Genomic DNA, 55,233 nt, shown 5'->3' with positions numbered 1-55,233 from the left:
CTCTATCGATCGAGATCACCGGCCCAAGGCCGGGGATGACGTAAGAGGGGCAGACAGCGTATCTCCGCCATTATTCGGCCCGGGGGCGCACCAGGGCGAGCGGGGTGATTCTCAGCGCCATGATCCGGTTGCGCGATTTGCGCAGCACCTGGAAGCGGAAGCCGTGGAAGGTGAAGATCTGGCCCGTATCGGGGATGGTCTGCGCCTCGTGGATGACGAGGCCCGCGATGGTGGTCGCCTCCTCGTCGGGCAGGTTCCAGTCCATGGCGCGGTTGAGGTCGCGGATCGGCACGGAGCCGTCGACATTCACCGAGCCGTTCGGCTGCGGTCGCACGCCCTGGACCGAGAGATCGTGCTCGTCCTTGATGTCGCCGACGATCTCCTCGAGGATGTCCTCGAGCGTCACCAGTCCCATCACCTCGCCGTACTCGTCGACCACGAGGGCGAAGTGCGTCTTCTTCGCCAGAAAAGCCTTCAACTGGTCGCGCAGCGACGTGGTGTCCGGCACGAACCAGGTTTCGAGCGCGATTGCCTCGACCCTCAGCCTGCTCGCATCGCCGCCGACCGCATCGAGGGCGCGCAGGAGGTCCTTGGCGTGGAGCACACCGACGATGTTCTCCTGGCTCTCGCGCCAGAGCGGCATGCGGGTATAGGGCGAGGACAGCACCTCGCGGACGATCTCCTCCGACGAGAGATCCGCGTTGATGGTGCGCATCTTGGTGCGGTGGACCATGACCTCCGAGACGGTCAGGTCTTCGAGGTCGAGGAGGCCGCCCAGCATGTCGCGTTCCACCTTCGCCACGCCGCCTTCCTTGTGCAGCAAAGCGACCTGCCCGCGGATTTCCTCGCTGGCGGAAAGGATCGGCGTGTTCGCCCCGATCTTGATGCCGAACGGGCGCAGCATGAGCCGCACGATCCGCTCGATCGCGATGGCAAGCGGTCCGATCAGCGCCACGGCCCACGTCATGGGCCGCGAGAGAGCGAGCGAGACGGTTTCGGGGGAGGAGATCGCGACGGTCTTCGGCAGCACCTCGGCGAAGACGATCACCAGGATCGACATGAGCACGGTGGCGTAGATCGCGCCCTCGTGGCCGAAGATCGCCACGAGCACGCTGGTGGCGAAGGACGAGACGCCGATATTGACGATGTTGTTGCCGATCAGCACCGTGCCGATGAAGCGCTCGCGTATCTCGAGCAGGCGGTTCACCAGCTTGGCGCGCGTGTCTCCGCCTTTTTCCAGAACCAGCATGCGGGAGCGCGATGCGCCGGTGAAGGCCGTCTCGCCGGCCGAGAAGAAGGCCGAGAGCAGAAGACAGAAGATGACGACCAGGGCTGCAAACCAGAGATCGCCAAAGGATTCTTCGATCATGAGCGTGACGGTTCGAGTTCGCTGACCAGGAAGCTGCGGACCTTGTCGGCCTCGACACTGGGAGCGATGAAGCTCCGGCCGATGCCCCGGGCCAGGATGAAGGTCAGGGCGCCGCCCTTCACCTTCTTGTCCTGGGCCATGGCGTCGAGGAGCTCGTCGACCGTGCCGCAGCCACCCGGAACATGGGAAAGGCGCGTGGGAAGTCCAGCGGCCGCCAGATGGGCCTCGACGCGCTCGGCATCCGCTGCCGGGCACAGCCCGAGCGAGGCGGAGAAGCGGAAGGCGAGGGCCAGCCCGATGGCGACGCCCTCGCCATGGACGAGACGGGTGGAATCGTAACGGGTGATCCGCTCGAGGGCGTGGCCGAAGGTATGGCCGAGATTGAGCAGGGCCCTGTCGCCGTTCTCGTGCTCGTCTCGCACCACTACGTCGGCCTTGGCCCGGCAGCTCTGCGCCACGGCCTCGTCCCGCTCGGGGCCGCCGGCGAAGACGCCCTGCCAGTTGGCCTCGCACCAGGCGAAGAAGCGCTCGTCGTCGATGAGGCCGTATTTCGCCACCTCGGCGTAACCGGCGCGCATCTCGCGGACCGGCAGGGTGTCGAGGAGGGCCGTGTCGGCTAGCACCAGGCTCGGCTGGTGGAAGGCGCCGACGAGGTTCTTGCCGTGACGGGAGTTGATGCCGGTCTTGCCGCCGACGGAGGAATCGACCTGCGAGAGCAGGGTGGTCGGCACCTGGACGAAGCGCACGCCCCGGCGCACCACGGCGGCCGCAAAGCCCGCCAGATCCCCGATCACGCCGCCGCCGAGCGCCACCACGAGGTCGCCGCGCTCGATCTTCGCGGCCAGCACCGCGTCGCAGACCCGTTCCAGGCTGGCATAGGACTTGGTGGCCTCGCCGGGGGGAAGCGTGACGACCGAGGCGCGCAGGCCCTGGGCCTCCAGGGCGCCCGCCAGAGCGCCGGCATAAAGCGGTCCCACATGCTCGTCCGTCACGATGGCGGCGGCACGGGCACCAAGAGCGGCGATCCGTGCTCCGGCCGTCTCGATCAGGCCGCGTCCGACCAGGATGTCGTAGGCCCTGTCGCCGAGCGGGACCGGAACCGTGATGAAGGAGGAGCCCTCCGTCCGGGCAGCCAGCGGCGTCATGCTTCGGCGCTCCCTTGTTGTTCGCGTGCGAACCAATCGCCCAGTGCCTTGATGGCGTCGGCGACCACCCGGTCGTGCGGCGCCTCGTGGGAATCGAGGGTGATGTCCGCCGTGGCATAGACCGGATAGCGCTGCTCCATCAGGCGGCGCATGGTGCCCTCCGGGTCTGGGTTCTGCAGCAGCGGGCGGGTCGCCCGCTTGCGGACGCGGCGCATGAGGATGTCGAGATCGGCCTTGAGCCAGAGCGAGACGCCGTTCTCGGCGATGCGGCCTCGGGTCTCCTCGTTCATGAAGGCTCCGCCGCCGGTGGCGAGCACGATCGGCCCTTCCTGCAGGAGACGGGCGATCACGCGTCGCTCGCCGTCGCGGAAATGATCCTCGCCGTGGATGGCGAAGATCTCGGGGATGGTCATGCCGGCGGCGGCCTCGATCTCGTGATCGGCGTCACGGAAAGGCAGCTTGAGCGCCTGCGCGAGTCTGCGGCCCACGGTGCTCTTCCCGGCGCCCATGAGCCCGACGAGCACAATCGATCGCGTGCCGAGCTGGCGGGTCACGGGGTGGCCGCGCTGGCTTGCCTGGTTTTGCCCGCCGACTTCATCGAGCGAATTGAAGCGGCTGATATTGTTCATGTGAATGTCGTAGAGCATCGGGCCAAAAAGTGGAATGCACTTTTGGGAGCTATCCGGAGCTCATTGTCCGGGCCGGCACGGGCGTAGCGCCCTGTCACAAGGGTGTTATCCTCCCGTCCCGGTCAAACTTAACAGAAGTCAAGGACTTGCCTTCCAGGCCCTGGCATGGTTCTAGCGGTTCAACGCTTCAAGAGGCTCACGTGCCCACCCTGTTCCGATTTCTCTTCGTCGTCGCCGTCCTCGCGGGCCTTGGCTTTGCCGCCATGATCGCCCTGGCGACCTTTGTCCAGCCCGATCCGCGCGAGATCTCGGTTCCGGTGCATACCAGCAAGACGCCCTCGTCTTCATGAGCGGCGCACGCCACGCCAGCCTTTTCCTTGACATGCTCGCCGCCGAGCGCGGCGCCTCCAAGAACACGCTCGACGCCTACCGGCGCGACCTGGACGATTATCTCGCTTACCTAAAAGAAGCCGGCGGCCAGCCCGACAATGCGACCTCGGCCGTTGTGCGGGGCTTCATGGCGAGCCTCGAGGAGCGGGGCCTGAAGGCCTCCTCGGCGGCCCGCCGCCTCTCGGCGGTGCGCCAGTTCCACAAGTTCCTTTACGTGGAAGGCTATGCCCCGGCGGACCCGACGGCGGCCGTCTCGGCGCCGAAACGGGGGAGGGCGCTTCCAAAAGTTCTCTCCGTCGCCGAGGTCGACCGCCTGCTGCGGGTGGCCTATGAGGGCGTCGGGCACCCGCAGGCCACGCCTGCCGACCGCCTGCGCGCCGCCCGCATGGCCTGCCTGCTGGAGCTGCTCTATGCCACGGGCCTGCGCGTCTCGGAGCTGATCGCCCTGCCGAGCAGCGCCGCCCGGACCCGCGACCGCTTTCTCGTGGTGCGCGGCAAGGGCGCGAAGGAACGGCTCGTTCCCCTCACCGAGGCGGCCCGGGATGCGGCGCGGGCCTATCTCGCCCTGATGGAGGAGCAGAAGAAGGCCGTCGGCCCCTGGCTGTTCCCGGCCGACAGCGAGAGCGGCCATCTCACCCGCCAGGCGTTCGCCCGCGACCTGAAAGCGGTGGCCGGGGCGGCGGGCCTAAGGGCCGACAAGGTCAGCCCCCACGTGCTCCGCCACGCCTTCGCCAGCCACCTGCTCCAGAACGGTGCCGACCTGCGCGTCGTGCAGGAACTGCTGGGTCATTCCGACATCTCGACGACCCAGATCTACACCCATGTGCTGGACGAGCGCCTGAAGAGCATGGTGCGCGACCTGCACCCGCTGGCGGAGCGGGAGGGGTAGGGCTCTCCCAGTGTCATTCCGGGGCGCCGAAGGCGAGCCCGGAACCCATAAACACCACGGTTCAGGAAGAGGCTCCCAGCGGTACACGTATTTCTGCGCGGTCAGCGGTTATGGATCCCGGGTTCCGCTCCGCGGCCCCGGAATGACGGCGCGTGGAGTATTACCGCCGCTTCAGCAGGAACACGCCCTGGTCGCCGAGCAGGTTCCACACCCACCAGGGCAGGGTGACGCGCATGGGCTGGCCGCCGGCATTGAGCGCGACCGCCTTTTCCATCTGGGCGCCCACTTCCCGGCACAGCTCCACGAAGTCGCGGATGGTGCAGAAATGGATGTTCGGCGTGTCGTACCAGGAATAGGGGAGGTTCTCGGTCATGGGCATCCGGCCGCGGAAGCTGAGGTCGAACCGCACGCGCCAATGGCCGAAATTCGGGAAGGACACGATGGCCCGGCGGCCGATGCGCAGGAGATGCTCCAGCACGACCTTGGGCTGGCGCGTCGCCTGGATCGTCTGCGAGAGGATCACGTAATCGAAGGCATCGTCCGGATAATCGGCGAGGTCCGTGTCCGCGTCGCCCTGGATGACCGGCAGGCCCTTGGCGAGGCACGCATTCACGCCCTCGCGCGAAATCTCGATGCCGCGCCCGTCGACTTGCCTGCGGTCGCGCAGGATGGCGAGCAGGGAACCGTCGCCGCAGCCGATGTCGAGCACGCGGGAGCCCGGCTCGACCATGTCGGCCACCAGGAGGAAGTCGAGGCGGTGGCCGGTCTCGCTGTCGGTCAGGGGCAGGGTGGCCGGCAGGCTCATGCGATCCCCCGCACCCGCGCGGCCGCGTCGATGAAGCCGCGGGCGGCCGCGAACATCTCGGGCTCCTCGAGCAGGAAGGCGTCGTGCCCCTTGTCGCTTTCCACCTCGACGAAACCGACGGAGGCGGCCGCCGCGTTGAGCGCGTGGACGATGGCCCGCGAGTCGGAGGTGGGGAACAGCCAGTCGGAGGTGAACGAGATCACGCAGAAGCGCGTGGCCGAGCCCTTGAAGGCCTTGGCGAGAGAGCCGCCATGCTCCGCCGCGATGTCGAAATAATCCATCGCACGGGTGACGTAGAGATAGGAATTGGCGTCGAACCGCTCGACGAAGGAGATGCCCTGGTAGCGCAGGTAGCTCTCGATCTGAAAATCGGCGTCGAAGGAGAAGGTCGGGGCGCTGCGGTCCTGGAAGTTGCGTCCGAACTTCCGGTGCAGGGCCATCTCGGACAGATAGGTGATATGCGCGCCCATGCGGGCGACGGCGAGGCCCTTGGAGGGGCGCGTGCCCTCGGTCAGGTAGCGCCCACTGCGCCACTCCGGATCGGCCATCACGGCCTGGCGGCCGACCTCGTGGAAGGCGATGTTCTGGGCGGAATGGCGGGCGGCCGTCGCGATGGGCAGGGCCGAAAAGACCCGATTCGAATAGCTCACCGCCCATTGCAGCACCTGCATGCCGCCCATGGAGCCGCCGACGACGCAGAACAGGCTCTCGATCCCGAGCTTGTCGATCAAAGCGGCCTGCGCCCGCACCATGTCCCGGACGGTGACGACCGGGAAGTCGAGGGCATAGGGCTCGCCCGTGACCGGGTTGATGGAGGCCGGGCCCGTGGTGCCCATGCAGCCGCCGATCACGTTGGCGCAGATCACGAAGAAACGGTTCGTGTCCACCGGCTTGCCGGGGCCCACCATGGTCAGCCACCAGCCGGGCTTGCCCGTCACCGGATTGTCGTTCGCCACATGCTGGTCGCCGGTCAGGGCATGGCAGATCAGGACGGCGTTGGATCGGTCCGCGTTCAGGGTGCCGTAAGTCTGGTAGGCAATCTGCCAGGGGGCCAGAGCCACCCCGGAATCCATCATCAGGGGCTCGTCCGCGCCAAAGCGCATGACCAGGCTCGACGGGTCGTCGACCTGGCTTCGCGGTTCGGAGGACAGGGGCGCAAAGGACATCATTGAGCGGAAATGTTCGTTCTTTCGAACAACCGGTACTGCGGAGCGGCTGTCGCGTCAACGAACATAACGTCTCGGTAGGAGGTGGGGTGGATATTCCCTCCATGTCGTGGCCGGCCTTGTGCCGGCCATCCACGTCTTTGAGCCGTAGTGTCAAAAGACGTGGATGCCTGCGGCAAGCGCGGGCATGACGGTGGAACCTGTCCAGCCAGGACGGTCTCAGATGACAAAGAAGTCGAGGTTGGTGAGCTTGAGGTTCTTGGACAGGGTGGCGACCTGAATCGCCTCCTTGGCGCCATTGCCATCGGCATCCTAGAACAGGGCGCCGGTCTTCTTGTTGTAGATCACCCGATCGTCCCGGTCATGCGCCGCGCTGCCGACGAAGAACTCGCCCTTCTTGAGCACGCCCTTCTTGCTGATCTTGGAAAACACGCTTTTGGCCAGGTGGATCGTGTCGTCGGCCACGACGAAGTCGAGGATCCGGTCCAGGTTCTGCTGCTTGTTCAGCGTGTTGGTCTTGGCCAACTTGGCGTCGAACACGAACACGTCCTGCCCGGCTCCGCCGGTGAGCGTGTCGTTGCCCAGCCCGCCGGAGAGCCGGTCGTTGCCGCCATTGCCGTAGAGCTGGTCCTTGCCTCCGAAGCCGTAGAGGATGTCGTTAGCGCCCTTTCCGGCGAGTGTGTCGTCGCCTGCGGTGCCGTTCAGCGTGAGCGGTGAATCCACGGGTGTGCCGGGATCGCCCGGATTTCCTGGCGTATCAGCGATATCGCTGACGCTGAGGGTGATCTCCTGGGTGGTCTCAAGCCCATATTGGTCCTTGGCCGTTACCGTGACGCTGTAGCTGGTGTTGGTCTCATAATCGAGCGGCTTGAGCAGCACGAGGGCCGTGCCGTCGAGACTGAAGGTGCCGGTGGGGTCGCTCAGCGTGTAGGTGATCGCATCGCCTTCGGCATCATGCGCCGACAGCGTGGCGAGGGGAGTGTTGACGAGGAGGTTTTCGGCGAAGGCGGTTTTCGAGAACGCGATGTTGTCGGGCCTGGTGTTGTAGAGAGCGATCCTGCCGTCGGCGAATTCGAGAAAGCGGATGTTGCGCAGTTCATCGATGCCTTCGAGTTGACTTGTGACAGTCGTAACGCCGTCTGTCGTGACATAGCCGTAATCGGCTCTGTTGCCCGCAAAAACTGCCGTGTTCGTCCCCGCGCCACCGTCGAGCGTATCGGGGCCTTTGCCGCCGTTGAGCGTGTCGTCGCCATCGTTGCCGATCAGCTTGTTGCGATTGTCATCGCCGATGAGCGTATCGTTGCCTCTGCCACCCTCCAGATTTTCGATCCCAACAAGGAAATCCAGGCCATATCCCCCGGTATCCTGCCTCTGGTTCTGCAGCTTCAGGCTGACGGTCACGGCTGCATCTCCGCTGTAACGCGCCGTGTCGCTGCCAGGAGAGCCGTCGTTGGGTTCGATGCCGCCGTCGAGAGTGTCGTTTCCAGTCCCGCCAATCAGGATGTCGTTGCCGCCTTGTCCGCTAAGGAAGTCATCTGCGCCCCCGCCATCGAGAACATCATCTGCGCCTCCGCCCGCAAAGCCATTTTCGAGATCATTGCCGGTTAAATGATCGATCCCGTAACTGCTAGTGATGTTCTGGATATTGCGGAGCGTATAAAGTCCGTGTCCTGTCTGCTGCGGATCCTCGATGCGGAGATCGACCGTACTCCCGCCCATGATCTCGATCGTATTGATCCCGCCTCCGCCATCGATCACATTCGTTCCTTCGTCGATAACAAAGGTTTCCCTTCCGTCGCCGCCATAGGCCGTATTGTTTCCCTGTCCAAGAATAATGGACTTTGTGACGCGTCCCCCGCGCCCATCGTAAAAATCGTCCCCATTTCCAAGGAAGATGTAGCCTTCAATCAGGCCTGTATTGATCAATCTGTCGTCGGCGCCTCCAAGTTCGATTGCTGAACCTTGAGAACCCGCTCTGATCGTGCCGGAATTATTGATCGTAACGGCACCTTCAAGGCTGGAGATCGCTCCATCATTGCCGCTGATTGTACCTTGGTTGTTGAGCGTCGTCCGACCCGCCTCCTCGGCAGAGCCATAGATCACAATTCCATAGTAGAAGGCGCTGACCGACCCTGCGGCGCCTATGGAAATATCGTTCATCCCTCGCAGATAGAGGGCGTGTCCATTGGCGCTGACGACCGAGCCGAGGATGTCGAGCCTGTCCGAGAAACCAGAGGAGTAAAACCCTTCCGCCCCCCAACGCGGATTATTATCGATGATGCCCGAAGCCTTGAGCGTCACTCCGGCGGCCACCGTGACGTAATCGTCGCCGTCGAGAAGACGGATGCGATCGTCTGTGGCCTCAAGATCCGACGTGAAACTATAATCCGTCAATTTCAGGCACTCCGATTGTCGTATAGTATAACATTAGCAAAACTTGACAGCAACGTGGCTCGGGACCTCACGGCTCAAGAATGGATAAGTGGAATTGGAGCCAAGTCTGAGGCTTCAACCCTCGATGAGCGCAGCGTCCGAACGGACTTTTGCTTCCGCTAGGGCAGACTTGCCCTGCAAATCTGCCGTGTGATCAGTGATGACAACGGCCCCCAAAACCGTCAAAGAAAGGCGCCCGACCGAAGGATCCTGCGATATGTCTGCCGAGAAGCCCGTCCCGTCCCTTGCCGAGCTGCGCCAGGAGATCGATCGGATCGACGAGGCGATGCACCGGCTGCTCATGGAGCGCGGCACCATCATCGACCGGCTGATCGCCTCCAAGAAGGCCTCCCAGACGGGCATTAGCTCCGCTTTCCGGCCAGGCCGCGAGGCCTCGATGATGAAGGCGCTGGCCGAGCGCCATGAGGGATTGCTGCCCCTCGACACGGTGGAGAGCATCTGGCGGGTGATCATCGGCACCTTCACCTATGTCCAGTCCAACTACTCGGTCCATGCGGACGTGTCGGGCGGGGATGCGCCGATGCGCGACTCGGCCCGGTTCCATTTCGGCTTCACGGTGCCCTACATCACCCATCCGAGCGCGGCGGCCGTGATCGAGGCGGTGGCGGCCTCCCGGGGCGATCTCGGCATCTTCCGGCTCGACCAGGGCGCGACCAGCGGCGCCTGGTGGCGCACGCTCGCCGACAAGCGCCGCCCGAAGATCATCGCGCGCCTGCCCTTCATCGAGCGGCCCGATCATCCGGCCGGAACGCCGGTCTTCGTCATCTCCAAGCCCCTGACCGATGCCGCCGTGCGCGACGTGGTGCTTTATGCCGCCCAGTTCGAGCGCTGGCACAAGGGCGCCAATGAGGCCCTGACGCAGCTCGGCGGGGAAGTGGTGGCGAGCGCGGCCGACACCAACGGCCTGTCCGAGCTCATCGCCGTGCCCGGCACCGTCGAGCCCGCGCAGCTGCGTCAGTCCCTCACAAAGGCCGGCGCCAGCCTCGCGCAGCTCGCCGAGATCGGCAGCCATGCCGAACGTTTCCACGTGAAATGAAATCCGACCTGCGCTAGAGCGTCTCCCATCATTCGATTGCTAGGAAGTGAAGATGTCCACCCGTCCCCAACCCCGTCCCGGCGTGATGCAGATCGACGCCTACGTGCCCGGCAAGAGCAAGGCCGCAGGGGTTGCCAAGGTCCATAAGCTCTCCTCGAACGAGACGCCGCTCGGCCCCTCCCCGAAGGCCATGGAAGCGTTCCGCGCCTTCGACCATCTCGAGCTTTATCCTGACGGCGCGGCGACGAAGCTGCGCGAGGCGATTGGCGCGAAATACGGCCTCGATCCAAGCCGCATCATCTGCGGGGCGGGCTCGGACGAGCTGCTCGCGCTGATCACCCATGCCTATGTGGGCCCGGGCGACGAGGGGATCTTCACCGAGCACGGCTTCCTGGTCTACCGCATCGCGATCCTGGCCGCCGGCGGCACGCCCGTGGTGGCGCCGGAAAAGGACCTGCGCACCGATGTGGACGCGATCCTGAGCCGCGTGACGGAAAAGACCAAGATCGTCTTCCTGGCCAATCCCAACAACCCGACCGGCACCTACATCCCCTTCGACGAGGTGAAGCGGCTGCATGCGGGGCTGCCGCCCCATGTGGTGCTGGTGCTCGACGCGGCCTATGCGGAATACGTCCGCCGCAACGATTACGAGTCGGGCCTCGAGCTCGTCGCCACCTCCGAGAACGTGGTGATGACCCGCACCTTCTCGAAGATCTACGGCCTCGCCAACCTGCGCCTCGGCTGGATGGTGGCGCCCGCCCACATCGCCGACGCGGTCAACCGCATCCGCGGGCCGTTCAACGTCAGCGGCCCGGCCATGGCGGCCGGTATCGCGGCGATCCAGGACGAGGCCCATCTGGCGAAGGCCATCGAGCACAACGAGCGCTGGCTCGCCTGGCTCACCCGCGAGATCGAGGCCCTGGGCCTGAAGGTCACGCCGAGCGTCGGCAATTTCCTGATGGTCCACTTCCCGAAAGAGGCCGGCCGGACCGCGCAGGACGCCGATGCCTTCCTGTCCGGCCGCGGGCTCATCCTGCGCCGGATCGATGCCTACGGCCTTCCCGACGCCCTGCGTCTGACCGTGGGCGACGAAGAGGCGAACGGCCTCGTGGTGGCGGCGTTGCGCGATTTTCTCGGGGGGCACCATGCCTGAGCGTCTCGGTCCTCCTCGCGACACGCCGCTCTTCGAGCGCGTGGCCCTCGTCGGCCTCGGGCTGATCGGTTCGTCCATCGCCCGCGCGGCGCGGCATCTCAATCTCGCGCGCACCATCGTGGCCGTCGATGCGAGCGAGGCGGTGGTCGAGCGGGTGCGTGAACTCGGGATCGCCGACGAGGCGACCAGCGACGCGGCGGCAGGCGTTCGGGACGCGGATCTCGTGATCCTGTGCGTGCCGGTGGGCGTCTGCGGAAAGGTCGCCGAAGCCATGCGGCCGGGGCTCAAGCCCAGCTGCATCGTGTCGGATGTGGGCTCGGTGAAGGCCTCCGTCATCGCGCAGGTGCTGCCGCATCTGCCCGCAGGCGTGTCGTTCGTTCCGGCTCATCCGGTGGCCGGCACGGAGCATTCGGGCCCGGATGCGGGATTTGCGACGCTCTTTCACAATCGCTGGTGCATTCTCACGCCGCCGGACGGCACGGACGAAGCGGCCGTCGCGCGCGTGCGCGCCTTCTGGGAAGCGATGGGCTCCAACGTGGAAGTGATGAGCGCGCAGCACCATGATCTGGTGCTCGCCATCACCAGCCACGTGCCGCACCTGATCGCCTACAACATCGTCGGCACGGCGGCGGATCTGGAGACGGTCACGCAAGGCGAAGTGATCAAGTTCTCCGCCGGCGGCTTCCGCGACTTCACGCGCATCGCGGCCTCCGACCCGACCATGTGGCGCGATGTCTTCCTGCACAACCGGGAAGCCGTGCTGGAGATGCTGGGGCGCCTCAACGAGGACATCGCGCTGCTCGCCCGCGCCATCCGCTGGGGCGAGGGCGACAAGCTTTTCGACCTCTTCACCCGAACCCGCGCGATCCGCCGCGGCATCATCTCGTCGGGCCAGGAAACGCCCGAGCCGGATTTCGGCCGCAGGCGCGAAGACAAGGCGCAATAGACATGAAAATGGCCGGGCTTCGCGCCCGGCCATTGTTTTATCGCATCGAGGACGCGGCTCAGTTCAGCCGTGCGCCTTCCGGCGGACGCTCCGTGCCGCCGACGGTGACGTCGCCGATCATCAGGCCCATGGGGCCCGCATGCACCGGCACAGTCTCGCCGTCGTGGATCTCGCCGGAGAGGATGAGCTCCGCCAGCGGATCCTGCACATTCTTCTGGATCACGCGCTTCAACGGGCGCGCGCCATAGGCCGGATCGTAGCCCTTGTCGGCGAGCCAGTTTCGCGCGTCCTCGTCGAGCTGCAGCGTGATCTTGCGATCTTCCAGCAGCTTCTGCAGGCGGCGCATCTGGATGTCGACGATCGCCCCCATCTCCGAACGCTTCAGCCGGTGGAACAGGATGATCTCGTCCACGCGGTTGAGGAATTCGGGCCGGAAATGCGAGCGCACCACGCTCATGACTTCGTCGCGCACCGCATCCGTGTCCTGGCCTTCCGGCTGGTTCACCAGATATTCGGCGCCCAGGTTCGAGGTCATGATGATGAGCGTGTTGCGGAAGTCCACGGTGCGGCCCTGTCCGTCCGTGAGGCGTCCGTCGTCGAGCACCTGCAGCAGGACGTTGAACACGTCCGGATGCGCCTTCTCGATCTCGTCGAACAGCACGACCTGATAGGGCCTGCGGCGGACGGCTTCGGTGAGAGCGCCGCCCTCCTCGTAGCCCACATAGCCGGGAGGCGCGCCGATGAGCCGGGCGACCGAGTGCTTCTCCATGTATTCCGACATGTCGATGCGCACGAGCGCGGTCTCGTCGTCGAACAGGAAGCTCGCCAGCGCCTTCGTCAGCTCGGTCTTGCCGACGCCCGTGGGGCCGAGGAACATGAACGAGCCGATGGGCCGGTTCGGATCCTGCAGTCCTGCACGCGCACGGCGCACGGCGGTCGACACGGCCGTGACAGCCTCGGCCTGGCCGACGACGCGCTTTGCCAGATCCTGCTCCATGTGCAGGAGCTTCTCGCGCTCGCCCTCCAGCATCTTGTCGACGGGAACGCCGGTCCAGCGTGAGACGACCTGCGCCACGTGGTCGGGCGTCACCGCCTCTTCCATCAGGCCGCCGCCATCGGCGCGGGACTCGACTTCGGACAGCTGCTTCTCGAGTCCAGGAATGACCCCGTAGGACAACTCGCCCGCCTTCGCCCAATCGCCGCCCCGCTGCGCGGCAGCGAGCTGGTTGCGCGCCTCTTCGAGCTTCTTCTTGAGGTCGGCGGCCGTGCCGAGCTTGTCCTTCTCGGCCTTCCAGCGTGTGGTGATCGCGTCCGACTGCTCTTCCAGGTCCGCAAGCTCCTTCGAGAGGCGCTCGAGGCGGTCCTTGGACGCATTGTCCGTTTCCTTCTTGAGCGCCTCCTGCTCGATCTTCAGGCGCACGATCTCGCGGTCGATGTTGTCGAGCTCTTCCGGTTTCGAATCCACCTGCATGCGCAGGCGCGAGGACGCCTCGTCGACGAGGTCGATGGCCTTGTCGGGCAGGAAGCGATCGGTGATGTAGCGGTTCGACAGCGTGGCTGCCGCAACAAGCGCACTATCGGTGATGCGCACGCCGTGATGCTGCTCGTACTTCTCCTTCAGGCCGCGCAGGATCGACACGGTGTCTTCCACCGTGGGCTCGCTCACAAAGACCGGCTGGAAACGACGGGCGAGCGCCGCGTCCTTCTCCACGTGCTTGCGGTACTCGTCGAGGGTGGTCGCGCCGACGCAGTGCAGCTCGCCGCGCGCGAGCGCGGGCTTCAGGAGGTTCGACGCATCCATGGCGCCATCGGCTTTGCCCGCGCCGACGAGCGTGTGCATCTCGTCGATGAACAGGATGATGCCGCCTTCGGCCGACGTGACTTCCTGCAGCACGGCCTTCAGGCGTTCCTCGAACTCGCCGCGATATTTCGCGCCGGCGATCAACGCGCCCATGTCGAGGGCGAGCAGCTGCTTGTCCTTCAAGGATTCGGGAACGTCGCCGTTGACGATGCGCAGCGCCAAGCCTTCGACGATGGCGGTCTTGCCGACGCCGGGCTCGCCGATGAGCACAGGATTGTTCTTGGTACGGCGCGACAGGACCTGGATCGTGCGGCGGATTTCCTCGTCGCGGCCGATCACCGGATCGAGCTTGCCGTCGCGCGCCGCTTCCGTGAGATCGCGCGCGTATTTCTTCAGCGCGTCATAGGCGTTCTCCGCCGTCGCGTTGTCGGCGGTGCGGCCCTTGCGCAGGGCGTTGATGGCGGTGTTGAGCCCCTGGGCCGTCACGCCGGCCTGGGCCAGGATCTTGCCTGCTTCCGTGTCCTTCTCGACGGCGAGCGCCAGCAGCATCCGCTCGACGGTGACGAAGGAATCGCCCGCCTTCTCGGCGGCCTTTTCGGCGGTGTCGAAGAAGCGCATCAGTTCGCGCGTGGCCTGCGGCTGCGAGGCCGAGCCGGACACCTTCGGTTGCTTGGCGAGCCATTGCTCGACGGCCGCATGGGCGTCACGGGAGCGCCCGCCGGCACGGTCGATCAGACCGGCGCACAGGCCCTCCGGATCGTCGAGCAGAACCTTCAGGATATGACCGGGAGCGAGCTGTGGGTGGCCTTCGCGCACGGCAAGGTTCTGCGCCGCCTGAACGAAGCCCCGGGCACGCTCGGTATACTTTTCGAAATTCATTCTCATCCCTCCTCAGATCCGCCCGCCCTTCTGGAGGCACGGGCCGATCCTGCGATGTCGGACCCCCTTCTGGAGCATCCGCGAACCTTAGGTGGGTGCATTGATCGGGAACAACAAGAGGGGAACCGGCCTGTCCTCTTGGCATTGACCCAGCAACTGTTTGAGGAGGCCTTCATGACACGCGATCCGCGCTCAGAAGCCGAGAAAGCCCGCGCAGACCTTGCCCGCAATGCGGAGCTTGGCCTTGCAGTTCCCGAAAGCCCGGTCGAGGAGCGGCCGTCGGTCACGCCAGAAACCTTCGGCGACACCACCGAATTGGCCCGGAAGGAAGCCCGGGATCAGGCCGCCGCCCGGCGTGCGGAGCCTCTCGAAGAAGATGATGGGGATTCGACGGGCACGGGATCCATTCCGCGAAGCGGACGTGTCCCCGTCTACCCCGATGAAACTGTAACCGAGCGGCCGGAGGATGACGAAGACATCCTGTCGCGCGCAAAGGAGTGATGCACCATGGTCCTGTCGAACCTGATCTCCCGCCTCAGCCCCAAGAAGCGCAAGGCCGAACAGGCCGAGAAGGCGCGTGAGGAGTTGAAGGCCAATGCCGAAAAGGCCCTGCGCATGAAGCAGGAGGCCGGGCCGCAAACCAAAATTCCCGAGCATCAGACCTCGCATGATGGCATGCATCAGCAGGATCCTCACCGGGTGGAAGTCGACGCCACCCGCGGCCGCGAGGCTGGCTTCACGCCCCAGCTCAAGCGCTCGAAGGTGGCCCGCTCGGGCGACGCTTCGTAAGAGTTGCGTAAGCGCTTGTGAGAAAGCCCCGCCGTTCCGGCGGGGCTTTTTGTCGGCCCCGACCTGCGCCGTTAACATCCCCCTTCACGTCATCACCGGGCTTGTCCCGGTGATCTCGATCCCATGAAGCGACGAGCTCTTCTGATCGGGATGGCCGGCACAAGGCCGGCCATGACGTGAGAGAGTGTCAGTCGCTGCGGCTGCAGGCCGGGAATGGCACCGGACATCCCTTGCCCCGCACCTCTGGGCCCATTATCGCTACGCCATGAGCATCCGCATCGCTTCCCTCCAGCGCTATCCGGTCAAGGGCCTGTCGCCCGAACCGCTGACCCAGGTCACCCTCACGAAGGGCGATTACTTTCCCGGCGACCGGCTGTTCGCCATCGAGAACGGCCCGGCCGGGTTCGACCCGGACAATCCGCAGCACCAGCCCAAGATCAAGTTCCTGATGCTGATGCGCAACGAGAGCCTGGCGCGGCTGAAAACCCGCTATCTCGACTCGATCACGACCCTCTTCATCGAGCAGGGCGGGCGCGAGGTGGCGCGGGGCGATCTCTCGACGCGTGAAGGGCGGCTCGCCATCGAGGCCTTCTTCCGCCGCTTCATGCCGAAGGAGCTGCGCGGCGCGCCGAAGGTGCTGAGTGCGCCTGAAGGCTTCCGCTTCACGGATTCCCGGCGCGGTTATGTCTCGCTGATCAATCTCGCGAGCGTGCGCGAGCTCGAAAATGCGGTCGGCGCCCCGGTCGATCCGCTGCGCTTTCGCGGCAACATTCACATCGACGGGCTGGAGCCGTGGGCGGAATTCGATCTCGTCGGCCAGGTGCTGACCACGTCCTCGGGCACGCGCCTGAAGGTGACCAAGCGCATCGAGCGCTGCGCGGCGACAAACGTGGACCCGCAGACCGGCATCCGCGACCTGCAGATCCCGAAGAGCCTCATGCAGGCCTATGGGCACTTCGATTGCGGCATCTATGCCGAGGTGCTGGACGGGGGAACGCTCGAGATCGGCGAGGACCTCGAGGCGGAGCAGACGACGCTCGGGCTGTGAGCGCCGGTCATGGCGCTCTCCGTCTCCTGCCTGGTGAGGAGAAACTGTGCAGATGTCATCCCCTCTGACGTCATCACCGGCCTTGTGCCGGTGATCTCGATCAGTTGAAGCGCCGAGCCTCACCGTATCTAGATGGCCGGCACAAGGCCGGCCATGACGTGGTGGAGGTCAGCTCTGACAGGCACCTGGACAACAAAAAAGGGAGGGCTCAGCCCTCCCTTTCTGTCTTGTTTGTGATGAAGCCTTATTCGGCTGCCGGGGTCTCGGCCGGATCCGGCGCGAAGTCGGCTTTCTCGGCATTGGCCGCATCGATCATTTCCTGGCGGGTGCGGCGGCGACGGCGGGGGCGGGGAGCCTCCTCGTCATTGGCTGCTTCCTGCACCACCGGAGGGGCCGGCGGAGCCTCTTCGACGGCAGCCGGAGGAGCCGGCGCACGGACCGGGTTCGTCAGGAAAGCCGGCAGGGTGCCCTGTTCGGGTGCATCAGCCTCCTCGCGGCGACGATCCCGCTGGAAGCGCTCACGGCGCTCGGGACGGTCGCCACGCTCGAAGCGGTCGCTCCGCTCCTGGCGCTCCGGACGGTCGCCCCGGTCGTTGCGCTCGGCACGGTCGAAGCGGGCGGGGCGCTCATTGCGCTCGCCGCCGTCCTGGCGGCCCTCGTAGGGTAGCTCGTCCTGGCGCTGCGAATCCTGTCGCTGCGAATCCTGGCGCTGGTAGTCCTGACGCGGACCCCGGTCGCGCTGGAAGCGCTCGCGACGGTCCCCGCGATCGTTCCGATCGCCACGATCCTGGCGGTCGTTCCGATCCTGCCGGTCGCCACGATCTCCGCGGTCCTGGCGGTCACCACGGTCCTGACGGTCGTAGCGGGAAGGGCGGTCGTTGCGCTCGCCGCGGGACTCGTAGGGCTGCGGCTGGGAGCCGAAATCCTGCTCGTCGCCATTGCCGAAATCCTGGCCGCCGGAACGGTCGAAGCCCTGGCGCTCGCCCTGGCCGAAGCCTTCGTCCTCGCCGCCTTCCTCATCGAAGGACCGCTGCTGGTAGCCGTACTGCTCGCGCAGCTGCTCCTGGGCGGCGGCGATGATGCGGAAATAGTGCTCGGCGTGCTGGAAATAGTTCTCGGCCGCCACCGGGTCGCCGCTCGACTGCGCGTCGCGGGCGAGCTGGCTGTATTTCTCGGCGATATGCTGAGCCGTGCCGCGGATCTTCACGTCCGGGCCGTTCGACTCATAGCTCTTCGTGAGGGGATTGGGCCCCTTATTGTTGCGGTTGTTGTTGTTACGACCGCGCATCCGCCTGTTTTGTCCTGGTCTCATTGTTCGCTCTATGAGCCTCGCTGGTTCTTCATGCCCACGCGATTTGCAAGCCAATATTCACCGAACGGGCTCAACGCCCACCGTTCGCGTGGCAACCGTCTGACATTCAGCCATAGCCTTTCGAGGCTTCCGGCCATCCTTCAGTGTCGGGTTCAGATAATCGCGCCAGGCTGTTTCTGTTTCAAAAGCCCCTGCCTGCGCGATTGATATCGTTTGGTCTTCCGGCATGCCCCCGAGGGGCGGCCGATTTGTTTAGACCGAGGACGATCTCTAGACCCGAATCTAGCGGGTTCCGCTCGGTCCAACAAGGGGTAATTCCGACTTTATCCCGCCCTGGGACACAAAAGACGCATCCGGTCCATCACGATCGCTTCATGGCGATGCAGCGGGGGTTGCCCGATAGATCGTGGGCGATTCGCAGGATTTCAAGGCCATGAGCCCCCGCGAGACCGACTAAATCGTCGGCCTGATCGTAGCCGATCTCGACCACGATGAGCCCTCCGGGCACGAGCAGCCGCCGGGCTTCGCTCAAGAGGATCCGATAGGGCTCGAGGCCATCCGGGCCGCCGTCGAGGGCAAGCCGCGGGTCGTGCTCGCGCACCTCCTCGTCGAGGGCCGGGATGACCCCGGAGGCGATGTAGGGCGGGTTCGAGACGATCAGGTCGAACGGGCCGGAGACCGCATCGGCCCAGCGGGACAGGGCGAAGCGGGAGCGGTCGCCGACCCCGTTCTCGGCCGCATTGGCGCGGGCCGTCACCAGGGCTCCGAAGGACAGGTCGATTCCAAGTCCCGTCGCCCGGGGCAGCTCGTGGAGGAGCGCCACCAGGATGCAACCCGATCCGGTACCGAAATCGACGATCCTGAGGGGCGCCCGCCGGTCGGGGATGAGGTCGAGCGCGGTCTCGACGACGGTTTCCGTATCGGGACGGGGCACCAGGGTCTCGGGGGAGAGGCGGAAGGGCAGGCCCCAGAACTCCCGCGTGCCGACGATCCGGGCGACCGGCTCATGGGCAAGGCGGCGGCGGCTGAAGGCCGCGAGCGTCTCGGCCTCGTCGGCCGACAGGGGAGTATCCGGCCGGGTGATCAGATCCGTCGCCGAGATTCCTGAGGCCGTGAGAAGGAGAAGGCGGGCATCCAGGGCCGCGGTCTCGAAGCCCGCCTCCGCGAGGGTCCGGCGCAGGTCTCTCAGGGCCTCGGCACGGGTCTTCAGGACGCGAGACCTTGTCACCCGATCACGCCGCCTGGTCCTGGGCGGCGAGCTGGGCGGCCTGGTGTTCGGTGATCAGGGCGTCGATCAGCTCGTCCAGGGCATTGCCGGCGATCACCTCTTCCAGCTTGTAGAGGGTCAGGTTGATCCGGTGGTCGGTCACGCGCCCCTGCGGGAAGTTGTAGGTGCGGATGCGCTCGGAGCGGTCGCCGGAGCCCACCTGGGCCTTGCGGTCCGCCGCCCGGGCGGCATCCTTGGCGGTCCGCTCGGCGTCGTAGAGGCGGGCGCGTAGCAGGGCCATGGCGCGGGCGCGGTTCTTGTGCTGGGAGCGCTCGTCCTGGACGAACACCACCGTGCCGGTCGGGATGTGGGTGATGCGGATCGCCGATTCGGTCTTGTTCACGTGCTGGCCACCGGCGCCCTGCGCCCGCATGGTGTCGATCTTCAGGTCCGCGTCGTTGAGCACCACGTCCACGTCCTCGGCCTCCGGCAGCACGGCCACGGTGGCCGCCGAGGTGTGGATGCGCCCTTGCGTTTCCGTGTCCGGCACGCGCTGGACCCGGTGGACGCCGCTCTCGAACTTGAGGCGGGCGAAGACGCCGCGTCCCTTGATCTCGGCCACCACTTCCTTGTAGCCGCCGGCCGTGCCCTCGCTCTCGGACACGATCTCGACCTTCCAGCCCTTCAGGTCGGCGTAGCGGGTGTACATGCGCAGCAGGTCGCCGGCGAAGAGGGCGGCCTCGTCGCCGCCGGTGCCGGCGCGGATTTCCAGGATGGCGCTCTTCTCGTCCGCCACGTCTCGGGGCAGGAGCATGATGCGCAGGTCCTGGGCGGCCCTTTCCAGATCTGCCCTTGCCTGGGGCAGCTCGTCCTCGGCGAGAGAGCGCATCTCGGCATCGGTCGAGGCATCGTCGATGAGGGCCTGAAGGCCGTTCAGGTTGTCCTCCATGGCCCGGTAGGCCCGGATGGCGGACACGACGCCGTCGAGCTCGGCGAGCTCGCGGGAGAGGGCGACGAAGGTTTCGGGATCGGGACCTGCATTGAGCGTCGCCGTGATGATGTCATGGCGGGCAAGAATGGCGTTCAGGCGATCGGAGGGAGGCGCAATCGACATCAGACCGGAATACCACGGGTTTCCGCAAAATGGGCAAGCTTCGGGCGCAGCGTTTCGCCGCCCCCGGCGTTCTTCAGCTCCTCGCGGATCAGGGCGCTGAGTTCCGCGACGTTCATTTCCAGCAGCATGGCCTTGACCGGCCCGATGGCCGCCGGGGACATGGAGAGCGAGCGGAAGCCGAGGCCGATCAGGGCCATGGCCTCGAGGGGACGCCCGCCGATCTCGCCGCAGACGGTGGCGGTGCAGCCGGCGGCCTGGGCCTGCTCGGCCACCATGCTGAGGGCCCGCAGCATGGGCGCGCTCAAGGGGTCGAAGCGGTCCGCCACGCGCCGGTTCTCCCGGTCGATGGCGAAGAAGAACTGCATCAGATCGTTCGTGCCGAGCGAGATGAAATCGGCGCTTTCGCAGATTTCCTTGAGCTGGAACAGGAGCGAAGGCACCTCCAGCATGACGCCGAGCTTCAGGTCCGACGGCAGCGGATGGCCGTGAGTGGCGAGATGCGCCTTCTCCCGCTCGACGATCTGCTTGGCGCGCTCGAACTCGTCGCAGGTCGCCACCATCGGGAACATGATCTTGAGCGGGCGCCCGGCCGCGGCCTTGAGGAGGGCGCGGACCTGGGCGCGCAGCAGGCCCGGACGGTCGAGGCCGATGCGGATGGCCCGCCAGCCGAGCGCCGGGTTCTCCTCCTCGACGGACTGCATGTAGGGCAGGATCTTGTCGCCCCCGATATCGAGGGTGCGGAAGGTGACGGGCCGCCCGCCCGCCTCCGCGAAGACGGTGCTGTAGAGCGCCTGCTGCTCGGACGCCGAGGGCATGCGCTCGGCGATCATGAACTGCAGCTCGGTCCGGAACAGGCCGACGCCCGCAGCCCCGGTCTCCGCCAGATGCGGCAGGTCGACCACGAGGCCAGCATTGATCTGCAGGGTGACCTCCACCCCGTCCTTGGTGACGGAGGGCACGTCGCGCAGCTTGAGGTACTGCTCCTGCCGGCGGGCGCGCAGGCGCGCCTTCTCGGCATAGGCGGCCTCCACGTCGGGATTGGGCCTGATCTGCACCTCGCCGGCCGCGCCGTCGACGATGATCGCGTCGCCCGGCTCCGTCAGGGAGGTCGCGTTCGACACCTCGCCCACGGCCGGGATCCCGAGGGCGCGGGCCACGATGGCGATGTGGCTCGTCGGGCCGCCCTCTTCGAGCACGAGGCCGCGCAGGCGCGAGCGGTCGTAGTCGAGGAGCGCCGCCGGTCCCATGGACCGGGCCACCAGGATGGCGTTCTCGGGCAGGTGCTTCCGCTCGACCACCAGGTCGCGCCCGACGAGGCGGTGCAGCAGGCGGTTGGCGAGGTCGTCGAGATCGTGCAGGCGCTCGCGCAGGTAGGGGTCGGTCTGGCGCAGCATCCGGGCCCGGTTGTCCGACTGCACCCGTTCCACGGCCGCCTCGGCGGTCAGACCCGACGTGACCGCCTCGCGCATGCGCCGGAGCCAGCCCTGGTCGTGGGCGAACATGCGGAAGGTCTCCAGGACCTCCCGGTGCTCGCCGTGATGGGCCACGTCGCCGCGCTCGATCAGCTCGTCGATCGACAGGCGCACCTCGGCGATGGCCGAATCGAGCCGCTGGAGCTCCGCCTCGATGTTCTCGGCGATGAGGTTCTTGACGACCACGCGGGGCTCGTGGAGCACCACATGGCCCAGGCCCACGCCGTCGGCCAGCGCGACGCCCTTCTGGTAGACCGGACGGCGCAGCGCGATGCCGGTATCCACCGGCGCCAGGGCCTGCAGCTCGCCGGTGGCGAGCATTTCGGCCACCACCATGGCGGTGGTCTGGAGCGCCTCGACCTCTTCCTCGGCATAGACCCGGTAGGTGCGGTTCTGGACGACCAGGACGCCGAGCGTGTTGCCGGCGCGCAGCAGCGGCACGCCCAGGAAGGCGTGGTAGATCTCTTCGCCCGTCTCCGGCTTGTAGGAGAAGGCCGGGTGGCTTTGCGCGTCGGACAAAGCCAGGGGCTCGGCCGTCGAGGCGATGAGACCCACGAGGCCCTCGCCCGAGCGCATGATGGTGAGGTGGACGGCTTCCCGGTTCAGGCCTTCGGTGGCGAACAGTTCGAGCACGCCGTCGCCGCGCATCACATAGACGGAGCACACCTCCGCCACCATGTTGGCGGCGATCTGCGTGACGATCTTGTCGAGGCGGTCCTGCGCCCCGACCGGCTCCGCCATGATCTCGCGGAGGCGGCGCAGCAGAAGGCGCGGACCGCCGGGAGCACTTGGCATGAGCTAAAGTTCCCGTCCTTCATGAGCCGGCGAAGCGAACCAGCGGCTACCTATTATAAATGTCGCAGCCCGACGGTTCCTTCGTCAATCAGGCTTGATCAAGGCCGTATAGCGAGTGGAGCGTGCGCACCGCAAGCTCCGTATAGGCCGATTCGATCAGGACCGAGAATTTGATCTCCGACGTGGTGATCGCCCGGATGTTGATGCCCTTGTCGGCCAAGGCCTTGAAGGCGCGCGCCGCGACGCCCGCATGGCTGCGCATGCCGACCCCGATGGCCGAGACCTTCACCACGTCGGTCGCCCCCTGGAGTTCCTTGAAGGCGATCTCGTCCCGGTGGGAGTTGAGGATCGCGCAGGCCCGCTCGTAATCGGCGGTGGGCACGGTAAAGGTCAGGTCCGTGGTGGCGGCATTGTCGGACACGACCTGGATGATCATGTCCACGTTGATGTTGGCGTCCGCCAGGGGCACGAAGATCGAGGCGGCGATGCCCGGCTTGTCCGCAATGTCCCGCAGCGTGATCTGGGCTTCGTCGCGCGAATAGGCGATGCCCGTGACAACCTGCTGTTCCATGATGTCTTCCTCGTCGCAGATGAGGGTGCCGAGCTTGGGATCGGCGGGATCGTCGAAGCTGGAGCGCACATAGGTCGGCACGCGGTGCATCATGGCGAGCTCGACCGAGCGCACCTGGAGCACCTTGGCCCCCAGCGAGGCCATTTCCAGCATTTCCTCGTAGGACACCTTATCCAGGCGTCGGGCCTTGGGCACGATGCGCGGATCGGTGGTGTAGACGCCGTCCACGTCCGTGTAGATGTCGCAGCGCTCGGCCTGGATGGCGGCTGCGAGCGCCACGGCGCTGGTGTCCGAGCCGCCGCGGCCGAGCGTCGTCACGCGGCCCGTGGGCTGGTGCATGCCCTGGAAGCCGGACACGACGGCCACTTCCTTGTTGTCGGTGAAGCCCTTGAGGATCCCGGTGCCGTCGATGGCGGCGATTCGCGCCGAGCCATGGGCGTCGGAGGTCATGATCGGGATCTGCCAGCCCTGCCACGAGCGGGCCTTCAGGCCCATCTCCTGCAGGGCGATGGCCAGGAGGCCCGACGTGACCTGCTCGCCCGAGGCGACGACTACGTCGTATTCCTTCGAATCGTAGAGGGCGTTGGCCTCTTTCACCCAGCCGACGAGCTCGTTGGTCTTGCCCGCCATGGCGGATACGACGACGGCCACGCCATAGCCGGCCTCGACCTCGCGTTTGACGTGCCGCGCCACGTTGCGGATGCGCTCTACGGTGGCGACGGATGTTCCGCCGAACTTCATGACGAGACGGGGCATGGGCGAGGAAGGCCGTGGTGAGATTTGAGAAATTTAGCCCCTTCGCGCCGCGAAAAGGCGCGTATACATGACGGTAGGGCCTCGCCCTGTCAACGCGCAGTTTTACCCGCACGTCATCACCGGCCTTGTGCCGGTGATCCCGATGTGAGAAGCGCAGGGCTCTTCGAAGCGGGATGGCCGGCACAAGGCCGGCCATGACGTGAAGGTCTCACCCGGTCGAGCCACCCCAACCCCTTCCGCAAGGAAGAGGGAATCTCCGCGGAGGATCTCATGACGACCATCGACCCGGCCGAGGTCGCCCGTTTCGAGAAGATCGCCGAGACCTGGTGGGACCCGAAGGGGCCCATGAAGGTCCTGCACAAGTTCAACCCGGTGCGGCTGGCCTATATCCGGGACGAGGCCTGCCGCCGGTTCGGGCGCGATCCGCGTTCGGCCCGCTCCCTGGACGGAATCACGATCCTCGACGTGGGCTGCGGCGGCGGCGTGTTGTCGGAGCCGCTCGCACGCCTGGGCGCCAAGGTGACCGGGCTCGATCCGGCGCCAACCAATATTTCCGTGGCCCGGCTGCATGCGGAGCGGGCCAGAATCCCGGTCGACTACCGCAACGAGACCGTGGAGGACGTGGTCGCCCGGGGGGAGACTTTCGACATGGTGCTCGCCATGGAGGTGGTCGAGCATGTGGCGGACCGGCAGGCCTTCGTGAACGCCTGCGCTGAAGGGGTGAAGCCCGGCGGGTGCCTCGTCATGGCGACGATCAACCGGACCCTGCGTTCCTTCGCGTCCGCCATCGTGGGCGCCGAATACATCCTCCGCTGGCTGCCCAAGGGCACCCACGAATGGGACAAGTTCGTCACCCCCGACGAGCTGACCGACGCCATCCGGGCGGCGGGCTTTTCCGTCAACGACCTCACCGGCGTGGCCTACAACCCGCTGCGGGACAGCTGGTCCCTGTCGGGCGATACGGCCGTCAATTATATGCTGCTGGCCGCGAGGGCTTGAGCGGCTGCTCCCGGGGCGCGACGCTGAGCACCAAATATCCCGCGAGCGCCGAGAGGGCCGAGCCCATGAGAACGCCGATCTTGGTGGCGTTCATGAGGTCCTCCTGACCGGGGAAGGCGAGGGCGCCGATGAACAGGCTCATGGTGAAACCGATCCCGCAGAGCAGCGCGACGCCGTAGCATTGAAGCCGTGTGGCGCCCGCGGGCAGGTCGGCGAAGCCGAGATGGACGGCCGCGTAGGAGAAGGCATAGACGCCCACCTGCTTGCCGATGAAGAGGCCTAAAGCGATGCCCATAGGCAGGGGACTTGAGATGGCATCGAGCGACAGACCTGAGAGCGGGACGCCCGCATTGGCGAAACCGAAGATCGGAATGATCGCATAAGCGACCCAGGGCTGGATGGCATGCTCCAGCCGATGCAGGGGCGCATCCTCGGCCCTGCTCTTCTTCGGCTTGGCCTGGAGCGGGATCGTGAGTGCCAGCGTCACGCCCGCGAGGGTCGCGTGGATGCCGGATTTCAGGACGAAGAACCACAGCACCGCCCCGATGACGAGATAGGGCGCGAGCGCCGTCACGTTCAAGCGGTTGAGCGCGACGAGGACGAGCAGGCAGAGAGCCGCTGCGCCGAGCATCGGGAGCGAGAGGTCGCTCGTGTAGAAGAGCGCGATGATGATGATCGCCCCGAGATCGTCGAGGATGGCCAGCGCCGTCAGGAAGATGGTGAGGGATTTCGGCACCCTCGGGCCGAGGATCGCCAGCACGCCGAGCGCAAAGGCGATGTCGGTGGCGGTTGGGATCGCCCAGCCGTGATGAAGCTGCGGCTCGTTCCGGGTGATGGCGAGATAGATCAGAGCCGGCACGATCATGCCGCCGAGAGCCGCGATGCCGGGCAGGATCCGGCGCGGCCAGGTGGAGAGCTGCCCGTCGAGCATCTCGCGCTTGATCTCGAGCCCCACCAGCAGGAAGAACACGGCCATGAGCGCATCGTTGATCCAGTGCAGGACGCTCAGGCCCAGGATGTAGGTTTTCAGGACACTGAAATAGAGACCGGCCACAGGCGAGTTGGCGACCGCGAGGGCAATCACCGTCACGCCCATGAGGATCATGCCGCCAGAGGCCTCGCTGTCGAAGAAGCGACGCATCAACGAGATGCGATGTCGAGGCTTCAGGCTGCTTCCCGGCCGATCCATGGAGAACTCCTTGCGACGAGAACCTTACGGTGAACGGCTTGCGCCTAAAGCGTCGAGAACAACCCTGTCCAATAACGAAACCAGGAGCAACTCTGCTCAATCGAGCCGAACGTTCTCGACGAGATAGTCCAAAAAGGCGCGGACCCGCGCAGGCAGGTGGCCGCCGCCGACATAGACCGCATGGATGCTCTCCGTGTCGCCGGGATTGTAGGCCTCCAGCACGGGAACGAGGCGACCGGCCTTCACATCGGGTCCGATGTGGAATTGCGACAGACGACTGATGCCGAGGCCGGTGAGCACCAGCAGACGCATGGACTCGCCGTCGCTCACCTGCGCGTTGCCGGTCGGCACGACGGCGCTGACATGGCCGTTTCCGTCCTGAAACGGCCAGCCGTTGCTCTGGCGGGCGAAGCTGAAGCCGAGAAGGTTGTGGCGGGCGAGGTCCTCCGGAGTCCGCGGCGCGCCGCGCCTCTCCAGATAGGACGGGGCCGCCACCAGCATCATTCGGCTCTCGCCGAGCTTGCGCGCCACGAGCTGCGAGGATTTCAAGGGCCCGACGCGGATGGCGACGTCGGCGCGATCCTCGAGCAGGTCGACCACCGTATCGGTCGACGTGACCTCCACGGTCACTTCGGGGTGACGGTCGAGAAAGCCGGGCAGGAGCGGGAGGAGGTAATGCGTTCCGAAGGGCACGTTCGTGTTCACCCGCAGGCGGCCGCGCGGCGCCGCTCCCGAGGCGGCGCTGCGCTCGGCCTCGTCGAGATCGGCCAGGATGCGCAGCGAGCGGTCGTAGAAGGCCGCACCCTCCGGCGTCAGCTGGAGCTTGCGGGTCGAGCGGTTGACGAGGCGGGCGCCCAGGCGCGCCTCCAGCCGCGCAATGAGCTTGCTCACGGCCGACGGGGTCATCCGCAGGGCGCGCGCAGCGGCGGAAAAACCGCCCAGATCGACGGCCCGCACGAAGACCTCCATCTCGCCGGAGCGGTTGACGTCCATCCTGGCCATTGTGAGTTCAATTCATAAATTCTGTTCCTGCCCGAAGGCTAGTTCATAAGCGGACCTTCGTCCATCTTGCGGCAACCCGGCGGCCGGGTGCCGCTACGCTCAAGGACGTCCCTCATGCCTCTCGCCCTCTACGCCCTGACGGCCGGTGCCTTCGGCATCGGCGTCACGGAATTCGTCATCATGGGCCTGCTGCTCCAGGTGAGCGCCGATCTCGGCGTCTCGATCTCGGCGGCGGGCCTGCTCATTTCCGGCTACGCGCTCGGCGTCGTGGTCGGGGCGCCGCTGCTGACCACCCTGACGGGCCGCTGGTCGCGCAAGACCGTGCTTCTCGCCCTCATGATCGTCTTCACCCTCGGCAACCTCGCCTGCGCGGTCGCGCCGGACTATGCGACGCTCATGGCGGCCCGGGTGCTGACGGCCTTCGCGCACGGGACCTTCTTCGGCGTCGGCTCCGTGGTGGCGACGAGCCTCGTGCCCGCCGACAAGAAGGCCTCGGCCATCGCCGTCATGTTCACGGGCCTCACGGTCGCCAACATCCTCGGCGTCCCGTTCGGCACCTGGCTCGGCCAGGCCTATGGCTGGCGCGCGACCTTCTGGGCCGTGACCTTCGTCGGCCTCGCGGCTCTCGCGGTGATCGCGCTCTTCGTCCCGAAGGACCGGCAGGAGAGTACCGAGGGCGGAAGCCTTCGCGACGAGGTGAAGGTGCTGGCGCGCCGGCCCGTCCTGCTCGGGCTTCTCACCACGGTGCTCGGCTATGCGGGCGTGTTCGCCGTCTTCACCTACATCGCGCCGATCCTGACAGAGATCACCGGCTTCTCGGAGGCCGCCGTCTCGCCGATCCTGCTCGTCTTCGGCGGCGGGTTGGTGCTGGGCAATCTCCTCGGCGGCAAGCTCGCCGACCGCCGCCTCATGGCGACCCTGCTCGGATCCCTCGGCGTGCTCGCCCTGGTCCTTGCCGCGATGACCTTAGGCATCCACAACAAGGCCACCGCCATCGCGTTCGTGGGCCTGCTCGGCGCCGCCGCCTTCGCGACCGTGCCGCCGCTGCAGATGTGGGTTCTGGAGAAGGCCGACGGCGCCGGCCAGAGCCTGGCGTCCAGCCTCAACATCGCGGCCTTCAACCTCGGCAATGCACTGGGCGCTTGGCTCGGGGGCTTCGTGATCGACCACGGACTGGGCCTGGGCTCGGTCCCGTGGGTAGCTGCCCTGCTGCCGGCCTCGGGCCTTCTCCTGGCGCTCTGGAGCCGCAGGCTCGACCGCGCCGAGGGCCCGATGAATTGGAAGCCGGTGAAAGCTCCTGCCTGATAGCTCCTATCAGTCGGATACCATGTCGGCACTGGCCTTCCGGCGTCTCATCCGGGAGGCCAGAATCGTCTCGAGCGTGACGGGGCGGTAATCGAACGCATCCACCCCCACGTCGTATTGCCGCGTCTGCGGCCTCAGCTTGGCGTGCGAATGGCCGTGCAAGTCGATCCAGCCGCGGCCCATGTTCTTCCAGGTGCGGAACGCATAGTGGCACATCACCAGGGCATGACCATCGAGCATGAGTTCCGCATAGGCCTGAACGCTCGCCCAGCCTTGCGCCGCAAGGGTCGCCGGCCCGTCGTTGTTGCCGGTGATCAGATGCTTGCGGCCATGGAGAAGCCTCAGCAGCTCGTCGATCCGCTCTGGCTTCACATGCAGGGCGAAATCGCCCAGGTGCCAGACCTCGTCCTCCGGCGAGACGACCTCGTTCCAGTTAGCGATGAGAGCGTCGTCGTGCTCGGCAATCGTCCTGAACGGGCGCTTGTCGATCCGCAACACCCGGGGATCGCCGAAATGCGTGTCGCTGGTGAAGAATACCGTCAAGAGAAGCCCGTCTCGATCATCGTCCCGGATGAGGCATAAGCCCGAACGCCCAGGCTCGTTCCGATAGTGCTCCTACTTGAACATGCCTTCCCGCAGGTTGATGCCGTATTCCTTGTAGGCCTTGAGCGCGCAGAGCATCTGCATCCAGCCCTGGCAATTGCCGTAAGAGGCTTTCAGACCCGTCTCCGTTTCGCGCCAGCCTTCCTCGGCGATCGAGACCAGCGTCCGCCCATCGTCGAGCGGCTCGAAGGTCATCGTCACCGTGGTTCTGTAGCTGGCCGAGGAATCGCCATCGTTGGCCTCCCACTGCAGGACGATCCGCTTTTCCGGCACCACCTCGAGGACCCAGACCGGAAAGGCGCCCGGAAAATCGTGGAAATCCCACGTGACGGTGGCGCCGGTTTCGAGGCGGCCCTTGGCTCCGCCGGTCGTGAAGTAACGCGACAGCTCATCCGGATTGGCCACCGCCTCGAACACCTCGGCCACCGGCTTGGCGATCCTTGCAGAGACCTTGAACGTTAGATCCATGGCGCTCTCCTTGAACGTTGCGCCATCATGTTATAAAAACATAACATGTCAAGCGACGAAGAAAGTGATCGAGTCTTCAAGGCCTTATCGGCCGCGACCCGTCGCGACATTCTCGATGCGTTGAAGGACAGGCCACAGACCACGGGCGAATTGTGCGCCCGCTTCCCGGCGCTCGACCGCTGCACCGTGATGCAGCACCTGAAGGTCCTGGAGGGGGCGGATCTCGTGATCGTCCGGCGGGCGGGGCGGGAGCGCTGGAACCACCTCAACCCGCTGCCGATCAAGCAGATCTACGACCGATGGATCGGCGCCTATGCGGGCCGGGCCGTGGACATGCTCGACCGCCTCAAGACGGATCTGGAAGGATAGATTCGGCTAATTCCGATCATCTGGAATGACAGGCAAGGGCAGCACGTCGATGCCTTCGTCCAGAAGAGCCTTCGCCTCGGCAAGATCCGCCTCGCCGTAGATCGAGCGTTCTTCCGTTTCGCCGTAATGCATCTTGCGCGCCTCCTCGACGAAGCCCTTTCCGACATCCTCGGCGTTCTTCATCACGTGCTCGCGCAGGGCCCGCAATGCGGCGCGCAGCTCCCGCTCACGCTCCGACAGGACGGCGACGGGTTGAGGCTCCTGCGCCGGCGTTTTCGGCGCCTTGTCCGTCCGCGCCACGGACGGGGCCATAATCTGCTTCTCGACCTTGACCGAGTTGCAGAACGGGCAGGTCACGAAGCCGCGTTTGTGCTGCGTTTCGAACGCCTCACTCGACGGAAACCAACTCTCGAACTCGTGGGCCTGCTCGCAGGCCAGGGCATACTTGATCATGTCTCGGTGAGACTTAAGGATTGGGGCTCGGAAAGGGAAGGGATCAGGCGCTCGCCGCCCGATCCGTCTCGATGGTGGGAACGACCTCGACCTTGAAGGGGCGGGCATTCTTGAGGGTCGGGATGCGGCCGCGCACGTCGGCCACGAGGGCGGTGTCGATCTCGGCCAGGAACACGCCAGGCTCCGTGCCGCCTTCCGCCAGCACCCGGCCCCAGGGATCGACGATGAGCGAGTGCCCATAAGTCTCGCGACCGTCCTCATGCAGGCCGCCCTGAGCGGCGGAAATCATGAAGGAGCCGGTCTCGATGGCCCGCGCCCGGTGCAGCACGTGCCAATGGGCCTCGCCGGTCTGCCTGGTGAAGGCGGCCGGCGCCGAGAGGAACGAGGCTCCGTTCTCGGCGAGCGCTTTGTAAAGGGCGGCGAAGCGCACGTCGTAGCAGATCGTCATGCCGAGATGGCCCCAGGGTATCTCGGCCGCGACGGCCGAGGACCCGCCGGTGTAGGTGGCCGATTCGCGCCAGCTCTCGCCGTTCGGCAGGTCCACGTCATAGAGGTGGACCTTGTCGTAGGAGGCGGTGACCTCGCCGTCCCGGTCAATCAGGAAGGCGCGGTTGGCGACCTTGTCGCCTTCCTTCACGGCGATCGAACCGATCTGAACGACGATTCCCTTCTCCCGCGCCACCTCCCGCAGGGCCGCCAGCACCGGGTCCTGCGCCTCTGGTCCCACCTTGTCGAACAGCTCCGCCCGATCCCGGCAGACGAGGGAGGTCATCTCCGGCGTCTGGGCGAAGTGGGCACCCTGGGAGGCGGCCTCGCGCACGAGCGCGACCGCATCGTCGCGGTTCTTGAGCACGTCGCGCCCGGAGCGCATCTGGACGCAGGCGGCGGTGAAGCGGGTCGAGGTCATGAAGTCTGGTCTCCGTCAGGCCTGCAATAAAGGCTCAAGCTGGCCTCTGTCATCAAGAGCATACAGGTCATCGCAGCCGCCGACATGCTTTTCGTCGATGAAAATCTGCGGAACGGTGGAGCGGCCGTTTGCTTTCTGGATCATCTCCGCGCGGGTTTCGGGCTTCTTCTCGATGTCGATCTCGGTGAAGGCGACGCCTTTCTCGGCGAGCAGCTTCTTGGCGGCCGAGCAATAGGGGCACCAGCTCTTCGTATAGATCGTAATGGACGGCATGACGGGAAATTCTCCTGTTTCGGCGAGGATATAAGAAGTCTTAAGCTATCTTCACAACTCCTGGACAACTCGGGCGAAGGCCAGAATATCCACCGAGGCCGCGCCTCCGCGTAGGAGCGCCCGCGAGGCCGCATTGGCCGTGGAGCCGGTGGTCAGCACGTCATCGATCAGCAGCACCCGCTTGCCTTTGAGCTTGGGCCTGGCTTCCAGGGGCACCCGGAAGGCGCCCTGGAGGTTCTCCTGCCGCTGCGCCTTGGTGAGCCCTACCTGACGGCGGGTCCGCTTGACGCGTGCGAGGAGGAACGGGTCACAGGCCACGGCGCTCTCCATCGAGACGATCCGCGCCAGGACCATCGCCTGATTGAACCGACGCCGCCACAGCCGCCAGCGATGCAACGGCACCGGCACGATCAGGTCGGCTTCCGCGAGGAGTTCCGCGCCGGCCCGGGCCATCATGCCGCCAAGGGCTCGGGCGAGTTCCAGGCGGTCGTTGTATTTCAGCCGATGCACGAGCAGGCTTGCCGTGCCGTCATACTCGGCCACCGCCCGAGCGCGCTGAAAGACCGGCGGGTCTGCGATGGCGGCCGGGGAAAGGAGCGGCTGGCCGAGATCGACGGCAAAGGGCGTCCCCAGCCGCTCGCAGAAGGGCCGCTCGATGAACCGGATCTGCGACCAGCAGGCCGAGCACAGGGCATGCGGCTCGCCTGTGGCACCCTGGCAGGCAATGCAGGTTGGCGGATAGAGCAGGCCGATAGCCATGCCTTTTTCGCGCCCGAACGGAAGCGGGCGCTCAATGGGATCAGCTCGACTTCGGCGGGCTCGCTCATGGGCGAAGCTTAGCGGAAGGCGGTCCAAAGGGCGAAGTGCTTATTTCCCGTATCGCGCGGGAAGGACCTCTGTTGGGATGAGACCTTCCGTCATGGCCGGGCTTGTCCCGGCCATCCCGATGGGAAAAGCGCTGTCGCCTCAATCAATCGGGATCACCGGCACAAGGCCGGTGATGACGTGATAGAGAGGGCGTTGAAAGAGCTGGTCGAGCACCATGCTCCGACTCTCCCACGCTCAATCCCTCTCCGCATGAGGGCGAGAAGACGCGTCCTACTCAAAAAATCCTTGGTTCTTGGCCCCGCACACGCCATATCGAGCGCCTCATGACCACGCCCCTCGTCTTCGACCGCCCCCTCGTCCGCCGCCGCCTCGCCCGTGCACTTGAGCAGGGCTATGCGGATTTTCTTCTGGTTCGCGCCGTCGAGGATCTGGAGGAGCGGCTTTCCACGGTACTGCGGAGCTTCGCACTCGCGCTTGATGTCGGCACGCCGACCTCCATCGCCGCCGACGCCCTGCGCCGGAGCGGGCACGTGGAGACCGTCGTTCGCCTGTCCCCAGTGCCGGAGCGGGGCAGCATTCTCGGAGACGAAGAGCGCCTGCCGTTCTCGGGTGAACGCTTCGACCTCGCGGTGTCGCTCTTGGCCCTGCACGGCGTCAACGATCTGCCAGGGTCCCTCATTCAGATCCGCCGGGCGCTGAAAGCCGATGGGCTCTTCATCGGGGCGCTTCTGGGCGGCTCGACCCTGACGGAGCTGCGCCAGTCCCTGACCCAGGCCGAAGCGGAGGTCGAGGGCGGCGTGAGCCCCCGCGTGGCGCCCTTCGCCGACCTGCGCGACATCGGCGGCCTGCTGCAGCGCGCAGGCTTTGCCCTCCCGGTCACTGATACGGACACGGTCCGGGTGCGCTATGCCAATGCCTTCGCCCTTATGCGGGATCTGCGTCGGATGGGGTTGACCAATGCCCTGCATGATCGCCGGAAAACGCCGATGCGGCGCGCGACCCTGATGCGGGCGGCCGAAATTTATGCGGAGCGCTTCGGCGACGCGGATGGCCGCATTCCGGCAACCTTCGAGATCGTCTGGCTCTCCGGCTGGACCCCGCATGAAAGCCAGCAGAAGCCCCTGCGTCCCGGCTCCGCCAAGACGCGTCTGGCCGATGCGCTGGGGGTGAAGGAAGGAGCTCCCACGCGCCGGCTCGGCGAGAAGTGATTCTCATCCCGCCTTGGGCTGCAACCGGGTTGCCCTATCTTGGTGTTTGAGAAGACCTCTCTGGAAAGCAGTGACCCCATGAAAGAGCCCGGCCCGGATCATCCGATCACCATCACGAAGAACCCGCACCGCATCCGGGTCATGCTCGGCGGCTTCATCATCGCCGAGACGACAAAAGGCCTGACTCTGCGAGAGGCCACCCTTCCGCCCGTGCACTACATCCCCCGCGAGGACGTGCGGATGGATCTTCTGGATTCCACCGAGCACAGGACCCATTGCCCCTATAAGGGTGACGCCTCCTATTTCACCGTGAACGGCGGCGGGCTCGTGCGGGAGAATGCGGCCTGGAGCTACGAGGAGCCTGCTCCCGCCGTGGCTGACATCAAGGAGCACCTGGCCTTCTATCCAGAAAAGGTCGATGCCATCGAGGAATTCCAGGATTAGCCCCTTCTCCTAATGGCTGAAGCGGAGGCGGGTTGCTGGCCCGCCAAGCGCGGGGCAATCTCCGGTGCAAACGAGCCCATTGCGGGATAGTCCATGTCGCCGTTTACCTTCAACACTGCGCCCTCCCTCGTCGTCGGCTCCGGCAGCATCGCGCGCCTGGGCGAAATCGCCGCCCAGCGTCTTGGACCGCGCGTGCTCGTGGTGACCGATGCGGGGCTCGTGAAAGCCGGGCTGATCGCGCCCGCCCTCCAGGTGCTGGAGGAGGCGGGGATCGCGGTCGATGTCTTCGATGCGGTGGTGGCCGATCCGCCCGAGGACGTCGTCTTCGCAGCCGTGGCGAGAGCCAGGGATTTCGAGGCGCGAGCCGTGATCGGGTTCGGCGGTGGTTCGTCCATCGATGTGGCGAAGCTCGTGGCGCTTCTCGCGGCGAGTGACGAAAGACTTTCCGAAATCTACGGCGTCGGCATCGCAAAGGGACCCCGGCTGCCGCTCCTCGCCATTCCCACGACGGCCGGAACGGGATCGGAGGTGACGCCGATCTCCATCGTGACCACCGGCGCGCACGAGAAGAAGGGCGTGGTCTCACCGATCATCATTCCCGACATCGCGCTGCTCGATCCGGATCTCACCGTGAACCTGCCGCCCCACGTGACGGCGGCCACCGGCATCGACGCGATGGTTCATGCCATCGAGGCCTATACCTCGACGAGCCCCAACAACAATCCGATCTCGCAGGCATTGGCGAAGGAGGCCCTGCGCCTGCTCGGCCGCAACATCGAGCGCGCCGTGCATCACGGCCACGACATCGAGGCCCGCTCGGCCATGCTGCTCGGCTCCATGCTTGCCGGGCAGGCCTTCGCCAATTCGCCTGTGGCCGCCGTTCACGCGCTTGCCTATCCCATCGGCGGGCATTTCGGTGTGCCGCACGGGCTCTCCAATGCCCTCGTTCTGCCGCATGTGCTGCGCTTCAACGCGAGCGCCTGCGAGGGATCTTACGCGGAGCTTGCGCCCTACGCGTTTCCGGAACTCGACGATGGTGCGACCGGTGCGGCTTTCGTGGAAGCGCTCGCCGCCTTGTGCGGGAAAGTCGGCCTTCAGCCCCGCCTGCGCGACGTGGGGATTCCGCAGGAGGCCGTGCCGATGATGGCCGAGGATGCCATGAAGCAGACGCGGCTTCTCGTGAACAATCCGCGCCCGCTCACCTTCGAGGATGCGCGCGCCATCTATGAGGCGGCTTGGTGACGATCCGCATGTCAGACCGCCCGACGCGCCCAGACCGCTCCGCCTTCAGGCTCTTCCGACCCGTCGCGACACGCTGGATGGACAACGATGCCTACGGGCACGTGAACAACGTGCATTACTACTCGTATTTCGACAGCGCCGTGAATGGATGGCTCGTCGAGAAAGGCCTGCTTGCCATCGCCGAGAGCCCCGTCATCGGCCTCGTGGTGGAATCGGGCTGCACCTATTTCGAGAGCGTCGCCTTTCCCGAGGCGCTGGAGGCGGGCATCGCCGTCGCGCATCTCGGCCGTTCCTCGGTGCGCTATCGCATCGGGATCTTCAGGAGCGGCGCCGAGCAGGCGGCGGCTCAAGGCCATTTCGTTCATGTCTATGTGGACCGCGCCACCCAGCGTCCCGTGGAGATCCCGTCCGAGACACGGACCGTGCTCAGCGAATTGCTTTGAGCCGTCCGCTGAAGGACACGAGCGCCACGCCCGCCAGCACCACGGCGCCCCCGGTGAGCTCGCGCAGGCCGATGCTCTCGTTGAGAAACAGCACCGCCATGATGGTGGTCCAGACCGGCGAGAGATAGCCCACCATCGAGGCGCGGGTCGGACCGGTGCGGCGGATCAGGTGCATGAAGAGCAGGATCGGCAGAGCCGTGGACAGGGCGCCGAGTGCGAGCAGCGGAGCCCAATGCGATGGTATGGGCGCGAAGGCCGAGGGGCCCACGAAGACGAGCGCCAGAATCGTCGCGGCAAAACCGGAGCAGACCTGCTGGCCGAGCGCCATCCGCGCCGGTTCCACCTGCCTGACGGTGCGTACATAGATGTTCGCCGCCGCGTAGCTGCAGGCGACAGCCACCATGACGAATACGCCCATGGCATCGATGCCGCTGTTCGGCAAGGCAGCGGGGCCGATCAGGATTCCCATGCCGAGGAAGCCGATCAGAACGCCGACGAAGCGCTGCGGCGTCAGCCGCTCATCGGCAAACAGCAGATGGGACAGAACGGCGACGATCAGCGGCGACGAGGCCTGGATCATGGCGGCAGGCGCGGTAGGCATCCGCGTCAGGGCATAGGCCAGCAGCACGTTCGGGAGCCAGCCGTTCAGCGTTCCGAGAACGGCCCAGATGCGCCATTCGCGGCGCCGGGGCAGGATGCTCTTGCCCTGAAGGACGAACCACAGGGCCAGGGATGCGGTCCCGATCAGGCCGCGCGTGGCGGCGAGTACGAAGGGGTTCAAGTTTCCGCTCAGCTTCACGAGCACCAACGAGCTGCCCCACAGAAACGAGCAGATCAGCAGGTTCGAGGCGACGAAGGCGGCGGTGGGAGCAGATGGCGCGGCGACCGCTCCGATATCCTGGGAGGACATGGGCAGTCTTCAGGATCCGAGAAGATCGACCAGGAACGGGATCAGCGGCTCGTCGGCCGGCGGCATCGGATAGCTGCGCAGCTCCTGGGCCTTGACCCATTTCAGGGCCTGGCCTTCGAGGGGCTGCACGAAACCCTCCCAGCGCCGGCAAATGTAGAGCGGCATGAGCAGGTGGAAGGTCTCGTACGGATGGCTCGCGAAGGTCAGCGGCGCAAGGCAGGGCTCCTTCACGGCAATGCCGAGCTCCTCGCGCAGCTCACGGATCAGCGTCTCCTCGGGTCGCTCGCCCGGCTCCACCTTGCCGCCGGGAAACTCCCAGAGGCCGGCGAGCTGCTTTCCTTCAGGCCGCTGCGCCAGGAGGATCCGGTTGTCCGTGTCGATCAGGGCGACGGCGACGACGAGGGTGAGCTTGAGGGGAGGCATGTCAGGTCTCCGGAAAGGAGGAACCTTTCATCACAGGTGGGCGCGCAACTCAATCATGGGTGGACAGAGAAACGTCATAGTTGTAACTATATTAAGTTACTTAAGAGGCGTCTAACAATGTCCAGTTGCAAGTTCATCGCGGCAGGCTTCGGCCTTCTGGCTTTCTCGGCTTCGTCCAATCTCGCCCTCGCTTGCACGGCTCAGCCCGTCTATCTGCATTCGGCACGCTTCGAGGCGGAGGGAGACATGACGGTCAATGCCGGAAAGAGCTGCCTATTCAACATCAACGGCATTCCCGGCGCTTTGGAAGACGTCCAAATCGTCCAGCAGCCGAAAGTGGGCCGAGCCGGCGTTCAGAACATGAAGCCCTACTATATCGCCAAGCCCGGCTATGCGGGGCGCGACGAGTTTTCGTACGCCTTCATCGGCAAGGACCAATATGGTGGCCCCATGCGCATCGTGATCAAGCGCATCGTCACGGTTCAGCCCTAGCGGACAGATTGTACGCCGGGACGGAACGCCCGGCGCAGGAGCTCAGCTCCTGTAATCGCCGTTGATCTCCACATAGGCCTTGGTCAGGTCGCAGGTCCACGCCGTGGCCTCGCCCCGGCCGAGGCCAAGGTCGACGCGGATCGTGATCTCGTCGCCCTTCATGTAGGCGGAGGTCTTGGCCTCGTCGTATTCCGGATCGCGGGCGCCTTTGACGGCGACGCGGATGTCGCCGAACCAGATGGCGAGCTTGTCACGCTCGGCGGGTTCACCGGCCTTGCCGACAGCCATGACCACGCGGCCCCAATTGGCATCCTCTCCGGCCACCGCCGTCTTCACCAGGGGTGAATTGGCGATCGCCATGGCGATCCGCTTGGCCGAGGTGGCGCCCGTGGCGCCGGTCACCTTCACGGTCACGAACTTGCGTGCGCCTTCACCATCGCGGGCGACCTGCTGGGCCAAGTCGGCCAGAAGGCTTTCCAGGGCGCCGCGGAACTCCTTCAGGCGCCGGTCACTCGGCAGGGAAATCGCCGGGGCGCCTTTGGCAGCGGCCGCGCCGGTCGCGAAGAAGAGCAGGGTGTCGGACGTGGAGGTATCACTGTCCACCGTCACGCAGTTGAAGCTCTTGTCGGCACCCTTCTTCAGGAGCGCCTGCAGCACCGGGGCGGCGATGGGCGCATCGGTGAAGATGAAGGAAAGCATGGTCGCCATATCGGGCGCGATCATGCCGGCACCCTTGGCGATGCCGTTGATCGTCACCTCGACGCCGCCGATGGTAGCCGTACGGGTCGCCACCTTCGGGAAGGTGTCGGTGGTCATGATCGCCTTGGCGGCATCGAGCCAGGCCGTGGGCTTCGCCTTCTTCTCGCAGGCCGTGAGCACGTTCTCGAACTTCGTTGCGTCGAGAGGCTCTCCGATCACGCCCGTGGAGGCGATGAAGACCTGCGAGGCCCGGCAGCCGGCCGCCTCGGCGGCGATGTCGGCCGTGAGCTTGACCGCTTCCGCGCCCTTCTTGCCCGTGAAGGCATTGGCATTGCCGGAATTGACCACAAGCGCCCGGGCCGTGCCCTTGCTCAGGTTTTTGCGGCACCAGTCGACAGGCGCCGAAGGGCATTTGGAACGGGTGAAGACTCCCGCCACGGTCGTGTCCTTAGGCAGGGTCACATACAGAACGTCGGTCCGGTTCTTGTATCGGATGCCGGCCTCCGCCGTCGCGATCCTGACGCCGTCGATGGCGGGAAGCGCCGGAAACGATTTGGGCGCGAGGGGAGACACGGACTTGGACATGCAAAAGGTCTCAGGCTGAGCGGATGGAATACCGTTTAGGAAAGGCGACCTGTGGTTTTTTAAGGCTTCTTGTCAAGTCAAAGCTGCAAAGGCGTCACGGCCTCGGACACGGAACGCAGCGAGTGTGTCCTCGTTGACCCGGTCTGCAAGCGACGGAGGCTTTGATGACGGGCAAACACCCCAAGACTCAACCCCAGGAGCGCCCACGCAGCGATCTCGATGTCGATCCGGGCATCGGCCGCTCGAAAGGCTCCAACATGACCGGCGAGGATCCACGCGACCTCGATGGCGGCTCGACCTTCCAGGGCGACGTGGAAAACCAGACGAACCGCCAGGGCGGAGCCGATCCGAACCGGATGGGGCGGCACAACAAGTAACGTTGGTTTGGGTCCACACCTCCCTCACATCATGACCGGCACGAGGCGGCCATGGCGTGGCGGGGGATCATCCAGAAACGAAAAGGGCAGCCTAGAGGCTGCCCTTTGAATAACCATAGAACCAACCCTTAGGGCTGCTTCTGCTCGACGAGGTTGCCTTTGTCGTCCAGGCGCTCGATCTTGGCGTTCTTGCGCAGGCCCATGATCAGGTCCTGCTGGGCCTTGCGGGCGAGATAGGTCTCGACCTGGTCCTTGGTCTCGTCGAAGGACGGAGCGGGCTTGGTGCGCTTCTCCTCGACCTTGATCACGTGCCAGCCGAACTGGCTCTTCACCGGATCGGAGATCTGGCCGGGCTCGAGCTTGAAGGCGGCTTCGGCGAAGGGCTCGACCATGCGGTCCTTGGTGAAGAAGCCAAGGTCGCCGCCATCGGTCTTGGAACCCGGGTCCTTCGAAACCTCTCCGGCCACCTTGGCGAAGTCCTCGCCACCCTTCACGCGGGCAGCGATCTTCTTGGCCTCGTCCTCGTTTTCGACCAGGATATGGCGGGCGCGGACCTCCTGCTCGGCCGGGACGCTCTTGACCGTCTCGTCGTAGAGCTTGCGGGTGGCCTCAGGGGTCACGGCCTTCTTGGATTCCTGGTCGAGGTATTCGTCGAGCAGGGTCTTGTCCCGGTTATAGGCGAGCTTGCGGGCGAATTCGGCACCGCTGCCGACCTTGGCCGCCTCGGCGGCCTTCGCGCCGAGCTTCAGGTCGATCATGTAGCCGGTCAGCAGTTCGCGCTTCTGCTCCTCGGGCACGTTCGGCATCTGGAGAGCCGGATCCTCGGACGCGATGGCGAGATCTCCTTCCGTGATGTCGACGCCGTTGACGCGGGCGATCACCTTGGCGGGATCGACGGCCGGAACGGCAGCCGGGGAGGTCGCAGGCGCGGCAGGGGTCGCCGGAGGGGTCTGGGCGAGGGCTGCCCCGGCCATGAACGGCAGGGCGACGCCGAGGGTCAGAAAGCTCTTACGGAACGTGAGTGAGCGAGACATATGGTTTCCTCTGGTGAGCGTGATCGCCCACGGACAGCGACGATCAGATGGCCGAATGTGTTTACGTTTGCAAGTGATGGCATATTTATGTCACAGCAGCGCCGCTCGCGGGGTCTTCTAGGGGCCTCCGGGCCGCTCGAGACTGCGCTACTAAAGTCATAGTCTTTAAGATGCGCTCCGGCGTAATTAGGTCTATAAGGCGGCGCAAACGCTCCATTCTCCTGCATTCTGGAATTTCGAAGGCTCTCGATGTTCGGTTCTCTCGCGAAGAAAATCTTCGGCTCGGTCAATGAACGCCGTCTGAAGTCCTATCGGCCGAAGGTAGCGGCCATCAACGCGATGGAGGCCGAGCTGGAGGCCCTGTCCGACGAGCAGCTCCGCGCCCGCACCGAGGACTTCAAGGCCCAGCTCGCCGTCGGCAAGACCCTGGACGACATCCTGGTCCCGGCCTTCGCCACGGTCCGCGAGGCGGCCAAGCGCACCCTCGGCCAGCGGCATTTCGACGTGCAGCTCATCGGCGGCATGGTGCTTCACGAGGGCTCGATCGCCGAAATGCGCACGGGCGAGGGCAAGACCCTGGTGGCAACCCTGCCGGTCTATCTGAACGCCCTTGCCGGCAAGGGCGTCCACGTGGTGACGGTCAACGACTACCTCGCCCGCCGCGACTCCGAGTGGATGGGCCAGATCTACCGCTTCCTGGGCCTCTCGGTCGGGGTGATCGTCCACGGCCTCGACGACGTCGAGCGTGCCGCCGCCTATGCGGCCGACATCACCTATGGGACCAACAACGAATACGGCTTCGACTACCTTCGCGACAACATGAAGTACGAGATGGCGCAGATGGTCCAGCGGGGCCACAACTTCGCCATCGTGGACGAGGTGGACTCGATCCTCATCGACGAGGCCCGGACCCCGCTCATCATCTCGGGTCCTCTCGACGACCGCTCCGAGCTCTACAATGCCATCGACGTGGTGATCCCGCGCCTGAATAAGAGCGACTACGAGCTCGACGAGAAGCAGCGTTCCGTAGCGTTGACCGAAGAGGGCACCGAGAAGATCGAGGCGCTGCTGCGGGAGATCGGCTTGCTGAAGGAAGGCGACCTCTACGACGCCCAGAACGCCACCCTGGTCCACCACATGAACCAGGCCCTGCGCGCCCACACCCTCTTCCAGCGCGACAAGGACTACATCGTCCGCAACGGCGAGGTGGTGATCATCGACGAGTTCACCGGCCGCATGATGCAGGGCCGCCGCTATTCGGAAGGCCTGCACCAGGCGCTCGAGGCCAAGGAGAAAGTCCAGGTTCAGCCCGAGAACCAGACGCTGGCCTCCATCACGTTCCAGAACTATTTCCGCCTCTACGACAAGCTCGGCGGCATGACCGGCACGGCCGCCACCGAGGCCGACGAGTTCCTGGAGATCTACAACCTCGAAGTGGTCGAGATCCCGACCAATCGTCCCGTTTCCCGGATCGACGACGACGACGAGGTCTATCGGACCGTGGAGGAGCGCTACAAGGCGGTCATCCGGGATATCGAGGCGGCTTCGGCCAAGGGCCAGCCGATCCTGGTCGGCACCACCTCCATCGAGAAGTCGGAGCATCTGGCCGATCTTCTGATTCAGGAAGGCTACAAGCTCATCGACTTCGAGAACCCGCAGGCGCTCGAACCCCTCTACCGCGATGCGCGGGCCGGCCGGGGCACCAAGCACTTCGCCGTGCTCAACGCTCGCTTCCACGAGCAGGAAGCCTTCATCGTCGCCCAGGCCGGCGTGCCGGGCGCGATCACGATCGCCACCAACATGGCCGGCCGAGGCACCGACATCCAGCTCGGCGGTAACGCCAAGATGCGCATCGAGCGCGAGCTTGTCGGCGTCGAGGGCGAGGAACGCGCCCGCCGCGAGAAGGAGATCCTCGACGAGGTCGTGGTCTTCAAGGAGCGCGCGCTCGCCGCCGGCGGCCTCTACGTGCTCGGCACCGAGCGCCACGAGTCCCGCCGCATCGACAACCAGCTGCGCGGGCGCTCCGGCCGCCAGGGCGACCCGGGCCGCTCCAAGTTCTACCTGTCCCTCCAGGACGACCTGATGCGCATCTTCGGCTCCGACCGCATGGACGGCATGCTGCAGAAGCTCGGTCTCAAGGAAGGCGAGGCCATCATCCACCCGTGGATCAACAAGGCCATCGAGCGGGCGCAGGCGAAGGTCGAGGCGCGCAACTTCGACATCCGCAAGAACATCCTGAAATACGACAACGTCATGAACGACCAGCGCAAGGTCGTGTTCGAGCAGCGCAAGGAGTTCATGGCCGAGGAGAGCGTTCGCGACACCATCGACGACATGCGTCACGGCGTGATCGAGGACATCGTCTCCCGTGCCATCCCGGAGAATGCCTATGCGGAGCAATGGGACGTCGAAGGCCTGAAGCAGAATGCCCTCAACTTCCTCAACCTCGACCTGCCGATCGAGGAGTGGGCGAAGGAGGAGGGCATCGCCGACGACGAAATCCGCGAGCGCATCACCAAGGCGGCCGACGAGGCCTATGCCCAGCGCATCGAGGCCAACACGTCCGAGGTGATGAACTACGTGGAGAAGCAGGTCCTGCTGCAGAGCCTGGATCACCTCTGGCGCGAGCATCTCGTGACCCTCGACCACCTGCGTCAGGTCATCGGCTGGCGCGGCCTGGCCCAGCGCGACCCGCTGAACGAGTACAAGTCCGAGGCCTTCGAGCTGTTCAACGGCCTGATCGGCCATCTGCGCGAGCAGGTGACGGGCCAGCTCATGCGCATCCAGGTTGTCTTCCAGCAGCCGGAGCCGCAGGGCCTTCCGCCCATGTTCGCCCAGCATCTCGATCCGGCCACTGGCGAGAACGAGTTCGACATGCCCCAGGGCCCGGCCTTCGGCGAGGGCGGAGCTCTTGGCTACGCGGCAATGTCCGTCGATCCGGCCACGGGCGCTCAGCGCGATCCGAATGATCCCTCCACCTGGGGCCGGGTCAGCCGCAACGAGCCCTGTCCCTGCGGTTCGGGCAAGAAGTTCAAGCACTGCCACGGACAGTTCGTGGCGTAAGTAAAGAGCCGAGATGATGTGAGAAAGCCCGCCGGATCGGCGGGCTTTTTCTTTGGTGGACCCTGGCTACGAGCCACCTTCCTACCTCCGTTGCGCCAGCAGATCTCGCAGGCGGCAAGAGGTAGAATGGACCAACGCTTCCACGGCTCCGGACGATGCTCGTCGGGATTGCCGGTCACAGCCGCTTCCGAAACGAAGGAGAGAACCATGTCTCATGCGGGAAGCTGTTTCTGCGGTGCCGTTCAAGTGGAGGTCAGCGGGTCGCCGGAAGCCATGGGCTATTGCCATTGTCGGTCCTGCCGCTCCTGGTCCGGCGGGCCGGTGAATGCCTTCAGCCTGTGGAAGCCCGAGGCCGTGCGCGTCACCTCCGGTGCCGAACACCTCGCGACCTTTCAGAAGACCGAATTCAGCCAGCGGCAATATTGCTCGAAATGCGGCGGGCACCTGATGAACAACCATCCGACGATCGGGCTCGTCGATGTGTTCGCCGCGACCATCCCCACCCTCGACTTCGTTCCCGCCGTCCACCTCAATTATGCGGAGACGGTGCTGCCCATGCGCGACGGGCTGCCGAAGATGAAGGACTTTCCGGTCGAAGTCGGCGGATCCGGCGAGACGATGGCCGAGTAAGAACCGGTAATCCGTCGCGCTATAGTTCGTGACCGACTGTGCTGCCTGGGGCATGCGGCGCTGGGGCGATGTCGTCCCACAAGCTTTCGCTCGTATCGCAATCGGTCTTCGGTGCGCTTCCTGCGGGCCGAATCAGACCGCCGGTTTCGGACATGCCGGCAATCTCGCGGACGATCTTGTTTCTCGTCTCGGTCAGGAATTGCGCGCGCTCTCGCACCGGCACCATGAATGCATTCACGCCGCCGATCACACAGTCGCGGTAATAGACATCCAATGTCGTGTCCTCCCGCCGCTCGGGCCGACTGAGCATGATGGGAAGGCCGTTGATCGTGACGCCCCGCGCCACCGCCCTGTCGCGTGACTCCGTGACCAAGGGACCCTGATTGTTCAAGCCGTCGCCAGAAATGTCGATCACGCGCCGCGCGGGCAGGAAGGGGCCGAAGGAGAAAAGAGCCAGGCTGAAGTCGATGGCCTCCGAGATCGATGTTCCGGCCCCCCGGCGAATGGGGGCGCCGGCCAGCCTTTCGGCGAAGGCGAGGCCGTCCGCTGGACTGTCCAGAACGGTCCAGGGCACCACGATGCTCTGGATAGGCGGATGCGCCCCGGCCCATTCCACATACGTGACGGCAATGCGCCCCAGCATGCCGTTGCGGATGGCCTGGTGCACCATCCCCGAGCGGAAGGCTTCCACATAGCCCTGCCGCTGCAGGGCCTGCTCGCCCGGGTCCATGGAGAGGGAAATGTCGACGGCCAGCACGAGGGCGAGGTCGACCTCGTCGGGAGCCCGTTGCCAAGCGGGAGCGACGCTCAGAAGCCCCGCCACGAGAACGGGGAGCAGCCATGAAGCGCTGGGATACCGCATGGCGATCTCCCTCAGAAGATCCCAGCCCCCTTGAATCTTCGGATGTTACGTCAGCTTTCCTTACGGCGATAGGATTCGTGACAACCGCCGCAATTCTGGCCGACCCGCTGGATGGCAGCCTGCAGACCGGCCTGATCCGTGATCCCCGATTGGACCGCCTTGGCGTCCTGTTCGAGCTTGGCCGCACGGGCGTCGAAATCCGTCTTCCGCTCCCAGACAGAAGGGAGCGCCGCGGTCTTTCCGCGATTCGAGTCTGGCGGGAAGAGCCCGGGGATCTGCTGTGCGTTCTGCGCGATCCGCTGGAAGGCCGCTTGGGCGGTAGCCGCATTGAACGGGGCCTGTCCCCGGGCCATGCCGGTGAGAGCGCGGACCTGTTCCTGATTGTTCTTCATCAGGTTCTGGCGCTGGACGACCGGGTCGTTGGCTTGAGCGAGCGCTCCGAGCCCACTGGCGATCAGTACGGTGACTGCAGCAATGACGGTCCTTCGCATGGCGAGCAACCTTTCTCCTCCTTCGAAGGATGTCTTCGCGCACCGGACTAGGCCATTGGAAAAGGGGATTAGACGCGGCTATTCGGCTGAAGGGTCGATCCGGGGCCCCTGACATTTTGCCCGAGCCTGGGTGCTCGCCCCCGGGCGCGAGCCATGCCATAAGGCCGCAGCAACTCCTCCAGAGCATCGGGCCCGACAGTGGAATTCACTTCCCGATCCCGTTCGATGCTCTTTTCCCCTTTGAAGCGCGCATCGTTCGGAGCGGAAGACCGGGACCCCTTTCTCCGCACGATGCGCCAGGCCTGACGATTCATGATTCGCGTCGAGAACATCAGTAAGCAGAACAGCCACAGGATCCTCTTCATCGAGGCTTCCGGAACCCTCCAGAAGGGCGAGAAAGTCGGTCTCGTGGGCCCCAACGGCGCGGGCAAGACGACACTTTTCCGGATGATCAACAAGGAGGAGCAGCCCGACGAGGGACAGGTTTCCGTCGATCGCGGCGTGACCATCGGCTATTTCAGCCAGGATGTCGGCGAAATGGACGGACGCAGCGCCGTGGCCGAGGTGATGGAGGGCGCAGGTCCCGTCAGCGCCGTGGCGGCCGAGCTGCGGGAGCTGGAAGCCGCCATGGTGGACCCGGAGAAGGCGGACGATCTCGACCGCATCATCGAGCGTTATGGCGAGGTGCAGGCGCGGTACGAGGAGCTGGATGGCTATTCCCTCGAGGGGCGGGCACGCGAGGTGTTGGCCGGGCTGGGCTTCAGCCAGGAGATGATGGACGGCGACGTGGGCGCCCTGTCCGGTGGCTGGAAGATGCGCGTCGCGCTCGGACGCATCCTCCTGATGCGACCGGACGTGATGCTCCTCGACGAGCCGAGCAACCACCTCGATCTCGAAAGCATCATCTGGCTGGAGGAGTTTCTGAAGGGCTACGACGGTGCGCTGCTCATGACCTCGCACGACCGCGCCTTCATGAACCGCATCGTGAACAAGATCATGGAGATCGACGGCGGCTCGCTCACGACCTATTCCGGCGATTACGAATTCTACGAGCAGCAGCGGGCGCTCAACGAGAAGCAGCAGCAGGCCCAGTTCGAACGCCAGCAGGCCATGCTCGCCAAGGAAATCAAGTTCATCGAGCGCTTCAAGGCGCGAGCCTCCCATGCGGCCCAGGTGCAGAGCCGGGTCAAGAAGCTGGAGAAGATCGATCGGGTCGAGCCGCCGAAACGCCGCCAGGCGGTGGCCTTCGAGTTCCTGCCCGCCCCGCGCTCTGGGGACGATGTGGTCAGCCTGAAAGGCGTGCATAAGCGCTATGGCAGCCGCAGCATCTACGAGGGCCTGGATTTCGCCGTGCGCCGCAAGGAGCGCTGGTGCGTCATGGGTGTCAACGGGGCCGGCAAGTCGACCCTGCTGAAGCTCGTGGCGGGCTCAACGACGCCCGACGACGGGGCGGTCACGATCGGAGCGAGCGTGAAGATGGGCTATTTCGCCCAGCACGCCATGGAGGTCCTCGAAGGCGATCGCACGGTGTTCGAGTTCCTGGAGGATTCGTTCCCCCAGGCCGGGCAGGGCTCCCTGCGCACGCTGGCCGGCTGCTTCGGCTTTTCCGGCGACGACGCGGAGAAGAAATGCCGCGTGCTCTCGGGCGGCGAGAAGGCACGGCTGGTCATGGCCAAGATGCTCTACGACCCGCCGAACTTCCTGGTTCTCGACGAGCCGACGAACCATCTCGACATGGCCACCAAGGAGATGCTGATCGAGGCCCTGTCGAAATACGAAGGCACCATGCTCTTCGTCTCCCACGACCGCCACTTCCTGGCCGCCCTGTCCAACCGGGTTCTCGAACTCACGCCGGATGGCATTCACCAATACGGCGGCGGCTATACCGACTACGTGGCGCGCACCGGCCAGGAGGCTCCTGGCCTGCGCCACTGAGCCAGCTCGAAAGAACGAACGAAAAGCCCGGCCATCGTGCCGGGCTTTTTGCCGTCGTCGGGACGTCAGCTTTAGGCAAGCATCGTCGTGAATAAGGCAAGGACACAACAACCCATTTTGGAGCAGGACCCTGCCGAGGGGTCCGATCCGCAACCCTTTCTCATATCGGGCCGAAACATCATGGCATTGAATACCTCCCTCCCGGTGCTCATCGTCGACGATTACCAGACGATGCTGCGCATCATCCGCAACCTTCTCAAGCAGATCGGCTTCACCGATGTCGACGAGGCCAAGGACGGTTCGGAAGCCTTGGGCAAGCTCAAGGAGAAGAAATACGGGCTCGTGATCTCCGACTGGAACATGGCGCCGATGACCGGGTTCGAGCTGCTCCAGAAGGTTCGCGCCGACGCGGAGCTGAACGCGCTTCCCTTCATCATGATCACCGCCGAGGCCAAGACCGAGAACGTCGTGGCTGCCAAGCAGGCGGGTGTGAACAACTACATCGTGAAGCCCTTCAACGCAGAGACCCTGCGCTCGAAGATCGCCGCGGTGCTGGGCGAGTAGCGGCAATGCGCCTTCCGCCACCCGTTTCCTTCGACCCTTTGAGCCTGGACCTCCTGGCTCAGTCCCGCGAGAGCATCGCTGCCCGGCGGCATGCGGAGATCATGCGGGGCATGGCGGCCATTCACGCGGCGCTCGAGCCCAACAGCGGGGCTTCCAAGGCCCTCCTGGACCAGATCCGCACCGATCTGCGCGAGGCGCTCAAGCTCAAGGAAGAGCTCGACGCCATCACAGAATCGATCCAGCGCACGAAGCGGGAGATCGCGACCCTGCATTCGCATACGCCAGGCGGGCAGGTGACCAGCGTCACGGATGAATTGGGCGCGGTCGTCTCCGGTACGGAAGCGGCCACCAACAGCATCCTGGCGGCGGCCGAGGAGATCGACGAGATCTCCGGGACGCTCTCCTCGCACCTGTCGGGCGATAACGCCGCATTGGCCCAGCGGATCTCCGACAAGGTGATCACGATCTTCGAGGCGTGCAATTTTCAGGACATTACCGGACAGCGCATCAGCAAGGTCGTCAACTCGATGAAGTTCATCGAGGAGCGCGTGACCCAGATGGCGCATATCTGGGGCGGTCTCGAAAGCTTCAACGACGTGGACGCCTTCCAGATGCCGGAACGGGAAGGGGACGATGCCCTGCTGAACGGGCCAGCCCTCGACGGCGACCCGAACCGCACCTCCCAGGATGCCATCGACGCCCTGTTCGGCTGAACGGGCCAATCCCGCGTATGCAATCGAAGCCCGGCCATGGTGCCGGGCTTTTTGCTTTCCGCACTCCCGATGGCATAACAAAGAGCCCGCCGGTGAGGCGGGCTCTTGCGTCTTCTATGACAGGGAAAAGGTTCAGTTGGCGGCCGCCACATTGACCCCTGTGGAAACCTGCGCCCGCTTCGGGGGTACGGCTTTTACAGCCGGTGCTGCCTTCATGGGAGCCGGAGCGACCTGGACCGTCTCGGCCACGGGCTGCGCGTCCGAGGTGCTGAACAGGTCGGTCATGCCGCTGAACATCTTCTTGTAGAAGGGCGTCTCCTGCGAGGAAGGCGTAGCGGCAGCGGTCGCGACCGGCGCGGTCTGCTGCGTCACCGCCACACGGCTTGCCGCCTGCCGGGGCTCGGGCTGCGAGGCGGGAACCTCCTTCATCGACGCGAAGGCGAGCGCGGTCGACGGCGTGTCGATCTTCTCGCGGCCGGTGTCGTCGAGCGCGATCTGCTGCGGCCCCGAGGAAATGCCCTCGGTGCGGCTCACGAAACCGAGCTTGCTGTCGGACACGCCCGACGCGCTGGCCAGGGCGGCGCGGAAGGATTCATGCGTGTCGCCGTCGTTGTAGACGAGCTTGATCGGCTTTTCGCCCTTGGCGACCAGTTCGGCCACCTCCTGCTCGTCGTGCCGCTGCTTCTGCGTCACGGCGGCCATGGTGCTTTCGTCCGCGTTGAAGACGTAGCGGTGGTTGGTGACCGCCACGCGCAGCTCCTCCTTCGACACGTCGAAGGTGTCGGAGCCTTCCTTCAGGTTCTTCCAGAAGCCGATATTCGGGTCGAGGCGGTGCTTGGCCAGGTTCTCGGCCGTCATCCGGAAGGGATAGGACTGGAACTGGAAGCCCCGCTGACCCGCGCCAAGGGCCTCGCGGGCGATGGCGTAGATCTCGGCGATGTTCTGGTCCGTCATGGCGAAGCAGCCGCGCGACGAGCACGCGCCATGAACCATGATGTCGCCGCCGTTGCGGCCGAAGGACCGGTCATAGGCGTTCGGATAGCCGGTATCGAACGACAGGTAATAGGCCGAGTTCGGGTTCATCTGGGCCGGGGTGACCGTGTAGAAGCCTTCCGGCACCTGACGGTCGCCTTCGCGGGTCTTGGGGCCGAGCTGGCCGGACCAGCGGCAGATGGGATAGGTCTTGAGGAGCGCGTACTTCCCGTTGGAACCGCGCTTCCAGATCTCCAGCTCCGATTCCTTCTTATAGGCTCGGACCAGGATCGGGTCTTCCTTGGACATGCCCTTGGTGGACATCAGCGCCATCGTGGCCGGCGGAATCGGCACGAGGTGTCGTGTGGAGCTACGGGAAAGCTGGTCATCCTGACAGGCAGCAAGCGCGAGCACCAGGCTCGCGGCCAATGCAAAACGCTTCATCATGGGGGACCCCGCAATTTTTGATCTGCCGGCGTCTGTGCCGGTCAGTTCCCCTTTAACCCCTAGATCGTTAGCCTTAACTGGTCCTTACTGCAAGCGGGGCCGTAACGGAGTTATGCTGAATCGGAGGTAAAAGATCCGGCCGCGAAAGGTTTCGGCGCCGCTCATCGGAGACACGCATGTCTCTTCCGGAGTAATGGAGCGCCGCAAGCGAACCCGCCCGAGAGGCCGGGCGGGCGCACAATCGGACAATCCGAATTAGAGCTTGCGGCCGATATTGAGGAACTTGTCGGCGCGGTGGTCGCGGATCTCGGCCGGGCCCATGTTGTCGAGGTCGTGCAGGGCTTCCTCAATGGCGTTGCCGGTCGCCTGGATGGCCGCCTGCGGATCCCGGTGGGCACCGCCCACGGGTTCCGTGACGATGCCGTCGATGATGCCGAGCCGCAGGAGATCCTGGGCCGTGATCTTCATGTTGGTGGCCGCATCCTGGGCTCGGGCCGCATCGCGCCAGAGGATCGAGGCCGCGCCTTCCGGGGAGATCACGCTGTAGATGGCGTGCTCCAGCATCAGCACCTTGTTGGCCGTGGCGATGGCGATGGCGCCGCCGGATCCGCCTTCGCCGATCACGACGGAGACGTTCGGCACGCCGAGGGACAGCTGCATCTCGGTCGAGCGGGCGATGGCCTCCGCCTGTCCGCGCTCCTCCGCTTCGATGCCCGGATAGGCTCCGGCGGTGTCCACGAAGGAAATCACCGGCAGGCTGAAGCGGTCGGCCATTTCCATCAGGCGCACGGCCTTGCGGTAGCCCTCGGGACGGGCCATGCCGAAATTGTGCCGGATGCGGGTCTCGGTGTTATGGCCCTTCTCCTGGCCCATCACGCAGACGGGCTGACCGCGGAAGCGGCCGAAGCCGCCGACGATGGCCTCGTCCTCGGCGAACTTGCGGTCGCCAGCGAGCGGAGTGAACTCGGTGATGAGACCGGCGCAGTAATCGACGAAGTGCGGACGCTGGGGATGGCGCGCGACCAGGGTCTTCTGCCAGGGCGTGAGCTTGGCATAAAGTTCCTTCAGGGCGTCGGCGGCCTTGACCTCCAGGCGGGAGATGTCGTCGGTGATGGAGACGGCGTCCCGGTTCTCACCGAGAGCCCGGAGCTCCTCGACCTTGGCTTCCAGCTCTGCGACGGGCTTTTCGAAATCGAGATAACTGCGCATCAGACTCTATGAAAATGGAAGGCCGGCGTGGACCGGATAGCCCTGCCGAAGCGGGCCGGACACTGGCGTTTTGGAGGACTCAAGTCAAGTTGAGCCCTGTCTTACTCCTGTAAAACCCGGCGGAATCAAGGAAGGCGGCGCCATTCGCGAGGCGGGAGCCGCTGGAGCCGGGACGAAAACCGGTGAAAGACGCCGGGAGCGGCGCACCGCATGGACGGCTCCCGGCCGGTAGAGCTGCTTCGTCGCCTCCACGATGTGAAGGCCCGCGAACGGCAGCGAGAACCTGGCGCCGACCTGTTCCCAGGCCTGGGCGCTCTGGAGCAGGAGGCGGTTGCGCAAGGGAGGGACGTAAAGGGTTTCGGCCCAGCCTTCGGGGGAGAACCAGGTCTGGCGCATGAGGCTTTTGAGTTGCGAGCGGCTGTAGGGCTGCCCGTAGCCGAAAGGCGTCGTGTCCATGCGCGCCCACAGGCCGCGCCGATTGGGAGCGACCAGGATGATCCGTCCGCCCGGTGTGAGGATGCGCCAGATCTCGTGCAGGAGTTCGCTCGGGCTCTCCACCGTCTCCAGGGCATGAACCACGAGAACGCGGTCGATGGAGGCATCGGGCAGGGGCATCATGAGCGGATCGACGAGCGCCGAGGCCGAGGCGCCGGTTCTGGGCCAGTTCACCACGCCCTGGTTGGCCGGCATGAAGGCCAGCGTCCGCTCGCTTTCATCCTTCACGGCCAGGAGATAGGGCGGAGCGTAGCCGAGGCCGAGCACGCGCAGGCCCGTGAGCGGTCCCCAGAACCGGTCGATGGCGCGTCCGACGAATCGGCGCGTCACGGCTCCCAACGGGCTGGCGTAGAAGCCGCGCAGATCGGTAATGTCGATGCTCATGCCCTCAACAGGATGCCTCTCGATCCGGTCCGGCAAGCGATTGCGGGGTCCGGGTCTGGTTTCACGGGCCGACTGTTCCATGATAGCTCAGAGCACATCAAGACAAGGTGCCTCGATGTCCGCCCAGATCCACGCCTTTCTCTGCCTCCAGGATAATATCGGTGTTCTGATCCACGATCCCAATACGGGAGCCTGCGCGGCCGTCGACGCGCCCGAGGAGGGGCCGATCCTGGCGGCTCTCGCCCGGACCGGCTGGCAACTCACGGACATCATCGTCACGCACCGCCATGCCGATCACGTTCAGGCCGTAGAGCCCCTGAAGCGGCGCACGGGCTGCCGGGTCGTGGCTCCGGTCAAGGCGCGCGAGGCGGTGCCGTCCGCCGATGCCTATGTGCGGGAGGGCGATACGGTTCATGTGGGAGGGCTTCAGGCGCATGTCTGGGAAACGCCGGGCCATTGCCTGGACCACGTCTCCTACTGGTTCGCAGCCGATCGGGCGCTGTTTGCGGGCGACACCCTCTTCACCCTCGGCTGCGGGCGCATGTTCGAGGGAACCTACGCGGAATTCTGGGCCACGCTGCAGCGTCTCGCTTCCCTGCCGGACGAGGCGCGGATCTATTGCGGGCATGACTACACGCTGTCCAATGCGCGCTTTGCGCTCGCCGCCGATCCGGACAACGAAGCCCTGAAGGCGCGGGCGGCGGAAGCGGAGAAAGCCAAGACGGAGGGTCGCTTCCTCGTACCGACGACCATCGGTCAGGAGAAAGCCACCAACCCATTCCTGCGGGCCGGGGAGCCTGCGCTCGCGAAATCCGTTCATAAGGAGGGGGCGGCGCCCGTGGAGGTGTTTCAGGCCTTGCGCGAATGGAAGAACAGGTTCTGATGAGGGCATGACCTTGCAGGAGCCGACAGACTTATGAACGACCACAGCCTCATCATCGGACTCGAGAGCCGTCTCCTGAATGCTTGGCCCTCGTTCGATTATCAGCTCTACGACGGCTGGGTTCTCCGTCTTGCGAACGGCTACTCGAAGCGGGCCAATTCCGCGACGCCCTTCCGGCCGGAGATCGGTCTCGACGATGAGCTTCTCGACTACATGGTCGCGCGCTTCGTGGAGGCCAATATACGTCCCACCTTCCGCCTCAACGGGGTGGAAGCGCCTCAGGTGGACGAGCTGCTGAAGGAGCGCGGGTTCAAGGATGTCGAGCCGACGCATGTCCTCACGGCTCCGATCAAGAGCGGCGATTGCGAGATGGACCCGGAGGTCAATCTCGAGCCCCAGGTTTCGAAACGCTGGGTGCGGGCGGCGGCGGAATCCTATGGCGGCGACAAGGCCGATGACGAGACCCTGATGAGGATCGTCTCCCGGATCCGCCAGCAGACGGCTTATGCCACGCTCAGCCTCGACGAGAGGCCGGTGGCCTGGGGCCTCGGCGTGGTGGAGCGCGGCTATATCGGGCTCTACGACATCGTGGTGGCACCGGACCTGCGCGGCATCGGCCTGGGCCGCCGCGTGGTGGCGAGCCTCATGGCCTGGGGCTGCCGGGAGGGAGCGCATACCGCCTATCTGCAGGTGCGCGAGGAAAACGAGATTGCCCGCGCGCTCTATGGCACGCTCGGCTTCGAGACCGCCTACCGCTACACCCACCGGGTCATGCCGGGACGGTCTTCTTCGGTGTGAGGGTAGCAACGAGCGCCCCGGCCACGATGAGGCCGCAGGCAAGGACGAGCGTCAGGGTCGGCTCCGCGTAGCCGGCGACCACCAGCAGGAGGGTCGACAGAACCGGCGTCGCATAGGAGGCGACGCCGAGGAAGCGGATGTCGCCGCGCTTCATGCCGATGTCCCACACATAGAAGGCCGCTCCCACCGGGCCGAGGCCGAGCGCCAGAAGAGCGAGCCATTGCGTCGTCGTCTCGGGCCAGACGGTGGTCTCGAAGGCGAGGTGGCAGACGAGGCTCAGGAGCGAGGTCATGAGGCAGAAGCCCGCCACCGCATCGGTCGGCACCTGGCCGAAACGACGGGAGAGCACCGAATAGCCGGCCCAGACGAAGGCGGCCACGAAGGCGCATATATAGCCCGGCATGTATTCGGCGCGCGCATCGAAGGCGCCGCGCCCGGCGATCAGCACGACGACGCCGGCAAATCCGAGCAATGCTCCCACGATATGCGCCCGCCGCAGATGCTCGCCGGGCAGAAGTGAAGAGAACAGCACGATCAGCAGCGGCCAGAGATAGTTGATCAGCCCCGACTCGGCCGGAGGTGCCCAGCGCAGGGCCGCGAAATAGAGCGCGTGATAGCCGAACAGGCCGCCGATGCCCAAGGCCCAGACGACGGGCTTCTGACGCAGGGCCTTGAGACCCTGAGGCCGCACGATCCAGCTCCCCACGCCGACCAGCCCGCCGACGAGGAACGTCATGGCATTGAGCTGAAACGGAGGGATCGTGCCCGTCGCCGCCGTGAACAGGGCGAGCATGGACCAGAGCAGGATGGCAATGAGGCCGATGGTGGTGGCGGTGCGAGTCGTCATGGCCGCCACCTACCATGTCTTTACCGGGGAAGCGAAGGGCTGAGACAGGACGATCGAGAAATTCTAGTAGGTCGTGCGCCCGCCGCTGAGATCGAAGGTGGCGGCCGTGGTGAAGGAGTTCTCCTCGGAGAGCATCCAGACGACCATGGCGGCGATCTCGTGCAGCTCGGCGAACCGGTCGCGCGGGATGCGGACGCGCATGTACTCGATGAATTCCGGCGTCAGCGAATCGAGGATCTTCGTCTTGGCCGTGGTGGGCGTGATGCAGTTCACCGCGATGCCCGTCTTGGCCAGTTCCTTGCCCAGCGACTTGGTGAGCCCGATGATCCCGGCCTTGGCGGCGCTGTAGGCGGCGAGGTTCGGGTTGCCCTCCTTGCCCGCGACCGATGAAATGTTGACGATACGGCCGTAATCGTTCTCCTGCATGATCGGCACGATGGAGCGGCAGCAATTGAAGGTGCCGGTCAGGTTGACTTCGACGACGCTGCGCCATTCCTCGACGGCATACTCGGCCAGCGGCTTCACGGGTCCCGTGATCCCGGCGCCGTTCACCAGGCCGTCGATGCGCCCGAAGGCGGCGCGGGTCTGCTGCGCGGCGTGCTCGACCGACAGGCTGTCGGCGACGTCGACGCTCAGGCCGAGGCAGTCCTTGGAGAGCGCGGCGGCGCTGGTCCGGGACTCGTCGAGGCGGAGATCCCAGATAGCGACCCGGGCGCCCGATTGCACGAGGCGCTCGCCGATCGCATAGCCGATGCCGCGAGCCCCTCCCGTGATCACGACGGTTTTGCCCGCCATGTCGATGCGGTTCATTCCTCACATTCTCCGTGTTGTAGGCAGGGTACGGCGCATCGGTCCGGATCCCGGCTCAAGATCCGGGTCGGGACCGATGCTGGGCGGATCAGGCCATGTATTGGCCGCCGTTGATGGACAGGGTCGAGCCGGTGACGAAGCCGGCCTCGTC

At 65.4% G+C, this 55,233-nt stretch carries 55 protein-coding genes; 24 read left to right on the top strand and 31 right to left on the bottom strand.

What is annotated here, in order from left to right; all coding sequences use genetic code 11:
- Positions 1-70: 70 nt before the first annotated feature.
- From DDF70_RS02815 to DDF70_RS02805, 3 genes are read right to left on the bottom strand one after another with little or no spacing between them, the layout of a single operon-like run.
- On the bottom strand, positions 71-1,369 hold the full coding sequence (locus DDF70_RS02815; protein WP_114943357.1) for an HlyC/CorC family transporter: 1,299 nt from the start codon (positions 1,367-1,369) through the stop codon (positions 71-73).
- On the bottom strand, positions 1,366-2,514 hold the full coding sequence (gene aroB / locus DDF70_RS02810; RefSeq protein ID WP_114943356.1) for a 3-dehydroquinate synthase: 1,149 nt from the start codon (positions 2,512-2,514) through the stop codon (positions 1,366-1,368). Before aroB ends, DDF70_RS02815 begins: the two co-directional genes overlap by 4 nt.
- Positions 2,511-3,143 (bottom strand): shikimate kinase, encoded by a 633-nt coding sequence (locus DDF70_RS02805; protein WP_245435350.1) that lies wholly within the window; start codon positions 3,141-3,143, stop codon positions 2,511-2,513. The genes aroB and DDF70_RS02805 overlap by 4 nt, the downstream gene beginning before the upstream one ends.
- 200 nt (positions 3,144-3,343) lie before the next feature.
- Between DDF70_RS02805 and DDF70_RS02800 the strand changes: the two genes are divergently transcribed.
- On the top strand, positions 3,344-3,493 hold the full coding sequence (locus DDF70_RS02800) for a hypothetical protein (protein WP_009493318.1): 150 nt from the start codon (positions 3,344-3,346) through the stop codon (positions 3,491-3,493).
- Entirely contained in the window at positions 3,490-4,422 is a 933-nt protein-coding gene (gene xerD / locus DDF70_RS02795; RefSeq protein ID WP_114943354.1) for a site-specific tyrosine recombinase XerD, read from the top strand. Before DDF70_RS02800 ends, xerD begins: the two co-directional genes overlap by 4 nt.
- Positions 4,423-4,582: 160 nt before the next feature.
- Here the strand turns inward: xerD and metW are convergent, their stop codons facing one another.
- From metW to DDF70_RS38660, 3 genes are all read right to left on the bottom strand, one after another.
- Entirely contained in the window at positions 4,583-5,227 is a 645-nt protein-coding gene (gene metW, locus DDF70_RS02790) for a methionine biosynthesis protein MetW (protein ID WP_114943353.1), read from the bottom strand.
- On the bottom strand, positions 5,224-6,396 hold the full coding sequence (metX, locus tag DDF70_RS02785; RefSeq protein ID WP_425374045.1) for a homoserine O-acetyltransferase MetX: 1,173 nt from the start codon (positions 6,394-6,396) through the stop codon (positions 5,224-5,226). Before metX ends, metW begins: the two co-directional genes overlap by 4 nt.
- Positions 6,397-6,705: 309 nt before the next feature.
- Positions 6,706-8,787: a cadherin domain-containing protein gene (locus tag DDF70_RS38660; RefSeq protein WP_114943352.1), complete on the bottom strand. Its 2,082-nt coding sequence runs from the start codon at positions 8,785-8,787 to the stop codon at positions 6,706-6,708.
- Positions 8,788-9,043: 256 nt separating this feature from the next.
- Here DDF70_RS38660 and DDF70_RS02775 point away from each other — a divergent pair, with 256 nt between their 5' ends.
- Genes DDF70_RS02775 through DDF70_RS02765 form a run of 3 tightly spaced genes read left to right on the top strand, consistent with a single transcriptional unit; the run spans position 9,044 to position 11,982 of the window.
- Positions 9,044-9,883 (top strand): chorismate mutase, encoded by an 840-nt coding sequence (locus DDF70_RS02775; protein ID WP_114943351.1) that lies wholly within the window; start codon positions 9,044-9,046, stop codon positions 9,881-9,883.
- A 52-nt stretch (positions 9,884-9,935) separates the two neighbouring features.
- Positions 9,936-11,036, top strand: a complete 1,101-nt coding sequence (locus DDF70_RS02770; RefSeq protein ID WP_114943350.1) for a pyridoxal phosphate-dependent aminotransferase — start codon at positions 9,936-9,938, stop codon at positions 11,034-11,036.
- Positions 11,029-11,982: a prephenate/arogenate dehydrogenase family protein gene (locus tag DDF70_RS02765; RefSeq protein WP_114943349.1), complete on the top strand. Its 954-nt coding sequence runs from the start codon at positions 11,029-11,031 to the stop codon at positions 11,980-11,982. The genes DDF70_RS02770 and DDF70_RS02765 overlap by 8 nt, the downstream gene beginning before the upstream one ends.
- A 58-nt stretch (positions 11,983-12,040) precedes the next feature.
- Here the strand turns inward: DDF70_RS02765 and clpB are convergent, their stop codons facing one another.
- Positions 12,041-14,662, bottom strand: a complete 2,622-nt coding sequence (clpB, locus tag DDF70_RS02760; protein ID WP_114943348.1) for an ATP-dependent chaperone ClpB — start codon at positions 14,660-14,662, stop codon at positions 12,041-12,043.
- A 174-nt stretch (positions 14,663-14,836) separates the two neighbouring features.
- Here clpB and DDF70_RS02755 point away from each other — a divergent pair, with 174 nt between their 5' ends.
- The 3 genes from DDF70_RS02755 (at position 14,837) to DDF70_RS02745 (ending at position 16,499) form a co-directional block, all read left to right on the top strand.
- On the top strand, positions 14,837-15,163 hold the full coding sequence (locus tag DDF70_RS02755; RefSeq protein WP_114943347.1) for a hypothetical protein: 327 nt from the start codon (positions 14,837-14,839) through the stop codon (positions 15,161-15,163).
- Positions 15,164-15,169: 6 nt separating this feature from the next.
- Positions 15,170-15,451, top strand: a complete 282-nt coding sequence (locus DDF70_RS02750; protein ID WP_114943346.1) for a hypothetical protein — start codon at positions 15,170-15,172, stop codon at positions 15,449-15,451.
- Positions 15,452-15,716: 265 nt separating this feature from the next.
- Positions 15,717-16,499 (top strand): MOSC domain-containing protein, encoded by a 783-nt coding sequence (locus DDF70_RS02745; RefSeq protein ID WP_114943618.1) that lies wholly within the window; start codon positions 15,717-15,719, stop codon positions 16,497-16,499.
- 244 nt (positions 16,500-16,743) lie between these two features.
- On the opposite strand, the gene DDF70_RS02740 is transcribed toward DDF70_RS02745, so the two are convergent.
- The 5 genes from DDF70_RS02740 to DDF70_RS02720 form a co-directional block, all read right to left on the bottom strand.
- Entirely contained in the window at positions 16,744-17,811 is a 1,068-nt protein-coding gene (locus DDF70_RS02740; protein ID WP_114943345.1) for a DUF4167 domain-containing protein, read from the bottom strand.
- A gap of 361 nt (positions 17,812-18,172) precedes the next feature.
- Positions 18,173-19,039, bottom strand: coding sequence for a peptide chain release factor N(5)-glutamine methyltransferase (gene prmC, locus DDF70_RS02735; RefSeq protein ID WP_245435349.1), 867 nt, complete (start codon positions 19,037-19,039; stop codon positions 18,173-18,175).
- A gap of 4 nt (positions 19,040-19,043) precedes the next feature.
- A complete protein-coding gene (prfA, locus tag DDF70_RS02730; protein ID WP_114943344.1) occupies positions 19,044-20,132 on the bottom strand; it encodes a peptide chain release factor 1 in 1,089 nt (362 codons plus the stop codon).
- The gene (gene ptsP, locus DDF70_RS02725) at positions 20,132-22,399 is read right to left on the bottom strand and encodes a phosphoenolpyruvate--protein phosphotransferase (RefSeq protein ID WP_114943343.1); all 2,268 of its coding nucleotides are present in this window, start codon (positions 22,397-22,399) and stop codon (positions 20,132-20,134) included. Before ptsP ends, prfA begins: the two co-directional genes overlap by 1 nt.
- A gap of 88 nt (positions 22,400-22,487) precedes the next feature.
- Positions 22,488-23,726 (bottom strand): aspartate kinase, encoded by a 1,239-nt coding sequence (locus tag DDF70_RS02720; protein ID WP_114943342.1) that lies wholly within the window; start codon positions 23,724-23,726, stop codon positions 22,488-22,490.
- A 270-nt stretch (positions 23,727-23,996) separates the two neighbouring features.
- On the opposite strand from DDF70_RS02720, the gene ubiG reads away from it, so the two are divergent.
- On the top strand, positions 23,997-24,725 hold the full coding sequence (gene ubiG / locus DDF70_RS02715; RefSeq protein ID WP_114943341.1) for a bifunctional 2-polyprenyl-6-hydroxyphenol methylase/3-demethylubiquinol 3-O-methyltransferase UbiG: 729 nt from the start codon (positions 23,997-23,999) through the stop codon (positions 24,723-24,725).
- On the opposite strand, the gene nhaA is transcribed toward ubiG, so the two are convergent.
- Complete coding sequence (gene nhaA / locus DDF70_RS02710) at positions 24,694-25,914, bottom strand: Na+/H+ antiporter NhaA (RefSeq protein WP_114943340.1); 1,221 nt, start codon at positions 25,912-25,914, stop codon at positions 24,694-24,696. The two genes, ubiG and nhaA, sit on opposite strands and share 32 nt — an antisense overlap.
- A gap of 96 nt (positions 25,915-26,010) precedes the next feature.
- The gene (locus tag DDF70_RS02705) at positions 26,011-26,916 is read right to left on the bottom strand and encodes a LysR family transcriptional regulator (protein ID WP_114943339.1); all 906 of its coding nucleotides are present in this window, start codon (positions 26,914-26,916) and stop codon (positions 26,011-26,013) included.
- 114 nt (positions 26,917-27,030) lie between these two features.
- On the opposite strand from DDF70_RS02705, the gene DDF70_RS02700 reads away from it, so the two are divergent.
- Positions 27,031-28,221, top strand: coding sequence for an MFS transporter (locus DDF70_RS02700; protein WP_114943338.1), 1,191 nt, complete (start codon positions 27,031-27,033; stop codon positions 28,219-28,221).
- 9 nt (positions 28,222-28,230) lie between these two features.
- On the opposite strand, the gene DDF70_RS02695 is transcribed toward DDF70_RS02700, so the two are convergent.
- Positions 28,231-28,764: a metallophosphoesterase family protein gene (locus DDF70_RS02695; protein WP_114943337.1), complete on the bottom strand. Its 534-nt coding sequence runs from the start codon at positions 28,762-28,764 to the stop codon at positions 28,231-28,233.
- 72 nt (positions 28,765-28,836) lie between these two features.
- Positions 28,837-29,292 carry an SRPBCC family protein gene (locus DDF70_RS02690; protein ID WP_114943336.1) on the bottom strand — a complete coding sequence of 152 codons (456 nt, stop codon included), beginning with the start codon at positions 29,290-29,292 and terminating at the stop codon, positions 28,837-28,839.
- A 45-nt stretch (positions 29,293-29,337) separates the two neighbouring features.
- On the opposite strand from DDF70_RS02690, the gene DDF70_RS02685 reads away from it, so the two are divergent.
- Entirely contained in the window at positions 29,338-29,661 is a 324-nt protein-coding gene (locus DDF70_RS02685) for an ArsR/SmtB family transcription factor (RefSeq protein WP_114943335.1), read from the top strand.
- A gap of 6 nt (positions 29,662-29,667) precedes the next feature.
- Here DDF70_RS02685 and DDF70_RS02680 read toward each other — a convergent pair whose 3' ends face one another.
- The 4 genes from DDF70_RS02680 to DDF70_RS02665 are packed head-to-tail and all read right to left on the bottom strand — an operon-like array spanning position 29,668 to position 32,053.
- Positions 29,668-30,114, bottom strand: coding sequence for a DUF1178 family protein (locus tag DDF70_RS02680; RefSeq protein ID WP_114943334.1), 447 nt, complete (start codon positions 30,112-30,114; stop codon positions 29,668-29,670).
- A gap of 43 nt (positions 30,115-30,157) precedes the next feature.
- A complete protein-coding gene (locus DDF70_RS02675; protein ID WP_114943333.1) occupies positions 30,158-31,021 on the bottom strand; it encodes a carbon-nitrogen hydrolase family protein in 864 nt (287 codons plus the stop codon).
- Positions 31,022-31,036: 15 nt separating this feature from the next.
- Positions 31,037-31,294, bottom strand: a complete 258-nt coding sequence (gene grxC, locus DDF70_RS02670; protein ID WP_114943332.1) for a glutaredoxin 3 — start codon at positions 31,292-31,294, stop codon at positions 31,037-31,039.
- 51 nt (positions 31,295-31,345) lie between these two features.
- Positions 31,346-32,053, bottom strand: coding sequence for a ComF family protein (locus DDF70_RS02665; RefSeq protein ID WP_114943331.1), 708 nt, complete (start codon positions 32,051-32,053; stop codon positions 31,346-31,348).
- Positions 32,054-32,445: 392 nt separating this feature from the next.
- On the opposite strand from DDF70_RS02665, the gene DDF70_RS02660 reads away from it, so the two are divergent.
- From DDF70_RS02660 to DDF70_RS02645, 4 genes are all read left to right on the top strand, one after another.
- Positions 32,446-33,330, top strand: coding sequence for a methyltransferase domain-containing protein (locus tag DDF70_RS02660; protein WP_114943330.1), 885 nt, complete (start codon positions 32,446-32,448; stop codon positions 33,328-33,330).
- A gap of 78 nt (positions 33,331-33,408) precedes the next feature.
- Positions 33,409-33,774 (top strand): DUF427 domain-containing protein, encoded by a 366-nt coding sequence (locus DDF70_RS02655; protein WP_114943329.1) that lies wholly within the window; start codon positions 33,409-33,411, stop codon positions 33,772-33,774.
- A 93-nt stretch (positions 33,775-33,867) separates the two neighbouring features.
- Positions 33,868-35,016: an iron-containing alcohol dehydrogenase gene (locus tag DDF70_RS02650; RefSeq protein ID WP_114943328.1), complete on the top strand. Its 1,149-nt coding sequence runs from the start codon at positions 33,868-33,870 to the stop codon at positions 35,014-35,016.
- An 8-nt stretch (positions 35,017-35,024) separates the two neighbouring features.
- Positions 35,025-35,459 (top strand): acyl-CoA thioesterase, encoded by a 435-nt coding sequence (locus DDF70_RS02645; RefSeq protein WP_114943616.1) that lies wholly within the window; start codon positions 35,025-35,027, stop codon positions 35,457-35,459.
- On the opposite strand, the gene DDF70_RS02640 is transcribed toward DDF70_RS02645, so the two are convergent.
- The gene (locus DDF70_RS02640) at positions 35,443-36,369 is read right to left on the bottom strand and encodes a DMT family transporter (RefSeq protein WP_114943327.1); all 927 of its coding nucleotides are present in this window, start codon (positions 36,367-36,369) and stop codon (positions 35,443-35,445) included. The genes DDF70_RS02645 and DDF70_RS02640 overlap by 17 nt on opposite strands.
- A gap of 9 nt (positions 36,370-36,378) precedes the next feature.
- The gene (gene mutT / locus DDF70_RS02635; RefSeq protein WP_114943326.1) at positions 36,379-36,792 is read right to left on the bottom strand and encodes an 8-oxo-dGTP diphosphatase MutT; all 414 of its coding nucleotides are present in this window, start codon (positions 36,790-36,792) and stop codon (positions 36,379-36,381) included.
- 117 nt (positions 36,793-36,909) lie between these two features.
- Here mutT and DDF70_RS02630 point away from each other — a divergent pair, with 117 nt between their 5' ends.
- A complete protein-coding gene (locus DDF70_RS02630) occupies positions 36,910-37,284 on the top strand; it encodes a hypothetical protein (RefSeq protein ID WP_114943325.1) in 375 nt (124 codons plus the stop codon).
- A gap of 42 nt (positions 37,285-37,326) precedes the next feature.
- Here DDF70_RS02630 and argJ read toward each other — a convergent pair whose 3' ends face one another.
- Entirely contained in the window at positions 37,327-38,568 is a 1,242-nt protein-coding gene (gene argJ, locus DDF70_RS02625) for a bifunctional glutamate N-acetyltransferase/amino-acid acetyltransferase ArgJ (protein WP_114943324.1), read from the bottom strand.
- Positions 38,569-38,732: 164 nt separating this feature from the next.
- Here argJ and DDF70_RS02620 point away from each other — a divergent pair, with 164 nt between their 5' ends.
- Positions 38,733-38,945: a hypothetical protein gene (locus DDF70_RS02620; protein ID WP_114943323.1), complete on the top strand. Its 213-nt coding sequence runs from the start codon at positions 38,733-38,735 to the stop codon at positions 38,943-38,945.
- A gap of 128 nt (positions 38,946-39,073) precedes the next feature.
- Here DDF70_RS02620 and DDF70_RS02615 read toward each other — a convergent pair whose 3' ends face one another.
- Entirely contained in the window at positions 39,074-39,979 is a 906-nt protein-coding gene (locus DDF70_RS02615) for a peptidylprolyl isomerase (protein ID WP_114943322.1), read from the bottom strand.
- Positions 39,980-40,228: 249 nt separating this feature from the next.
- Here DDF70_RS02615 and secA point away from each other — a divergent pair, with 249 nt between their 5' ends.
- A complete protein-coding gene (gene secA / locus DDF70_RS02610; RefSeq protein WP_114943321.1) occupies positions 40,229-43,042 on the top strand; it encodes a preprotein translocase subunit SecA in 2,814 nt (937 codons plus the stop codon).
- 207 nt (positions 43,043-43,249) lie between these two features.
- Positions 43,250-43,672, top strand: a complete 423-nt coding sequence (locus tag DDF70_RS02605; protein WP_114943320.1) for a GFA family protein — start codon at positions 43,250-43,252, stop codon at positions 43,670-43,672.
- A 19-nt stretch (positions 43,673-43,691) separates the two neighbouring features.
- On the opposite strand, the gene DDF70_RS02600 is transcribed toward DDF70_RS02605, so the two are convergent.
- Both DDF70_RS02600 and DDF70_RS02595 read right to left on the bottom strand, forming a co-directional pair.
- Positions 43,692-44,534 carry a DUF1194 domain-containing protein gene (locus DDF70_RS02600; protein ID WP_114943319.1) on the bottom strand — a complete coding sequence of 281 codons (843 nt, stop codon included), beginning with the start codon at positions 44,532-44,534 and terminating at the stop codon, positions 43,692-43,694.
- A 50-nt stretch (positions 44,535-44,584) separates the two neighbouring features.
- Positions 44,585-45,025, bottom strand: coding sequence for a c-type cytochrome (locus DDF70_RS02595; RefSeq protein WP_114943318.1), 441 nt, complete (start codon positions 45,023-45,025; stop codon positions 44,585-44,587).
- Between the two features lie 312 nt (positions 45,026-45,337).
- Between DDF70_RS02595 and DDF70_RS02590 the strand changes: the two genes are divergently transcribed.
- The 3 genes from DDF70_RS02590 (at position 45,338) to DDF70_RS02580 (ending at position 48,237) form a co-directional block, all read left to right on the top strand.
- Entirely contained in the window at positions 45,338-46,960 is a 1,623-nt protein-coding gene (locus DDF70_RS02590; protein WP_114943317.1) for an ABC-F family ATP-binding cassette domain-containing protein, read from the top strand.
- Between the two features lie 180 nt (positions 46,961-47,140).
- Positions 47,141-47,524, top strand: a complete 384-nt coding sequence (locus DDF70_RS02585; RefSeq protein ID WP_114943316.1) for a response regulator — start codon at positions 47,141-47,143, stop codon at positions 47,522-47,524.
- Between the two features lie 5 nt (positions 47,525-47,529).
- Entirely contained in the window at positions 47,530-48,237 is a 708-nt protein-coding gene (locus DDF70_RS02580) for a protein phosphatase CheZ (protein ID WP_114943315.1), read from the top strand.
- Positions 48,238-48,369: 132 nt separating this feature from the next.
- Here DDF70_RS02580 and DDF70_RS02575 read toward each other — a convergent pair whose 3' ends face one another.
- The 3 genes from DDF70_RS02575 to DDF70_RS02565 form a co-directional block, all read right to left on the bottom strand.
- Positions 48,370-49,656 carry a L,D-transpeptidase family protein gene (locus DDF70_RS02575; RefSeq protein WP_114943314.1) on the bottom strand — a complete coding sequence of 429 codons (1,287 nt, stop codon included), beginning with the start codon at positions 49,654-49,656 and terminating at the stop codon, positions 48,370-48,372.
- Positions 49,657-49,911: 255 nt separating this feature from the next.
- Positions 49,912-50,865: an acetyl-CoA carboxylase carboxyltransferase subunit alpha gene (locus DDF70_RS02570; RefSeq protein ID WP_114943313.1), complete on the bottom strand. Its 954-nt coding sequence runs from the start codon at positions 50,863-50,865 to the stop codon at positions 49,912-49,914.
- Between the two features lie 84 nt (positions 50,866-50,949).
- The gene (locus DDF70_RS02565; RefSeq protein ID WP_114943312.1) at positions 50,950-51,744 is read right to left on the bottom strand and encodes a class I SAM-dependent methyltransferase; all 795 of its coding nucleotides are present in this window, start codon (positions 51,742-51,744) and stop codon (positions 50,950-50,952) included.
- Positions 51,745-51,859: 115 nt separating this feature from the next.
- Between DDF70_RS02565 and gloB the strand changes: the two genes are divergently transcribed.
- Positions 51,860-52,627, top strand: a complete 768-nt coding sequence (gene gloB, locus DDF70_RS02560) for a hydroxyacylglutathione hydrolase (RefSeq protein ID WP_114943311.1) — start codon at positions 51,860-51,862, stop codon at positions 52,625-52,627.
- 33 nt (positions 52,628-52,660) lie between these two features.
- Positions 52,661-53,425 (top strand): GNAT family N-acetyltransferase, encoded by a 765-nt coding sequence (locus DDF70_RS02555; RefSeq protein WP_114943310.1) that lies wholly within the window; start codon positions 52,661-52,663, stop codon positions 53,423-53,425.
- On the opposite strand, the gene yddG is transcribed toward DDF70_RS02555, so the two are convergent.
- Entirely contained in the window at positions 53,397-54,272 is an 876-nt protein-coding gene (yddG, locus tag DDF70_RS02550) for an aromatic amino acid exporter YddG (RefSeq protein ID WP_114943615.1), read from the bottom strand. The two genes, DDF70_RS02555 and yddG, sit on opposite strands and share 29 nt — an antisense overlap.
- 63 nt (positions 54,273-54,335) lie before the next feature.
- Positions 54,336-55,082 carry an SDR family NAD(P)-dependent oxidoreductase gene (locus DDF70_RS02545; RefSeq protein WP_114943309.1) on the bottom strand — a complete coding sequence of 249 codons (747 nt, stop codon included), beginning with the start codon at positions 55,080-55,082 and terminating at the stop codon, positions 54,336-54,338.
- Positions 55,083-55,233 lie beyond the last annotated feature (151 nt).

Origin of the sequence: Microvirga calopogonii (assembly GCF_003347665.1) — a bacterium.
GTDB classification, from domain to species: domain Bacteria; phylum Pseudomonadota; class Alphaproteobacteria; order Rhizobiales; family Beijerinckiaceae; genus Microvirga; species Microvirga calopogonii.
The sequence above is the reverse complement of the archived record's forward strand: the minus strand, read 5'-3'. Positions and strand labels throughout refer to the sequence as shown.

Coding starts and splice junctions, on each gene's coding strand:
- xerD (WP_114943354.1), top strand. CDS start 3,490: ATGAGCGGCGCACGCCACGCCAGCCTTTTCCTTGACATGCTCGCCGCC.
- DDF70_RS02575 (WP_114943314.1), bottom strand. CDS start 49,656: ATGATGAAGCGTTTTGCATTGGCCGCGAGCCTGGTGCTCGCGCTTGCT.
- DDF70_RS02600 (WP_114943319.1), bottom strand. CDS start 44,534: ATGCGGTATCCCAGCGCTTCATGGCTGCTCCCCGTTCTCGTGGCGGGG.
- DDF70_RS02720 (WP_114943342.1), bottom strand. CDS start 23,726: ATGCCCCGTCTCGTCATGAAGTTCGGCGGAACATCCGTCGCCACCGTA.
- DDF70_RS02555 (WP_114943310.1), top strand. CDS start 52,661: ATGAACGACCACAGCCTCATCATCGGACTCGAGAGCCGTCTCCTGAAT.
- DDF70_RS02705 (WP_114943339.1), bottom strand. CDS start 26,916: ATGGCCAGGATGGACGTCAACCGCTCCGGCGAGATGGAGGTCTTCGTG.
- DDF70_RS02570 (WP_114943313.1), bottom strand. CDS start 50,865: ATGCGCAGTTATCTCGATTTCGAAAAGCCCGTCGCAGAGCTGGAAGCC.
- clpB (WP_114943348.1), bottom strand. CDS start 14,662: ATGAATTTCGAAAAGTATACCGAGCGTGCCCGGGGCTTCGTTCAGGCG.
- ptsP (WP_114943343.1), bottom strand. CDS start 22,399: ATGCCAAGTGCTCCCGGCGGTCCGCGCCTTCTGCTGCGCCGCCTCCGC.
- metW (WP_114943353.1), bottom strand. CDS start 5,227: ATGAGCCTGCCGGCCACCCTGCCCCTGACCGACAGCGAGACCGGCCAC.
- aroB (WP_114943356.1), bottom strand. CDS start 2,514: ATGACGCCGCTGGCTGCCCGGACGGAGGGCTCCTCCTTCATCACGGTT.
- DDF70_RS02645 (WP_114943616.1), top strand. CDS start 35,025: ATGTCAGACCGCCCGACGCGCCCAGACCGCTCCGCCTTCAGGCTCTTC.
- DDF70_RS02615 (WP_114943322.1), bottom strand. CDS start 39,979: ATGTCTCGCTCACTCACGTTCCGTAAGAGCTTTCTGACCCTCGGCGTC.
- gloB (WP_114943311.1), top strand. CDS start 51,860: ATGTCCGCCCAGATCCACGCCTTTCTCTGCCTCCAGGATAATATCGGT.
- DDF70_RS02640 (WP_114943327.1), bottom strand. CDS start 36,369: ATGTCCTCCCAGGATATCGGAGCGGTCGCCGCGCCATCTGCTCCCACC.
- DDF70_RS02665 (WP_114943331.1), bottom strand. CDS start 32,053: ATGGCTATCGGCCTGCTCTATCCGCCAACCTGCATTGCCTGCCAGGGT.
- secA (WP_114943321.1), top strand. CDS start 40,229: ATGTTCGGTTCTCTCGCGAAGAAAATCTTCGGCTCGGTCAATGAACGC.
- DDF70_RS02580 (WP_114943315.1), top strand. CDS start 47,530: ATGCGCCTTCCGCCACCCGTTTCCTTCGACCCTTTGAGCCTGGACCTC.
- prfA (WP_114943344.1), bottom strand. CDS start 20,132: ATGTCGATTGCGCCTCCCTCCGATCGCCTGAACGCCATTCTTGCCCGC.
- DDF70_RS02660 (WP_114943330.1), top strand. CDS start 32,446: ATGACCACGCCCCTCGTCTTCGACCGCCCCCTCGTCCGCCGCCGCCTC.
- DDF70_RS02775 (WP_114943351.1), top strand. CDS start 9,044: ATGTCTGCCGAGAAGCCCGTCCCGTCCCTTGCCGAGCTGCGCCAGGAG.
- DDF70_RS02765 (WP_114943349.1), top strand. CDS start 11,029: ATGCCTGAGCGTCTCGGTCCTCCTCGCGACACGCCGCTCTTCGAGCGC.
- DDF70_RS02750 (WP_114943346.1), top strand. CDS start 15,170: ATGGTCCTGTCGAACCTGATCTCCCGCCTCAGCCCCAAGAAGCGCAAG.
- grxC (WP_114943332.1), bottom strand. CDS start 31,294: ATGCCGTCCATTACGATCTATACGAAGAGCTGGTGCCCCTATTGCTCG.
- DDF70_RS02745 (WP_114943618.1), top strand. CDS start 15,717: ATGAGCATCCGCATCGCTTCCCTCCAGCGCTATCCGGTCAAGGGCCTG.
- nhaA (WP_114943340.1), bottom strand. CDS start 25,914: ATGGATCGGCCGGGAAGCAGCCTGAAGCCTCGACATCGCATCTCGTTG.
- DDF70_RS02685 (WP_114943335.1), top strand. CDS start 29,338: ATGTCAAGCGACGAAGAAAGTGATCGAGTCTTCAAGGCCTTATCGGCC.
- DDF70_RS02545 (WP_114943309.1), bottom strand. CDS start 55,082: ATGAACCGCATCGACATGGCGGGCAAAACCGTCGTGATCACGGGAGGG.
- DDF70_RS02700 (WP_114943338.1), top strand. CDS start 27,031: ATGCCTCTCGCCCTCTACGCCCTGACGGCCGGTGCCTTCGGCATCGGC.
- DDF70_RS02650 (WP_114943328.1), top strand. CDS start 33,868: ATGTCGCCGTTTACCTTCAACACTGCGCCCTCCCTCGTCGTCGGCTCC.
- DDF70_RS02690 (WP_114943336.1), bottom strand. CDS start 29,292: ATGGATCTAACGTTCAAGGTCTCTGCAAGGATCGCCAAGCCGGTGGCC.
- DDF70_RS02630 (WP_114943325.1), top strand. CDS start 36,910: ATGTCCAGTTGCAAGTTCATCGCGGCAGGCTTCGGCCTTCTGGCTTTC.
- DDF70_RS02620 (WP_114943323.1), top strand. CDS start 38,733: ATGACGGGCAAACACCCCAAGACTCAACCCCAGGAGCGCCCACGCAGC.
- yddG (WP_114943615.1), bottom strand. CDS start 54,272: ATGACGACTCGCACCGCCACCACCATCGGCCTCATTGCCATCCTGCTC.
- DDF70_RS02740 (WP_114943345.1), bottom strand. CDS start 17,811: ATGAGACCAGGACAAAACAGGCGGATGCGCGGTCGTAACAACAACAAC.
- metX (WP_425374045.1), bottom strand. CDS start 6,396: ATGATGTCCTTTGCGCCCCTGTCCTCCGAACCGCGAAGCCAGGTCGAC.
- DDF70_RS02655 (WP_114943329.1), top strand. CDS start 33,409: ATGAAAGAGCCCGGCCCGGATCATCCGATCACCATCACGAAGAACCCG.
- ubiG (WP_114943341.1), top strand. CDS start 23,997: ATGACGACCATCGACCCGGCCGAGGTCGCCCGTTTCGAGAAGATCGCC.
- DDF70_RS02675 (WP_114943333.1), bottom strand. CDS start 31,021: ATGACCTCGACCCGCTTCACCGCCGCCTGCGTCCAGATGCGCTCCGGG.
- DDF70_RS02590 (WP_114943317.1), top strand. CDS start 45,338: ATGATTCGCGTCGAGAACATCAGTAAGCAGAACAGCCACAGGATCCTC.
- DDF70_RS02565 (WP_114943312.1), bottom strand. CDS start 51,744: ATGAGCATCGACATTACCGATCTGCGCGGCTTCTACGCCAGCCCGTTG.
- DDF70_RS02605 (WP_114943320.1), top strand. CDS start 43,250: ATGTCTCATGCGGGAAGCTGTTTCTGCGGTGCCGTTCAAGTGGAGGTC.
- DDF70_RS02770 (WP_114943350.1), top strand. CDS start 9,936: ATGTCCACCCGTCCCCAACCCCGTCCCGGCGTGATGCAGATCGACGCC.
- DDF70_RS02585 (WP_114943316.1), top strand. CDS start 47,141: ATGGCATTGAATACCTCCCTCCCGGTGCTCATCGTCGACGATTACCAG.
- DDF70_RS02755 (WP_114943347.1), top strand. CDS start 14,837: ATGACACGCGATCCGCGCTCAGAAGCCGAGAAAGCCCGCGCAGACCTT.
- DDF70_RS02815 (WP_114943357.1), bottom strand. CDS start 1,369: ATGATCGAAGAATCCTTTGGCGATCTCTGGTTTGCAGCCCTGGTCGTC.
- DDF70_RS02595 (WP_114943318.1), bottom strand. CDS start 45,025: ATGCGAAGGACCGTCATTGCTGCAGTCACCGTACTGATCGCCAGTGGG.
- DDF70_RS02680 (WP_114943334.1), bottom strand. CDS start 30,114: ATGATCAAGTATGCCCTGGCCTGCGAGCAGGCCCACGAGTTCGAGAGT.
- mutT (WP_114943326.1), bottom strand. CDS start 36,792: ATGCCTCCCCTCAAGCTCACCCTCGTCGTCGCCGTCGCCCTGATCGAC.
- argJ (WP_114943324.1), bottom strand. CDS start 38,568: ATGTCCAAGTCCGTGTCTCCCCTCGCGCCCAAATCGTTTCCGGCGCTT.
- DDF70_RS02805 (WP_245435350.1), bottom strand. CDS start 3,143: ATGAACAATATCAGCCGCTTCAATTCGCTCGATGAAGTCGGCGGGCAA.